This is a genomic window from Pseudomonas sp. GW822-FHT04H02 (assembly GCF_058800645.1).
Genome location: NZ_JBXAMM010000009.1, coordinates 89,459 through 143,860, shown reverse-complemented (window position 1 = coordinate 143,860; position 54,402 = coordinate 89,459). Strand labels below are relative to the sequence as shown.

Genomic DNA, 54,402 nt, shown 5'->3' with positions numbered 1-54,402 from the left:
GCGATCAGCCTGGGGCTGCCGGATTCCAGCGGCCATTTTATGTTGCCCGGGCACAGCTCGCCGATTGCCTCGCGCTTCACTCTCGACCCGTGGATCAAGCGCGAGAGCATCTGGGGCGGGCCCCTGTACCGCTCGGCCAGTGCCCTGGTGGACCGCCAGGGCCCGATGATACGAGCCCGTGCGGGCCGCCAATGGGAGGTGCTGGCGCAGCACACGAGCAGCGGCGACAGCCTGTTCGACCGGGTGGGCAACCTGAGTTCATCGCCCGAGGTCCTGCATCTGCGCGAGCAGATCCGTGGCTGGCGTTTTTATGACCACTTGCGCACCGACAGCCAGGCACCCGCGCGCCGACCACAACTGGGCACCCGCACCCCGGTGCTGCACCACGATGGCCGGGACCTGGCCGCCGCGTTGCAGACCATCATCGAAGTGGGCGATCAGCAGGCATTGCACGAAACCATCAGCGATGCCTTCCCGGAGTCGCGGCTGGAGATCAATGCCGTTCCGGGGGGGCTGTTCGGGGTGCAGTTCTATCAGGAAGGCCTGTTGCGACCATTGTCGGCCGCGGAACTGTCCGACGGCACCTTGCGCTACCTGTTGCTGGTAGCGGCCCTGCTGACCCCACGACCACCGACCCTGATGGTGCTCAACGAACCGGAGACCAGCCTGCACCCGGACCTTTTGCCGGCCCTGGCGCGCCTGATCATTCGCGCCTCGCAGCAGTGCCAGGTGTGGGTGGTGTCCCACGCCCGGCGGCTGATCGCAGCCTTGCAGCAAGACCCCGAATGCAACTGCATCGTGCTGGAGAAACAACTGGGCCAGACCGGCATCGTCGGCCAGCGCATGCTGGACGAACCGGCGTGGAACTGGCCTGACTGACCCCTCCCCGCCGGCCCCGACTGCCATGCCCCCGTAGGAGCCAGCTTGCTGGCGAAGAGGCCCTCAAGCCCTGCACCGTCCTCGCGGACGCCTTCGCTGGCAAGCCAGCTCCTACAAATACACCCTCTGTAGGAGCCAGCTTGCTGGCGAAGAGGCCCTCAAGCCCCGCACCGTCCTCACGGACGCCTTCGCTGGCAAGCCAGCTCCTACAGGTCGGGCAGGATCAGCCCTGCCACTTGCCGCCTTCGACAATCACGCTCTCGGGCTTGGTGTCGTCGCTCAGTTCCTTGCGCACGTACTGGTCATACAGCTTGAGCAGGTACTTCTCCTCGCCCAGTTTGGCCAGTTCGGCATTCACCCAGTCCCGCAGTTCGATGTTGCCCTTCTTCACCGCCGGGGCGATCGGCGCCTGTTCGCCCAGGGTCTGGGGCAATACACGGTAGCCCGGGTTCTGCTTGGACCAGCTGAACAGGATCAGGTTGTCCTGGGCATAGGCGTCGCCACGGCCATTGGCCAGGGCCTGCAGGGATTCAGTGTTCTTCTCGAACTTGAGCAGCTTCCAGTCCGGGTGGTTCTGGGTCAGCCAGATGTCCGCGGTGGTGCCGGTGGTGACGATGGTGGTGCGGCTCGCCAGGTCATCCAGGCTCTTCACTTCACTGCCTTCAGGCACCAGGGCCTGGACCGCCACCTTGAGGTTGGGGTTGGTGAACTCCACCGCCTCCTTGCGCTCCGGGGTCACGGTCATGTTGGCCAGGATCAGGTCGACCTTGTCGCTCTGCAGGAAGGGAATGCGGCTGGCCGGTTCCACGGCGACGAATTCAACCTTGTTCTCGTCCCCCAACAGGTCCTTGGCGAATTGCCGGCCGATGTCGGTATCGAAGCCCACGTAGCGCCCGGTTTCATCGACGAAACCGAACGGCGGCTTGTCGGTGAATACACCGACGATCAGCTTGTCCCGGGCCTTGATCTTGTCCAGGTAGCCGGCCGCCGGCGCGGCGCTGGCGGCCGTGGCCGCAGGCTTGGGTGCATCATTGGATTTATCGCAGCCGGCCAGCAGGGCCAGACCGAACAGCGGCAGTAACAACAGCGAAGACTTGGCAGTTTTCATAAGAGCTCCAGTTCCTTTTTAGGGGCTTTCTTGGGCAGTGCTTCAACGAAGGAGAACTTCTCCAGGAACTGCTGCGCGCGTGCGCTCTGCGGGTTCGTGAAGAAAGCCTCGGGGGTGTTCTGTTCCACGATGCGCCCGCCGTCCATGAACACGACACGGTCGGCCACGGCCCGGGCGAAGGCCATTTCATGGGTGACGATCAACAGGGTCATGCCGTCGCGGGCCAGGCCCTGGATCACTTGCAGCACTTCCTTGACCATCTCCGGGTCCAGCGCCGCGGTGACCTCGTCGAACAGCATCACCTGGGGGTTCATGCACAACGAACGGACGATGGCGATGCGTTGCTGCTGGCCGCCGGAAAGCTGCCGGGGAAAGGCCTCGCGCTTGTCCAGCAGGCCCACTCGTTCCAGCAGCGCCTCGGCCTGGGCCCGGGCTTCCCGGGGCTCGCGCTTCTGTACCTTGAGCGGCCCCAGGAGGATGTTGTCCAGCACGTTCATGTGGGGAAACAGGTGATAGCTCTGGAACACCATGCCGATCTGCTGGCGCACCTGGCGCCAGTCGGTGGCGGGGCTCAGCAGTTCGCGCCCGGCAAAACGCAGGTGGCCGCTGCGGGCGGTTTCCAGGCCGTTGAGGCAGCGCAACAGGGTGCTCTTGCCGCAGCCGCTGGGGCCGAGGATGACGATCACCTCACCCGCCGCCACGCAGAGGTCCACTTCCTTTAGCACCTGCTGCGGGCCGAAGAACTTGTTGAAACCCTGGAACTCGATCAATGCGCTCATGCTTGCGTCCAGCGCCGTTCCAGCACGCGGGAGGCGGCTGACAACGGGTAGCAGATAAAGAAGAAAAACAGAAACAGCACGCCGTAGATCAGCACCGACTCGTAGGTGCGCTCGATGATCTGCTGGCCGACCTTGATCACGTCCACCACGCCGATCAGCACCGCCAGGGAACTGGTCTTGATGATCCGCGTGTAGACGTTGATGGTCGGTGGCGTCATGCGTTTCAGCGCCTGGGGCAGCAATACGTAGCCGTACAACTGGGCACCGGAAAGGCCGATGGACAGCCCTGCCTCACGCTGGCCCCGGGGCAGGGACTGCAGCGCCCCGCGCACCACCTCGCCGACCTCGCTGGCGCCCCACAGCGACAACACCAGCACCGCGCAGGTAAAGCTGGGAATGCTGATGCCGAAGAAGATCGGAAAACCGAAGAACAGCAGGTACAGCCAGACCAGCACCGGAATGGCCCGGAACAGCTCCAGGTAGATCCGCAGCGGCACGTCCAGCACCTTGCGCTGCAGGCTGCGCAGCACGCCATAGAGCACGCCGCCCAGGGTGCTGAAGGCAATGCTCAGCAAGGAAATCGACAAGGTCTGCGCAGCGCCCCTGGCCAGTTGCGGCAGGGACACCAGCAACAGCTCAAGACCCGAACTGGCCATGCTGCAACCTCCTTTCCAGACGGCTGAGCAACAGCGACAGGGGCAGGAACAACAGCACGCAGATCAGCGTCAGCACCGCGAGCATTTCGTAGGTCTTGTAGTACAGGGCGATGTAGCTCTTGGTGGTGTAGAGAATTTCCGGCACCGCCACCGCCGAGACCACGGTGGTTTCCTTGAGCAGGAAAATGAAATTGGCGAACAGCGATGGCAGGCTGAGGATCCCGGCCTGGGGCAGGATCACGTAGCGCAGCAACTGCCACTGCGACAGGCCGATGGAGCGCCCCGACTCCAGCTGCGCCTGGGGCACGGCTTCCACGCCGGCCCGCAGCACCTCGGTGAGGTAGGCGCCGCCAAGAAAAGTCATGGTGATGATCGCCGCGGTGAAGCCGGAGACCTTGATCCCCAGGGCCGGCAAGGCGAAGTAGACGAAGAACAGCTGGATCAGCAACGGTGTATTGCGCGCCAGTTCCACGTACAGGCCGATCAGCCGGTGCAGGTAAGGGGTGCGAAATACCAGGAGCGTGGCGTTGATCAGGGCCACCAGCAGGGAAGTGCCGATGGCGATCAGGCCGACCTGCAGGGTTACCCCAACGGCTTTGAGAAAGGCCGGCAGGGTGCTGAGGATAAAGGCGTAGTCGAGGGTCATTGAAAGTCCTGGACGCCGCTGGGATACAGCGGCGGTGGTGCAGTCCATGGGGCGATGGGTAACCGCCCGGCTGCCGCGACTTTATAGCTATAAAAAGCAGAATTTAAATACCGTTAAGGCATATTGATATCACCCAAAAACCTAACCCGCGGATTTGCCGGGCTGGCGCCCAGCTACTACCTTCTCTGCCGGGCCTGCCGGGTTCTTTCGCGCTCGAACAGCCCCACTGGACGCTGCACTTCTCAAGGACGACCACCATGGCCGATGCAAAGACCCCGCAACCCCTGGACCCCCATGAACTGATGAAATGGCTGGCGGCCCTGCGCCGGGCCACCCAGCCCACTGCCAAAAACGCCCCTGTGTAGGCGCCGGCTCCTACGGTTTTTTCCGGCGCAATAAAAAACGCCGACGCTGCGCTAGCCGTCGGCGTTTAAACCTTGAAGGGGTTTGTCGCGTCAGTAGCCTAGTTCATCAGAACGCCGGCAGTACTGCGCCGCTGTATTTTTTCTCGATGAAGGCTTTGACTTCCGGGCTGGTCAGGGCCTTGGCCAACTTCTGGATGGCCGGGCTGTCCTTGTTGTCCGGGCGAGCCACCAGGTAGTTCACGTAAGGCGAATCGGAACCTTCGATGATCAGCGCATCCTTCGCCGGGTTCAGGCCGGCTTCCAGGGCGTAGTTGGTGTTGATCATGTCCAGGTCAACCTGGTCCAGGACCCGCGGCAGCATGGCCGACTCAAGTTCCTTGAACTTGAAGTTGTGCGGGTTCTTGGCGATGTCCTTGGGCGTGGCCACGGCGTTCTTCGGGTCCTTGAGCTCGATCAGGCCGGCCTTCTGCAGCAGGATCAGGGCGCGGCCACTGTTGCTGCCTTCGTTGGGGATGGCGATGGTTGCGCCATCTTTCAGCTCGGCCAGGGTCTTGACCTTCTTGGAGTAACCGCCGAAAGGTTCGACGTGCACGCCGATCACGGTTTCCAGGTGGGTGCCTTTGCCTTCGTTGAAGCTTTTCAGGTAGGGCAGGGTCTGGAAGTAGTTGGCGTCCAGGCGCTTCTGGTCGACCTGCACGTTGGGCTGCACGTAGTCGGTGAAGACCTTGATTTCCAGGTCCACGCCTTCCTTGGCCAGGGTCGGCTTGATCAGCTCGAGGATCTCGGCGTGGGGCACCGGGGTCGCAGCGACCACCAGCTTCTCGCCAGCCTGGGCGATACCTGCGCTCAGGGCTGCCGCCAGTGCGGTGAACAACAGAACTTTTTTCATGCAAGGTCCTTAGGTGTCGAGGTCGACGACGGCTTCAAATAGGGAACTGATTGAGGTGCCAGTGAAGTGCCACTGCTGGCGTGAGGCGGACAATACCGAGATTTTTTATTCCCGAACAATATCTTTTTCGCAAGAACTTATAACTTTTTTACGGGTACAAAATGGATAGCTGGCTAGCCTGCCGGTACGTCTCGTTGCTCCGTTACACAACGCCTGCGATCTATCGATTACCGACTTCAATGGCAACCTTGGTAATGACCGACGTCAGTGCCTTCTCCAGTGCACCATCACCCTCCAGGCTGGCGTAAATGTCATACCTCACTTCATGCTTCGAGTTCATCCAGCGCAACCCGGTCTTCCTGACTCCGCCCACTACTTTTTCCGACGTTTTCACCAAGGGCTTACCGAGGTCTTGAGGCTTGGCGTAATCATCGTCGTAAACAACTACACGCTGCGTCAGCTCACGTTCATAGTGGGACTCGTAGGTGACAACATAGTCAGCACCGCACGAATAAAGTGACATGACACCGTTCAAACCGCCTTCCTTCATCTCGACACCGGAGGGGGCTTCTTTGGAAAACTGACATCCCAATTTTTCAATTGCCGCTCTCGACTCCGATTTGAACCTGACTGCTTTAGATAGCCTTTTATCGGTCTTCTGAGCGAGTGTGACCATCGAACTGAATTGCTCGAAGCTTGGAAAGCTCGATCTTTTCTCAGGCTCAATTCGGGATGAGGCGGGTCTCTTGTTAATGATACTTTGAATATGTGCGTTACCACTTAGAGGGTGAATTTCCAACTCCGCAATTGCCGAGAATGAAACAAGCAACATGCTTATGCAGATCATCAACAAGCGCATCATCACCACTCCGTCAGATTGCAAGAGGTCGTGTAGGTTTCGAGGCAGGGCGAACCGTCAGCTACGCTTGGAGACCAGCCAGGAGTACAGACATTGACAAGCAGATGATCCTGTTGAGCACTGTAGTCAGGATCGCCATATTTCCCGTCCGCATAATGGAAACCGTAGACTTCCCAATCCATGCCACAAAATCCGCAACCTGCATAAGACCGCCAGGTACTGTCGGATTTATCGTAAAACTCCCTGTAACTGCCATCCACAGTGTTGTATTGCACAGACGATGTTTCTAATTTCCATGTACGTATCGTGTCCCAACTGACTGACTCGTTGAAACCGAAACAGTTGGCACGAGAAAACATCGCCAGTTCAGTGAGATACGCATAGGCGTTGGGGGTCAGAGCAGATAGAAAAATGACCGCACAAGATACTCTTCTCATAAAAATCCCTTTAATGCTTGAAGCAGATTTCCTTTTCGAAGAAGTTAATGCTAATCATTTGCATGTACAACCATTGCTTTTGCAATAACTCTCGTGCTCGCTCCGCTCTACAATCCCAACCGCTGCGCAACCTTCTCCAGCACAGCCTTCAACCCTCCGCGCTCACTCTCACTTCCCCGCAGCAACACCTCTATTTGCCGCTCCAACTCACTCAGCGGTGACACTGTTTCCGGCAGGTTGAGGTGCTCGGGCAGTATCTCCTCGCCGCTGCTGACCAGCAGCGCAAAGTGGATGACGTTCTCCAGCTCCCGGGTGTTGCCCGGCCAGCTGTGGCGATTCAGGGCCTGCTGCGCGGCTTCGCTGATCAGCGGCACCGGCAGGTCCAGGCGCTGGCTGTAGATGCCGAGGAAGTATTCGGCCAGGGACTCGATGTCTCCCACCCGTTCCCGCAGCGCCGGCAGTTCCAGCTGGCCTTCGCTGAGGTAGCGATACAGGCGCTCGTGAAACTTGCCCGCCGCCACCGCCTGGGCCAGGTCGATGCTGGTGGCCGCCACCAGGCGCACGTCCACCGGGCTCGGTTGCTGGGCGCCAACCCGGGTCACTTCGTGGTTCTCCAGGGCGGCCAGCAGCTTGGTCTGGATCGGCAGCGGCAGGTCGCCGATTTCATCCAGGTACAGGGTCCCGCCGTTGGCCGAGCCGAACCAGCCGGCGCGGCTGCTGGCCGAACCGCTGAAACTGCCGGCGGCATAACCGAACAGTTCGGCGTCGGCGTAGGTCGGGCTGATGGCGCCGCAGTTCACCGAGACGAACAGGCCACTGCGATCGCTGGCACGGTGGATGTGCCGGGCCAGCAGCTCCTTGCCGGTGCCGGTTTCACCACGGATCAGTACCGAGACCGAACGCGGCGCCAGTTGCTCCAGCTCTTCGCGCAACTGCCGCGAGCGCGGGTCGACGAACACCAGCGCCTTGGCGCGGATGCTCAGGGGGCTTTTCTCGGCATCGGGGAAGGTCAGCAACGGCTGACCGAATGGGGTATGGGCACTCATGGCAGGCTCCCGCCCCAGACCGCCGGGGGACGGGGCGTTTAAACGAAAAAAGGACGATCAGGCACGACGCAGGGCGTGTTGTTCCATGCGGTTCTGCAAGCGGTACAGATAGGCGAAACCCTGCTCCCAGCGATGGTGGCCGGACTTGACGTTGATATGGCCGGCGCCGGCCAGGATCCCGGCTTCGGCGCCCCAGTCACGGGCCAGCTCCAGGGCCCGCGGCGCGCTCACGGCACTGTCGTTATCCGAGCTGACCACTTGGCTGGGGAACGGCAGCAGGTGCCGGGGGATCGGCGCGAAATTGCGCAGCGCCGGGGCACAGGCCGGGCGCTCGACGTCCGCCGGGGCCACCAGCAACGCACCGCGCACCTGGCGCAGGGCCGCTACGGGCGCGCGCGCGGCCCAATGAGCCACGGTAATGCAACCCAGGCTGTGGGCAATCAGGATCACCGGAGTGTCGTCGGCGGCAATGGCCTCGGCCAGGGCCGCCACCCAATCTTCGCGGCGCGGCGTCAGCCAGTCGGCCTGCTCCACCCGCGCGCTGTTGGGCAGGCTGTTCTGCCAGTGGGTTTGCCAATGATCTTCTGGCGATCCTTGCCAGCCCGGCACAATCAAGTAGCGAATGGATTCGTTGCGCATGGGGAACTCTCCTGCTGCGTGTCTGTTCCCGGACGAGTATAGGGAGGGGATTTATATTCGTTAAGGAATAAGAAGCTATTTATTAATGCCTTAAACGAATATAAAACTTCCCCCGGCCTCCGTAGGAGCCGGCTTGCCGGCGAAGGGGCCCGCAAGCCTTGCACCGCGCTCAAGGACGCCTTCGCTGGCAAGCCAGCTCCTACATCTGGCGCGATTACGGCGGTGTTCTTGTAGGGGTCGGCTTGCCGGCGAAACGGCCCGCAAGCCTTGCACCGCACTCAAGGACGTCTTCGCTGGCAAGCCAGCGCCTACATCTGGCGCGATTACGGCGGTGTTCTTGTAGGAGCCGGCTTGCCGGCGAAGGGGCCCGCAAGCCTTGCACCGCGCTCAAGGACGCCTTCGCTGGCAAGCCAGCGCCTACGGCTGGCGCGATTTCGGTGGGGGCCTTGCGGGGGCTTTTCGCCAGGCAAAAAAAAGGCCGCACCCTGCCAAGGAGACGGCCTGAAAAGTCGTGGCGTTGTTGCTCGGTCTCAGCGAGCGGTAATCACCGACAGTTTGGTGATGCCCGCACGCTCGATGGACGCCATGGCTCGGGCCACTTCGCCGTAGTTGACGCCATCGTCGGCCTGCAGCTGGACCCGCACTTGCGGGTCCTTGGCCTTGGCCGCTTGCAAGTTGGTTTCCAGCAGGTCCGGCTGGATCTCGTCCTTGTTGATAAAGAGTTTGCCGGCACCGTCGATGCTCACCACCAGCGGGTCTTTCTGCTCCACCGGGGCCACGGCCTCGGTCTTGGGCAGGTTGATCGGAATGGCGTTGGTCAGCAGCGGCGCGGTGACGATGAACACCACCAGCAGCACCAGCATCACGTCCACCAGCGGCGTGACGTTGATCTCGCTCAGCACTTCATCGCTGTCTTGGGTGGAAAAGGCCATGTCAGGACGCCTCCTTCACTTTTTGCGGGCTGCCCTGGGCCGCGGCCTTGTGCACGCTCGGGTGGATCAGCACGCGGAAGGAGTTCTTCTGCGCCAGGCTGTAGAAGTCGTGGGCGAAGTCGTCCAGGTCCGCGGCCGTGAGCTTCAGGCGCCGCAGGAAGTAGTTGTAGACCAGCACCGCCGGCACTGCGACGGCGATCCCCACCCCCGTCGCCACCAGGGCTGCGCCAATGGGACCGGCCACGGTTTCCAGGCTCGCCGAACCAGCAGCGCTGATGCCTTTCAAGGCTTCCATGATCCCCCACACGGTGCCGAACAGGCCGATGAAGGGCGAGGTGCTGCCGATACTGGCAACCACCGCCAGGCCGGTTTCCAGGGAACGACGCTCACGCACGATCTGCTGGCGCAGGGCACGTTCGAGACGGTCCTGGTGGTTGATTGCCTGGCTCAGGTCCGCCGCGTGGGGCGCTTCGCCAACCTGGATCGCCGCATAGCCGGCCTGGGCCACCCGGGCCGCCGCGCCGGGCTGGGTTTCACTCAACGAGGCAGCGGAGTCGAGGCTGGACGCTGCCCAGAACTGATTGTGGAACTTGCGATCCTGGGACTTGAGGCGGGCGAACTGCACGCCCTTGACCAGGGCCAGGCCCCAAGTGGCGACGGAGAAGACCACCAACAGCCAGATCACCGCGCTTTCGATGGATTCCAGTGGAGATGCCAGTAACGTCATGATGTGTTCCCTCTGTGTAAGCGTTTAGCGCGTGTTGGTTGATCGGCCTTGCGGCTCAATGAATCTTGAAATCTATGGGTACGCTGACCCAGCCGTCCTGGGCCACGTCGCCCTGCTTGGCCGGGACGAAACTCCAGCGCTTGACCGCGGCCAGGGCGGCGTCATCGAGTTGCTGGCGACCACTGCTCTTCTGGATCTGGATCTCGCCCGGCTTGCCGCTGGCCAGTACATGCACCCGCAGCAGCACCGTGCCTTCCCAACCGCGACGCTGGGCCAGCGACGGATATTCCGGCGCCGGGTTCTTCAAGTACGCGGCATTCGCCGAAGCCGGGGTCACGGGCGCCGGGGCCGGTGGCGCGGGCGGAGCCGGAGCGGCTACCGGGGCCGCGGGCTGTGGCGGCGCCGGAGTCTGCTGCACCGGTTTGGGCGCAGGTTTCGGCTCGGGCTTGGGCACCGGCTTGGGTTTGGGTTTGGGCACCGGCTTGGGCGGTGGCGGCTTCACGGCCAGCTCGTCCTCCACTGGCGGTGGCGGCTCCACCACCGGCTGTACCGGCTGTGGCGGTGGGGGCTCGACCACCGGCGGCGCCGGACGCGAGAACTCGATGGTCATGGGCGGGATTTCCGGCGGCACGATCGGCAGCACCGGGGTCGGCTTCTGGCTCAGCCAGTAGATCACTGCCGCGTGCAGTACCAGGGCCGCGGCGCCGAGGATGATGGCCTCACGGCGACGCAATATCCCCTTGGGCGTGCGTTGCAGACGCAATTGGCCCAGCGGCAAGCGGTGAGGCCGGCCGAGGTCGACCAACTCGCCGCTCGGTGCCTGGCGCCACAGCACCTCGTGTGCACTGGCGGCGGTCTGGACATTGCCCATGGATTCACTCCCTACGATCTTTTGAAAAACCCGGCACCGGCGTTTGAACTGCCCCCACGCAACGGTGCCGCGGGGTCAATGATCAGTGCCCCGTGCTTATCTCTTAAAGTAATCTTTCAAGTTATAGATAGATCGAAATCGAATACCTGATTTCGCGAAAAAGCCCCAGGCCCCGTGGTTCAAGGGCTGCAGCCAAGAGGGAAAAACACCATGCCTTGCGGGCATCGAAAATATTCCCGCAAAGCATCGAAACAAGACGCTTGGCGGGGGATGGAACAGCTCTCCAAGCAGCAGCGACCCCTCAAGATCAGCCCTTGCGCTGCTTGAACAATCTTGTGAAGGGGCATTCCAGGGCCGCTGGGGCACTGTGCTACCGGCATGAGGCGATGAGATCCCGGCGGCCGCCTGTTATCGAACGCGCGACGGCTAGGCGAAGCTGTTCCGCAACTCGCCCCCCGGATGATCGGCCTGTACAGCCCTGGTGCAGACGAACCTGGCCAACCAGCAGACAGTTATCGCCTGGCCACTTGCGGCTTGACGCTTGCCACTGCCCGCAACTGTTCCTGTAGCTCCTTGCCGGCCCGGCTCAAGCCACTGCCGGCGTACAACGCCAGCCGCACGCCCTGTATGTCCGGCAAACCGCTGTCGGCGTCGAGCACGCGATGCCCCTTGCCCAGCACCCGTACCGGCAACAGGCTGATGCCCAGGCCCGCCGCCACCGCCGAACAGACGCTGGCCAGGCTGGCGCTGGAATAGGCGATGCGCCACGGCCAGCCTCCGACCTCCAGGTGATGGAGCATTTCCTGGCGGTACAGGCCGCCCACCGGGAACGCCACCAAAGGCAGCGGATCGCGGCCAAAGGCGGGCTGGCGAACGCTATCGACCCAGCACAGCGGCTCGGGCCAGGAGTCCACGCAGTCATCGCTGTGGCCCATCTGCTTGACCAGCAGCAGGTCGAACTCACCCCGCCGGTACTGGCGCAACAGCTCAGGGCCCAGGCCGCTGCTGACCTCCAGGCGCACTGCCGGGTAGTCCAGGCCAAAGCGCGAGAGCATGGGCATCAGGCGCTCGGCGGCGAAATCTTCCGGCACCCCGAGGCGCAGGACTTCTTCGCCGCGCTGGTTGACCAGCATATCGCTGGCCTCTTCATGCAGCGCCAGGATGCGCCGGGCGTAGGCCAGCAGCCGCTCGCCCTCCACCGTGGCCACCACCCGGCGCTGGTCACGGTCCAGCAACTGGCAGCCCAGGCTCTCTTCCAGGCGCCGCACCTGCTGGCTCACAGTGGACTGGGTGAGGTGCAGGCGCTCGGCGGCGCGGGTGAAGTTCTGGCTGTCGGCGACCGCGACAAAACTGCGTAATAACACCGGATCCAACATGTTGACCTACCATCCTGACTGCCACTGGTTGGCATGATTATATTTAATTTCAGAATACCCAGGGCCGTCACCATACTTCCCTTTCATCAGCCGGAACGGGAGGTTCTCATGCAACTCAAGCGTTTTCTCAAACGCGGCCTGATCGCCGCCGGCCTGTTCACTGCGGGGGTGGTCATGGCCAGCGATGGCGCGTTGCTGGAAGCGGTACGCAAGGGGCAACTGCAACAGGTGCAACAGTTGCTTGAGCAAGGCGCGGCGCTCGATGGCCGTGGCCTGGACGGCAGCAGCCCGCTGCTGGTGGCCACCCGGGACAACCGCATCGACATCGCCCGGGCGCTGATCGAGGCCGGGGCCGACGTCAACCGCAAGAACCTGATCCAGGACAGCCCCTACCTGCTGGCCGGCGCCAGCGGTCACAACGAAATCCTCAAGCTGACCCTGGCCCACGGCGCCGACCTCAAGAGCACCAACCGCTACGGCGGCACCGCGCTGATCCCGGCCTGCGAACGCGGCCACGTGGAAACCGTGCGCCTGCTGATCGAGGCCGGCGTCGAGCTGGACCACGTCAACCACCTGGGCTGGACCTGCCTGATGGAAGCCATAGTGCTGTCCGACGGCGGCCCGGCGCACCAACAGATCGTCGCCCAACTGATTGCCGCCGGCGCCAACCTGAACCTGCCGGACCGTGCCGGCCTCAGCCCGTTGCAACAGGCCGAGCGCCGTGGCCAGGGCGCCATCGCCAAGCTGCTGCGCGATGCCGGCGCTGCCTGAGCCCGCCCCTCTTTTGAAGGAACCTTGCATGCACGACGATCAACACTACCTGCAACAGGCCGTGGCACTGGCCCGGCGCAATGTCGAACAGGGCGGCCGCCCGTTCGGCGCATTGCTGGTGCGCAACGGCCGGGTACTGGCCGAGGCGGTGAATGAAATCCACCTCAGCCAGGACCCCACCGCCCACGCCGAGATGCTGGCCATCCGCGCCGCCAGCAGGCAATTGGGCCCGCGCCTGGATGGTTGCGTGATCTACGCCAGCGGCCAGCCCTGCCCCATGTGCCTGGCCGCCATGTACCTGTGCGGCGTGTCCCGCGCGGTATTCGCGGCCAGCAATGAACAAGCTGAGCCGTTCGGCCTGTCCACCGCGGCCATCTACCAGCAACTGAGCAAGCCCCTGGAAGCCCAGCGCCTGCCGGTGCTGCACCTGCCCCAGGCAGCGATGAGCGCCCTCTACCAGGATTGGCAGGAGCGTCATGCAGCGAACTGAGTCCACCTTCCAGCGCTGGGCCGGCTGGGCCCTGCTGGTGTGCCTGGGGCTGAACCTGCGGCCGATCCTCAGCTCGGTCAGCCCGCTGCTCAACGAGATCCGCGGCGCCACCGGCATGAGCTTCCAGAGCAGCGCCTGGCTCACCAGCCTGCCGGTGATCTGCATGGGCCTGGTGGCCTTGCTCGGTGTACGCATCGAAGCCCGCCTGGGCGAGCGTCGGGGCGTTTCCCTGGGCTTGCTGCTGGTGCTGCTGGCCTGCCTGGTGCGGCTGTTCTTCGGCCAGGCCGCGGCCTTGCTCGCCACCGCCCTGCTCGGCGGCGCCGGGGTGGCCTTGATCCAGGCTCTGGTACCGGCGTTGATCAAGCGCCAGTTCCAGCACCGGGTGGCCCTGGCCATGGGCGTCTACTCGGCCTCGCTGATGGGCGGTGGCGGCATTGCCGCCCTGCTCAGCCCGCAGGTGGCCAGCCACTTCGCCAACTGGCAGGCGGGGCTTGGCGTCTGGCTGCTACCGGCGATGGCGGCGCTGCTGCTCTGGGCCTGCCTGCCCCTGGGCGCCGGCCGCCGCAACGGCAGCCCGGCTCCCCTGGCCGGGCTCTGGAACAACCGCCGCGCCTGGCTGCTGGCGTTGTATTTCGGCCTGGTGAACTGCGGCTACATGAGCATGGTCGCCTGGCTGCCGGCCTACTACCTGCAGATGGGCTGGAGCGCCAGCCAGAGCGGTTCGCTGCTGGCCTTCATGACCCTGTTCCAAGTCAGCGCCGCCCTGCTGATGCCGGCCCTGGCCCAGCGCAGCAGCGACCGCCGCCCGCTGCTGGGCATCAGCCTCGCGGCCCAGGCCGCGGGTTTTCTCGGGCTGGTGCTGTGGCCCTTGCAGAGCCCGCACCTGTGGGTGGCGCTGATCGGCTTCGGCCTCGGAGCGTGCTTTGCCCTGAGCCTGATCCTCACCCTGGATCACCGGCGCGACCCTCGGGAAGCCGGGCAACTGGCGGCTTTTGTCCAGGGCGTGGGCTTTCTGATCAACGCCGTCTCGCCATGGCTCAGCGGCTGGCTGCGGCAAGTCACCGGCAGCTTTGTCAGCGCCTGGTGGGTGCTGATCGTGGGTGTCCTGGCGATGCTGCTCCTGACCCGGATCTTCAGCCCCGCCAGCTATCAGGCCCGGGCCCAGCTCGATACCGCGCCCCAACCGGCCTGACACCGGCCCTCCAACCCACCGCCTGCCAGCACGGCAGGCGGCGTTCTTCATGTCGCCACAGCACCACTATCCTTCTCGACCGGCTAAGATCGGCCGCCAACGCCTCTCGCGACAACGGGCACACACTCAACTCAGGACACAGGAATAGCGATGGACGCTGCAACGATCGGCCGCTGGGTAAGCAGCCTGGGGCTCAGCCATGAAGAACTGATCGCCCGGGGAGAACGCATCGAGACCCCGACGGACAAGATCTACGACGAATTCGATTGGCTGACCGTGATCGTCGAGCCCGGCCTGATGCTGGACTTCTGGGAAGACAGCCTGGCCCTGGAAAAGGTATTGATCGAACTCATGCCCCTTGAACAGGGGCGCTCCTTCTACAGGGGCGAGCTGCCCGCCCCGTTCTCGCGCAGCATGACCCACGCCGACATCCGCAACCTGCTGGGTACGCCCCTGCGATCGGGGGAGCGCAGGCCATCAGCAGATGGGCAATACACGCTCAACGCCTGGGAGAGCTACCGCCTGCCGGAGCACCTGCATCCCGGTGCGCGGGTTGGGTTCGTCTATAGCGCCGACCGGCAGATCAAGGTCCTGTCGTTCGACTTGCTGGAGCCGCAGCGCGACTGATTCGGCCACACAGAGTGGCTCGTGGAGACTCGCGGCGATCCGCCAGGCATCAGAGGACCGGCGCGAGATCGCCAAGCAAGGCCCTGCGGTCCTTTTCGCAGCCTCGCAGGCTCGGCAGCGGCGACGGGAAACGTGGAGGACGACAGAGATAGGCCGGCCGGTAGGCCGCCGGCAGATTTTGATCTTGCTCTGGCTTTTGATCTTCCTGCCCCCTTAGACACGATGCCCGAGCCTAGGCGAGGCACCGAGTGAAGGGGCAGGAGCCTTTGGTTACTTTGGGCTGGCCGGCATTCCGGGCTTCAAAGTGACTCGCTGCAAGAGCGAAACCATAAGTGGCCGTGACCGCAGCAATGGATAGGTACACCAATAAGACCCCAACCTCAGGTTTTACGGCCACTACGTGCCCGAGCGGGAACAAGCTCCCTCGCCACAGCATGATTCCTGGCCTGGAGTCGTGACGATTATTGAAAATAAATTATTGTAATTCGATAATTTTTTATCAATAATTTGCCACCCCCAAAGTTTTGCAAGGAATAACGCATGAACTCCCAAATCAACGGCTCGGCCCAGTACCGCTTACGACGGGTCGGCCTGCTGGCCGCGATCCTGGCCTGGGTCATGGGCGTGGTGGAGCTGGGCGGCAATGCCGGGCTCTGGATCTACAGCAAGGACCAGGTCCTGGGCGCCCTGCTCAGCGTATTCGCCGAGCACTCGCCGCGCCTGCTGGAAGCCGACTTCAAGCTCTCGTCGCTGAGCTTCACCCTGCTGGTGATCCTCGACTTCCTGCCACTGCTGCTGTCGAGCTTCGCCCTGTACCTGACCGGCGTGTTCTTCCTGCGCCTGTCCCGTGGCGAAACCTGGAGCGATCGCAACATCCGCATCCTCTGGCGCGTGGGCATGCTGTGGATAGTCGCCCCGGCCACGTTCCCGATGATGGAAACCCTGCAAGGCCTGGCCCTGTCCATCGACCTGCCGCCCGGCCAGCGCATCCTGCAGATTTCCGCGGGCTTCTCGTCCTACGCGGCCTACGAGGTGGTCAAAGGAATCTTGCTCTGCTCGTTTTCCATTATCATGCGCGACGCCAAAGTCCTCAGTGATGAGCACAGTCACTACATATAGAACAATGAGATGACCATTATCGTTCGGCTTGACGTTGTCATGGCTAAAAACAAGATTCGCTCGAAAGAGTTGGCCGCCATCCTGGGCATTACCGAGGCCAATCTGTCGTTGCTGAAAAATGGCAAGGTCAAGGGGATGAAAATCGAGACCCTGGACAAACTCTGCGCCGCACTCGACTGCCAGCCCGGCGACCTGCTGGAATATCAGGCCACCGAGCCCGCGTGACACCCCCGCGTTTGTTTGATCCGAGTCCCGATCGTTAAAGCCTTACCACTCCTCACGTTGCACATTGGCTTATTCATGACTCGCTACCTGCTCTGCCCGCTGCTTTTGCTCGCCTGCCTTTTGACCGGCTGCGCCAACAAACTCGAAGTGGCGATTGCCGCCACTCCGGCCCCGGACTACTACTTCGACCCTCAGGCCCCGGTGCTGGTAAGCATCAACGGAGCCAACGATGCCCACGGCCTCAACGCCAGCTACTACCTGCGCGACATGGTCGCCGCCCTGCATGGCATGGGTTTCAAGCAGGTCTACACCGATACGTCGCTGCCCAAGAACCATCCGCCGTTCCGAATGAACTTCACCCTCGACGTGGGCAGCGAAAAGGTCAGCTACCGCTACACCGCCACCGACTACGGCCAGGTGCCCAGCAGCACCAAGACGGTGTGCAAGCAGAGCACCCATAAAGACAAGAACCTGGTGTGCAACAGCACCCCGACCACCACCTGGGGCCCGGTGGGTTCCTCGGAGCGCACCGGCTACACCACCCTCAGTACCTTCAACATCAAGGCCAAGGACGAGCAGAGCCGGCGCACGGTATTCCTGCTGCGGGCCTCGTCCTATAACGAGGACTGCCAGGACGCCAAGGTCGAGGATTTCCTGGTGCAGGAAAGCCTGGACAACCTGGACTTCCGCAACCGGGTGCAGCGCAAATACACCGTCACCCTGCCCGAAGGCCATAGCTGCAAATAAGCGCCTACCACGCATCGGGCGACACGCCTACAATCGCCCCTCGACGCCCGCCCGATCCTCCATCGGGCGGGCGCGGTCCCTCAACGACAAGGCGCATGTCGAGCATGACCCTGGATTGGAATGCCTGGGAAATAGAACCCGGATCTATCGTGGACGAACAGCTGATCGCCCAGGTGCAGCATCGCCTCGGCGTCGAGTTTCCGTCGCTGTACCTGGAGCTGGTGCAGTACGCCGAGGCCGCCACGCCGGGGATCGGCGGCTTCGCCTATGACGGCGGCTACACCTGCATCAGCGAGTTCTTCGAATTCGGCCTGAGCAGCCAGCCCTGGACCCTGCTCTGGTACGCCAGCCCTGGCCGTGTGCCGGGGCTCGCCGCAGGCTGCCTGCCGATTGCCCGGGATGCCGGCGGCCTGCTGATCTGCCTGGACTTCAACAGCCCGGCCGTGGCGGTGGAAATCTTCGACCCCGAGAGCGCCAGCCGTTACCCGGTGGCCGCCGATTTCAAGGCCTTTGTCGAGCTGTGGCAGCCATGAACACACCGCGCAAATGGATAGTCGTGCCCACCAGCAAAGACGCCCAGCAACGCCTGGACCTGGACCAGTGCCTGCCGGGCGACCTGGAGGAGCTGGCCCTGTCCCCGGAGCAGTGGGCAACCCTGTCCCGCAGCGACCTGCTGCCCAGCTTGAACCGTGCCCTGGGCACCCTGATCGATGACTACGAGGACGCGTCGATCCAGGGCCAGGCCGCCCTGGCCACGGCCCTGTCGATCCTGACCCGGGCCGCTACGGCGCAAGACGAACTGCTCCCCAAGCTGATCGCCTTGAATCGACTGGCCCTGGAACGCGACACCGGCCTGTTTTTCTACTTCTGAGGCCATCCCCAGGGCTGCTCCCGCACCTGATTTGTGGCGAGGCCGCCCGCCCCGGGAACCTGGTCAAATCCCCGCCTGTTTGAGCCCCGAGTCCGGCACGCTCACTGCCGTTTCCGAACGTGGCGTGCCCTGGGGCACCCAGTCGTAACTCACCGGCAGAGCCCGGTACACCCAGTTGCTGATGGCCTCGCTGCCCGGTGCCTTGCCCAGATAGGGGCTGACGTATTCCCAGACGATTTCACCGCCGGCCGTCACCTGGAAGAAGCGTCCGTTCATGCCTTCGTCGATCAGGGTATTGCCGTTGGGCAGGCGCCGCGCACTGCTGATGAACGAGCTGTAGAAAGCCCAGCCCGGCTGCCGGGAACTGGCGGCGCTGTACTGCCAGACGATCTGGTTCTTGATCGGGTCGATCTCCAGCACCCGGGAGCCGGCGATCAGCCCCAGGGGCACCGAGGGGTAACCGGCGGTGCCCTGGTTGTCGAACACCAGCAGATGCCCGGCCCCTGGCAAGCCGGCGGGAATGATGTGGGCGTCATGCTGGCCGACGAACTGGTCCACCGGGCGCGGCACCTTGGCGGCGGTCTTCGGGTTGATCGGCGACAGGTTCGGCCCCAGGCGCCAGACCACCTTGCCGCTGTGCTTGTCGAGGATGGCGATGAAGTTGGCGTTGCGCGAGTCGATCAGCAGGTTGTCCGGGGCGAAGCGTTTATCACCGGCGTCGAACCACTGGTTGGGGCCCACCACGCTGAGGTTGTTGATGTGCAGGTAGTCCGGGTTGTCGGTGCCGTACACCAGCTTCAGTTGCGCCGGGGTAAAGCCGAATTCCTTGAGGTGTTCGGAGGCCAGCCACTGCCATTTGACCTGGCCCTCGGGGCTGACTTCATAGATCGCGTCGTCGATCACCTGGGGCACCTTGAACCCCGCCACCTTGTGCACCTTGTTGGCCAGCACCAGGGTGTTGCCGTTGCTCAGCCGGCGCTGGTCATGATGCTGCTGGGCCGCACCGCCCGGGGCCTGGTCGCCCCACTGCCAGACCAGCTTGCCGTTCCAGTCCAGCTCGCCGACGCTCTGGTTGCCCAGGCCGTTGCCCGCCGAACCCAGGGGCCCGGGCTCCTTGTCCTTGAGCTGCAACAGCACCCGGCCACGCTCGCCGCCCACCAGTTGCGGGTCGATGATGGCCGAGGGGAAACCGGCCTGGGGCCAGTTCTTCACTTCGTTGCCGTTCATGTCGATCAGGTGGGTCTGCTTATCGGCACCACTGAAGATCACGTACTGGTTATAGGCCCTGGCCGGGTCGTAGCGAGTGACGCCGGTGGGGTAGACGCTGGGCGCGGCCTGCACCGCCGAGGCCAGCAGGGCGGTGGACAGCAGCAGGGGCAAAGCGGTGGTGAGGCGCAACATGACAAGCACTCCTGTTCAAGTCGAAAGGCGCCGGAGAACCCGGCGCAAGGTGCGAAAAGCCGGGTATCAGAAATCGTAGCGACCGGTCACGCCCAAGGTCCGCGGGGTGCCCAGCAGGCCTTCGTAACCGCCGTTGCCGCCGGTCCAGAGGGTGGTGTAGTAGGTCTTGTCGAAGGCGTTCTTCAGCCACAGCGAAACGTCCCACTGGCCCTGCTCGTAGTTGCCGCGCAAGCCGGTGGAAAGGTTGACCACGGCGTAGCTGGGGATCTGCCCGTACTCGGAATCCTCCACGGTGCCCACCGCCTTGGAACGGAACGCATAGCTGGCGGTGACGTACTCTTCCAGGCCGTTGTCCAGGTTCCACTTGTATTCGCCGTTGGCGTTGCCGATCCATTTCGAGGCGCCCACTACCTGGTGGCCGCTGAGATCGCACGAGGCCGGGGCACCGGGGCGCAGGCTGACTTCCGGCGGGCACGGTGCATCCTTGTAGGAGAGGTAGCGCACGTCGTTGTAGGAACCGTTGAGGTTCAGGGTCAGGCCACGGATCGGCACCAGGGTGCTTTCCACTTCCACCCCGCGCGAGCGCACCGAACCGGCGTTGGTCAGGTACTGCACGCGGTTGGCGTCGTCGTAGGCGTTGGTCTGGTAGCCGTTGACCTGGGTCCAGAACAGGTTGGCGTTGAGTTGCAGGCGGCGGTCCCACAGGGTGCTCTTGAAACCCAGCTCGGCGTTGTTGGCGCGCTCGGTGCCGATCAGCAGCGAATCGGCCCCGGCGGTAGGCGCCGACCCCACCGTCAGGTTGACCCCACCGGACTTCTCGCCGTGGGACAGGGTGGCGTAGCCCAGCAGGTCGTCGGTGATGCGGTAGCTGAGGTTGAGCAGGCCCGAGGGGCTGGTGCTGTACTGATTGAGGTCGCCGGAGTCATAGGCTCCGGTGCGCCCGCGCCGCGCGTTGGCGGCGGCGCCGGCCACCGCCACGCCGCCCACCGGGGCGTTGCGGGTCACCCAGGCGCTTTTCTCCTCGTAGGTGCCGCGCAGGCCAGCGGTGAAATCCAGGCGCTCGGTGAGGTGCCAGGTGCCCTGGGCGAACAGGGCGAAGCTGTTGGTCTGGATATGCCCGTTGCCGATGCTGGTGACGTTGCTCAGGGCGCCGGCCGGGGTGCCGTTCCAGATATCCGCCTTGGGCCCGTAATAGGCGAAGGATTTGTTGTCCAGGTCGGAGCCGAAGTAGTAGGCGCCCAGCACGTAGTCGAAGAAGCCGCCGGTGGGCGAGGCCAGGCGAAATTCCTGGGACCACTGCTTGTCTTGCACCGAAACCCCGGCGTTGTAGCTGGCCGGAACGTTGAGGCCATCGTCGTTGCGCGGGGTGAAATTCCACCAGCGGTAGGAGCTGACCGAGGTCAGGGTGAAGTCGCTGGGCAGGGTCCAGTTGGCCTCAAGCGAAGTGCCGCCCTGGAACACCGTCACGTGCTGGTCGTTGTCCAGGTTGACCTTGCGGTGCGAACCATTGACCAGGGTCGCGCCGGCCGCCGCCGCGCGCGACTCGTAGACATTGGTGCCGTTGATGGTCGGCCCGGTGCTGTACAGCACTCGGGTGCCGGCGCTGGAATCCTCTTCGTTGTAGTCGCCGATCCAGCGCAGGTTGAAGCTCTCATTGGGCTTGTACAGCAACTGCCCGCGAAAGCCCTGGCGTGATCCGCCGTTGAGGTCATGGCCGTCGAATTCGTTCTTGATGTCGCCGTCGCTGCGGGTGCGATAGGCGGAAAAACGCCCCGCCAGCTCATCGGTCAGCGGCCCGGAAATCGTGCCCTTGGTCTGGAAGTATCCATCCTCGCCGAGGGAGGTTTCGATGCTGCGCTCCGGGGTGAAGCTCGGCGCCCGGGTGCTGATGTTGATCACCCCGGCGGTGGTGTTCTTGCCGAACAGGGTGCCCTGGGGGCCGCGCAGCACTTCCAGCTGCTCGATGTCCATCAGGTCGAACACCGCCATCCCCGGCCTTCCGAGGTAGACGTTGTCGATGTACAGCCCGACGCTGCCTTCCAGGCCGTCGCTGGCCGGGTTGTTGCCCAGGCCACGGATCGACACGCTGGACTGGCGCGCATGCATGTAGGCGACGTTGACGCTGGGCACCAGTTGCTGCAGATCCTGGATGCGGTACACCCGCTGGCTCTCCAGGGCCTGGCCGCTGACCACGCTCATGGGGGTGGGCACGCTCTGGGAGCTTTCCTCGCGTCGACGGGCAGTGACGGTCACCGTCTGCAACTGGCCATCATCGGCCTTGGCCTTGCTGGCACTGCTCTTGGCCGGGGTGGCTTGCGGCGCCGGGGCCTCTTCGGCCCAGGTCGGTGTCCAACTGGCACTGCCGGCCAGCAACAGCGCCAGGGGCAGGCGCTTGAGCCGCCGGGGCGAGAGGGGTGAAGCGAGGGACAACGGGCTCATGGGCGGCTCCTGGTCAGAAAATATACAGCCTTGTATATTCCTTAAAGTTATTTATTTATGTTTTTACAAAGATTTACTGCATAAGAGATTGCCTTTATAAGGAGTCGACCTAATGCATAGCCAATGCATTTCCCCGATATTTTTTATGTGAAAAATGCATATCGACCTGCGCCAGCTCCGCCACTTCATCGCCCTCGCCGAACAGCGCAGCTTTGTCGCGGCCGCAGCGGCGGTGAACCTCTCGCAATCGGCCTTCAGCCGCAGCATCCAGGCCCTGGAACACAGCGTCGGCTGCCAGCTGGTGGATCGCGGGCGCAAGGACCTGGCGCCGACCAAGCAGGGCCAGTTGCTGCTGGAGCACGCGCGCCGGCTGGTCAGCGGCGCCCAGCAGATGGCCAACGAGATCAGCCAGTTCAATGGCCTGGAAGCGGGAGAGTTGCGCTTCGGCTGTGGCCCGGCGCCAGCCGCGGGGCTGATCCCCCGGGCCATCGGCAGCTTTATCGGGCGTTATCCCAAGGCCCGGGTGCAGTTCCAGGTGGATGACTGGCAAAGCCTGAGCAAGCGCCTGCTCAGCGAAGAGTTCGAATTCTTCGTTGCCGACACCCGGCACTTCGAGGCCGATCCGGACTACCTGACCCAGCGCCTGCGCCCGCGCAAATGGCATTTCTGCTGCCGCGCCGGGCACCCCCTGGCCCAGCACGAAAGTGTCAGCGCCAGCGAACTGATGAGCTACCCACTGGCGGTGACCATCCGCCCGCCCAACCTGCGCAAGGTCATTGTCGACCTGAGCGGCAAGCCGGACTTCACGCCCAATGTGGAATGCGAAAACAGCTACAGCCTGCTGGGGGTGGTCATGCGCTCGGACGCCATCGGCATCGTCGGTTCCTACAGCGACGCGTTGCACAACGCCAAGGGCGAGCTGGTGTGCCTGAAGATCGACGGCCTGGCCGACGACCTGGAAGAGCTCTACACCCGCTACGGCATCGTCAGCCGTGCCGGCTATCGCCTGTCGCCTTTGGCCGCGGCGATGATCGACGAGATCAAGCGCATCGACGAACAGGACGAGGACGTGTGCAGCCTGGACAACCTCGCCGTGTGAACTGCCCCCACCCGTAGGAGCCGGCTTGCCGGCGAAGAGGCCCTTGAACCTTGCAGCGCGCTCGAAGGCGCCTTCGCTGGCAAGCCAGCGCCTACAGGCACCACAGGCCCGCGGGCGCCCCGCCGCATTGCATGAAACGCATCGAAACTATTCGGCAAATGCGCTTGCCGGAAGCCCCCGCCGGAGGCGAAAAACCTCGCCTGTCTTCCCCTTGGTGAACCCCATGTCCAATACCCATCCGCCCGTGCGCAACGTGCTCTACATCATGTGCGACCAGCTGCGCCGGGATTACCTCTCGTGCTACGGCCACCCGCACCTGCATACCCCGAACATCGACCGCCTGGCCAACGCCGGGGTGCGCTTCAGCCGCGCCTACACCCAGGGCACCATCTGCGGCCCGTCGCGCATGTCGGCCTACACCGGGCGCTACGTCAGCAGCCACCAGGTGGCCTGGAACGCCGTGCCCCTGCCCCTTGAAGAACTGACCCTGGGGGACTACCTGCGACCCCACGGCATCCGCACCGCGCTGGTGGGCAAGACCCACGCCACGCCCAACCTCGACGCTCTGCAGCGCCTGGCCATCGACCCCGGGAGTGCCCAGGCCGAGGTGCTCAACGAAGTCGGCTTCGAGCCCTATTTCCGCCATGACGGCATCTACCCCGACGACCCGGTATTCGACGACAAGCGCGAGTCCGCGCCCTACACACACTACCTGCGCGACCTCGGCTACCAAGGGCGCAACCCCTGGCACGACTGGGCCAACGCCGGGGCCGGCGAGCAGGGGCAAATCCTCAGCGGCTGGAAAATGCGCAACGCCCACCTGCCGGCCCGGGTCGCGCAAGAGCACTCGGAAACCGTCTACACCACCGACCGCGCCATCGACTTCATCAGCGAACAAGGCGAGCAGCCCTGGTGCCTGCACCTGTCCTACATCAAACCGCACTGGCCCTATATCGCGCCTGCCCCGTACCACGCACTGTATGGCCCCGAGCAGGTGATCCCGGCGGTGCGCGCCGCGCCAGGGCAGCTCAGCGATCACCCGGTCTACGCCGCCTTCCGCCAGCATGAAGAGAGCCTGAATTTTTCCCGGGATGAGGTGCGCCTGAACGTGGTGCCCACCTACATGGGCCTGATCAAGCAGGTGGATGACCAGCTCGGCCGGCTGTTTGACTTCCTGCAGAGCAACGGCCGCTGGGACGACACCCTGATCGTCTTCACCAGCGACCACGGCGACTTCCTTGGCGACCACTACCTGGGGGAAAAGGAATTTCTGCTGGAACCGGCGGTGGGCGTGCCGTTGATCGTCCGCGACCCACGCACGGCGGCAGACAGCAGCCGCGGCACCGTGGACGAACGCCTGGTGGAAACCATCGACGCCCTGCCGACCTTTCTCGAGGCCCTGGGCCTGCCAGGGGCCGAGCATCGCCTGGAAGGCCGCTCGCTGATCCCCCTGCTGCACGGCGCCGAACCGGCCTGGCGCCGCTACGCCATCAGCGAATACGACTACGCCTTCCAGGCCCCTGCGCGAGAGCGCCTGGGCCAGCCCATCGACCGCTGCCGCATGACCATGGTGCGCAGCGAGCGCTGGAAGTACCTGGCCTACGATGGCTTGCGCCCGCAGTTGTTCGACCTGCACAACGACCCCCAGGAGTTGCACGACCTGGGGGCCGATCCGGCCTATGCCGCGGTGCGCGAAGAACACCTGGGATATGTGCTGGAATGGCTGCGCGGCCTGAAACGCCGTACCACCATCAGCCATCAAGAAATCGACCTGCGCGGCCAGCGTTTTCGCTACGGCGAGCCGGAAAGCGAAAAGCTGGTACAGATCGGCGTGTGGTAACCCCCTCCCGTACCTGCACCTTCCCCCGTAGGAGCCGGCTTGCCGGCGAAGAGGCCCTCAAGTCTTGCAGTGCTCTCGAGGGCGCCTTCGCTGGCAAGCCAGCTCCTACGGGGATGGGGCAGCGGTCAGAGGCCTTTGGTGGTCTGGCTGCGCTGGCCGTGGACGCCCACCGGAACGTCGCCCTTGAGGGTCACGCGGCGCACGATGCGGTCCTGGGTGCCGTAGTCGTCCACGGCATAGTGCTGGGTCGAGCGGTTGTCCCAGATCGCTACGTCCCCTGCGCTCCAGCGCCAGCGCACGGTGTTTTCCAGACGGGTGACGTGGCTTTGCAGCAAGCCGAACAGATGCGCCGAGTCCGCCTGGGAATAGCCCTTGATGCGCTTCACGAAGTGCCCCAGTACCAGGCTCTTTTCACCGCTCTCGGGGTGCACGCGAACGATCGGGTGCTCGGTCTCGAACACCGTGGAGGTGAACACCTTGCGGTAACGCTCCAGCTTCTCCGCCGAAACGTCCGGCTTGGCCCCGGCGTAGTCGTATTCATTGCTGTGCACCGCCCAGAGCTTGTCCGCCAGCTCCCGCAGTTCCGCCGACAGTTCGTTGTAGGCCGTGGCGGTGTTGGCCCAGACGGTGTCGCCACCGGAGGCCGGGGCCACCACCGAGCGCAGGATCGAGGCCTTGGGGTAGGCGTCGACGAAGGTCACGTCGGTGTGCCAGGAGTTGGCCCGCTGGCCCTCGGCACCGTCCAGTTCCAGCAGGTAGCGGGTGCCGTCGCGTACCGGCACGGTGGGGTGGGCCACCGGTTCGCCCAGCAGGTGCGAGAAGGCTTCCTGGCTCTGGTCGTCGAGGTGGGTCTGGCCACGGAAGAAAATCACCTTGTACTGCACCAGCGCTTGTTGGATCGCTTCCACGGTGGCGGCGTCGAGATCGCCGGACAGTTGCACGCCACGGATCTCGGCGCCGATACGGCCGGCCACCGGGTGAATATCAAGGGCATGAACAGCAGGTTGAACGGCTAAGGCGGCATTGCTCATCAGGTACACCCTCATGGGACTGCTTACAGTGGAACCGCCGCGAAACAACGCTCTATCTATATTCAATTTAGATCTAATAGATAACTACATGCTTCGTTGACGGAATAAGAGCTTGCATTTAAAACCTCATTCCTCACTCGTCGCAAATGCCTTCGAGCTATTTTTCGGATGCCGGGAAAGCATATGGATCTTCGCCAATTGCGTTACTTCATCGCCCTCAATGAACACCGCAGTTTTGTCCGCGCCGCCGACGCCATGGGTATCACGCAGCCGGCCTTCAGCCGCAGTATCCAGGGCCTGGAACAGGAGTTCGGCTGCGTGCTGGTGGACCGCGGCAACAAGGATCTGCGCCCCACCCCGGAAGGCCAGGTGGTGCTGCAGCACGCCTTGAGCCTGGTGCAGGGGGCGGCCTTGCTCAGCAGCGAAGTGACCCAGATGACCAAGCTCGACGCCGGCGAAGTGCGCTTCGGCTGCGGCCCGGCCCCGGCGGTGAAACTGGTGCCCGATGCGGTGGCGCAATTCACCAGTGCCCACCCGAAGGTACGCACCTGCTTTGCCGTGGATAACTGGGAAAAACTCAGCCGCAGCCTGAACCGCGAAGAGATCGAATTCTTTATTGCCGACATCCGCCATTTCGAGGCCGACCCGAACTACCAGACCCAGCCCCTGACGCCCAAGCGCGGGGTGTTCTTCTGCCGCCCCGGGCACCCGCTGCTGGCCAAGGAGAGCCTGTCCACCAACGACATGTTCGATTACCCCCTGGCCACCACCCTGATCCCCCCGGGGATCCGCAAGCTGCTGGCCAACCTCAGCGGACGCATCGATTTTTCCCCGACCATCGAGACCGAGCACTTTCCGGCGCTGGTGAAGATCGTCCGCCAGTCCAATGCCATCGGCGTGGGCACCGCCGAGGCCTTTGCCGAAGACATCGCCCAGGGTTCGCTGGCGCTGCTGCACTGGCGCAACCTGCCGCAGAACATCGACAGCCTGAATGCCCGTTGCGGCATCGTCAGCCGCAGCGGTTTTCGCCTGTCGCCGGCGGCGCGCAAGATGATCGAAGTGCTGGTGGCGGTGGATCGGCAGGGGCACGCCATCGCCGTGTAGAACAGCTTCGCCGGCAAGCCGGCTCCTACAATATCCCGCACGATATCCCCGTCGACCGTAGGAGCTGGCTTGCCAGCGAAGAGGCCCTCAAGACCGACCTCGCCGACAAGCCGGCTCCAGGGTTACGCAAGAGCCGGCTTGCCGGCGAATGGTGCCGACCTCAAAGACCGGCAGCGGCCAACTGCGGCGCTACCCAGGCATCCACCTTGAACGGCTTGCGAATCAAGCGTTCCTTGGCCGCCAGGTCTACCGAATCCTGCAGTTTGCCGAGGAACACCGGGTCCAGGGTCGAGGGGAAGATCTCGCTCAGGCGCTGGTCCTTGAGGTCATCCTGCAAGATCACCGGCGGGTAGCTGGCCAGCCCCGAAACCAGCTGGATGTAGGCTTCCTTGTTGCTGTCCTGGGTCAGCCACTCTACGGCCTGCTGCTGGGCCTTGAGCAGTTTTTCCACGGCCTCGGGATGTTCGTCGACAAACTTGCCGGCGCCCACCAGCACGCTCTGCACGCTGCCGGCGCCGCCCAGGTCCTTGGTGCTCAGGGGCAGTTCGGCCAGGCCTTTGCTGCGCAGGGCCGAGAGCCCGGTGCTGCCCCAGGAGGCGTCGATCTGCTTGGCCGCCAATGCAGCCACCGCCGCGTTGAAATCAAGGTTGACCACCTTCAGGTCCTTCTCGCTCAGGCCCCGGCTGGCCAGGGCCGCGTCGAACGACAGCTGGGTGGCGGTGCCACGGAACACTGCCACGCGCTTGCCCTTGAGGTCTTCCAGGGTCTTGATCCCGGAACCCGGCACCACCCCCAGATAGTGCTTGACCCCACGGGCCGAGGCGCTGAGCAGGCGGGTATCCAGGCCGTTGGACTTGCCGATGATGGCGGCCAGGTCCCCCAGGTACGCCAGGTCCACCTGGCCGTTGGCGAAGGCCTCGTTGATCACCGGGCCTGCGCCCTTGAAGAAATTCCACTGGATCTTGATGCCCTGGTCGGCGAAGGCCTTTTCGAAGATCTGTTGCTGGCGCAGCACATCCACCACCCCACCGCCGCTGTGCTGGGTGCCGGCACTGAGGTCGGGCACGGCAATGCGGATTTCCTTGAGTTCGTCGGCCTGGGCCAGCAGCGGCAGGCAGCCCAGGAGCCCCGCCAGGGCCGGGGCGGCGAACAGGCTGATGACGCGTTTGAAGGGAAGGTTCATGGGTGCGGCTCCTGGTGGCAAAGGCTGAGAGGAGCAAAAGGTAGGCACGGAATCGTTCAACATTTAAATACTATAAATTCACATTTTAATAACCATATCGAATAAATCAGCTGCCACGGGCGTCCCCGGGGATATGCATGAAATGCATGAAAAATATTCTTCAAATGCATTGGATGCGTGTCGGCGAGAAGCCTTAAATGGCCTTTCTTATCTCTTAATAGAATCGATAAGAATTTTAATAGATCACAAATGCATAACACGTAGAAACCGCCTTGCCAGCGAAGAGGCCCTCAAACGCTGATTCGCCGACAAGCCAGCCCCTACGGCATCGACCCACGCCATGCAGTACCCGACGACGGAGGTCATCCATGGCCCGTGTTTCCCTGCTCAGCCTGCCCCTGGCGGCGCCGTCCGACGGACGCCCGGGCTGGCCCCTGATCAGCCAGCGGCTGCTGCCCTGGCTGTTGCCCATCAGCCTGTTCGCCCTGTGGTGGCTGGCCAGCCGCAATCAATGGATGAGCGAACAGATCCTGCCGGCCCCGGCCCTGGTCTGGAGCAGTGCCCTGGAGCTGGCCCATGGCGAGCTGTGGAGCCATCTGGCGATCAGCCTGCAACGGCTGTTCTGGGGCCTGCTGGCGGGTATCGCCGCCGGCGCCCTGCTGGGGGGTGCCCTGGGCTTCAGCCGACGCCTGGAGCGCCTGGTGTTTCCCACCTTCGGCGCCCTGTCGCAGATCCCCACCCTGGCCTGGATCCCGTTGTTCATGGTGTTTTTCGGCATCGGCGAAGTGCTCAAGCTGGTGGTGCTGATCAAGGCGGTGGTGGTGCCCGTGACCCTGCACACCCTGGTGGGCGTGCGCGATGCCCAGCCCCGGCTGCGGGAAGCCGCCGCGGTGCTGCGCCTGCCGCCGGCGCTGCTGGTGCGCCGCCTGGTGCTGCCCGCTGCGCTGCCGGCCTTCATGGCCGGGGTGCGCCTGGCGCTGGCCACCGGCTGGACCTCGCTGCTGGCAGTGGAACTGCTGGCCTCCAGCGAAGGCATCGGCTACCTGATGGTCTGGGCACGCCAGCTGTTCATGCTGGACATCGTCTTCGTGTGCATCCTGGTGATCGGCCTGCTGGGGGTGTGCATGGACCGCGGCATCGGCTGGCTCGACCGCCGGCTGGTGCACTGGCCGCACCCGGCCACCGCCGAATTCCGTCGCGGCCCGCGCTACCAGGGCTGGCAGCGCCTGCAACCCTGGCTGCTGCCCCTGGCGCTGCTGGCCCTGTGGCAAGTGGCGAGCGACCAGCAGTGGGTCGACCCGAACATCCTGCCCAGCCCCCTGGCGGTACTCGCCACCACCGGCAACGGCCTGCTCGATGGCAGCCTGCTGGGGGGCATGGGCCTGAGCCTGGGCCGCACCCTCGGCGGCCTGCTGCTGGGCGGCGGCCTGGGCTTTGCCTTTGGCCTGCTGCTGGGCCTGTCGCGGTTCAGTGAACGCCTGCTGGGCCCGACCCTGGCCGCCATCCGCCAGATCGCCATCTTTGCCTGGGTGCCGCTGCTCACCGCCTGGTTCGGCCTGGGGGAACTGGCCAAGTGGGTGTTCGTCGCCCTGGCCGCATTCTTCCCGCTGTTCATCGCCACCCAGCGCAGCGTCGCCCAGCTCTCGCCGCAACTGGCGGAAGCCGCCCAGGTACTGCGCCTGAACCTCTGGCAACGGCTGCGCCGGCTGGTGCTGCCCGGCGCCGCGCCGGGGATTTTCGCCGGCCTGCGCATCAGCCTGATCTACGCCTGGCTGGGCACCATCGGCGCGGAATACTTCATGCCGTCCAACGGCGGCATCGGCAGCCAGATGATCAGCGCCCAGCAACTGCTGCGCATGGACCTGATCATGGCCGGCATGCTCCTGGTGGGCCTTACCGGGGCCCTGCTCAACCTGATCGGGCAACAACTCGAACTTCGCGCCACCCGCTGGAGACACGCATGAACGCACCCCTGGTCAGTTTCACTCACGTGGGCAAGACCTTCGCCGTCGCCGGTGGCGAGGTGGAGGCGATCCGCGAATTCAACCTGGACATCGCCGAAGGCGAGTTCGTCGCCATCGTCGGTTCCAGCGGTTGCGGCAAGTCCACTCTGCTGCGCCTGCTGATCGGCCTGGACACCGAGTTTCGTGGCCAGATCCGGGTCGACGGCAAGGCCGTCAGCGGCATCGGCGGCGAGCGCGGCATCGTGTTCCAGGAACACCGCCTGTTCCCCTGGCTGACGGTGGCCGAGAACATCGGCCTGGGCCTGGTCAACGAGCCCCTGAGCGCCGCCGAGCGCCAGCAGCGGGTCGGCGAATTCATCGAACTGGTGGGCCTCAAGGATTTCACCCGGGCCTATCCCCACCAACTGTCCGGCGGCATGGCGCAACGAGTGGCCATTGCCCGGGGGCTGGTAGCCAGCCCGCGGATCCTGCTGCTGGACGAACCCTTCGGCGCCCTCGACGCCCTGACCCGCCAACAGATGCAGGACGAACTGCTGGCGATCCGCGAGCGGGCCAAGATCACCACGGTGCTGGTGACCCACGATGTCGAGGAAGCGATCTTCCTCGCCGACCGGGTGGTGGTGATGGAGCCGCGCCCGGGGCGGATCAAGCGCGTGGTCCAAGTGGCCTTGCCGCACCCACGCCAGCGCAGCAGTTTCGACTTCCACCAACTGCGTGAAGAACTGCTCCACGAACTCACCAGCGATGATCACTACCAGGCGCCGCAGCCGGTGCAGATCCGCGACCTGCCCTTGACCTTCATTGCTTGCTGAACAGGAGTGACTCGATGCCGCAACGTCCCAACTTTCTAGTGATCCTGGCCGACGACCTGGGCTTCTCCGACCTCGGCGCCTTCGGCGGTGAGATCGCCACGCCGAACCTCGACGCCCTGGCCGCAGGTGGCCTGCGCCTAACCGATTTCCATACCGCCCCCACCTGCTCGCCGACCCGCTCCATGCTGCTCACCGGCACCGACCACCACATTGCCGGGATCGGCACCATGGCCGAAGCCCTGACCCCCGAGCTGATCGGCAAGCCGGGCTACGAGGGTTACCTCAACGACCGCGTGGTGGCCCTGCCGGAACTGCTGCGCGAGGCCGGCTACCAGACCCTGATGAGCGGCAAATGGCACCTGGGGCTGACTGCCGAACGCGCGCCCCATGCCCGGGGCTTCGAGCGCTCGTTCTCGCTGTTGCCGGGGGCGGCCAACCACTACGGCTTCGAGCCGACCTACGACGAGCACACCCCCGGGCTGCTCAAATCCACGCCGGCGCTGTACATCGAGGACGACCGCTTCATCGATGAACTGCCAGCGGATTTCTATTCCTCCGATGCCTTCGGCGACAAGCTCTTGCAGTACCTGAAAGAGCGCGACCAGAGCCGGCCGTTCTTCGCCTACCTGCCGTTCTCGGCGCCCCATTGGCCGCTGCAGGCTCCGGAGGAAATCGTCGCCAAGTACCGGGGCCGCTATGACGCCGGCCCCGAAGTGCTGCGCCGCGAGCGCCTGGAAAAACTCCAGGCCCTGGGCCTGGTGGACCCGCAGGTCGAGCCCCATCCGCTGATCAACCTGAACGCCGAATGGAACGCCCTCAGCGAAGAACAGCGCCAGGTGTCGGCACGGGCCATGGAGGTGTATGCGGCGATGGTCGAGCGCATGGACTGGAACATCGGCCGGGTGGTGGACTACCTGCGCCAGCAAGGCCAGCTGGACAACACCCTGATCCTGTTCATGTCCGACAACGGTGCCGAGGGCGCGCTGCTGGAAGCCTTCCCCAAGTTCGGCCCGGAGCTTTTGACCTACCTCAACCAGCACTACGACAACCGCCTGGAGAACATCGGCCGGGCCAACTCCTACGTCTGGTACGGCCCGGCCTGGGCCCAGGCGGCCACTGCGCCATCGCGGCTGTTCAAGGCCTTCACCACCCAGGGCGGAATTCGCGTGCCGGCGCTGCTGCACTACCCGCAACTGCCGCTCAAGGGGCAGATCAGCCACGGCTTCGGCACCGTGATGGACATTACTCCGACCCTGCTCGACCTGGCCGGCGTGCGCCACCCGGGCAAGCGCTGGCGCGGGCGCGATGTGGCGCCACTGCGGGGCAAGTCCTGGCTGGGCTTTCTCTCCGGCGAAACCGCCCGGGTGCATGACGAACAAACGGTAACCGGCTGGGAGCTGTTCGGCCGCCGGGCAATTCGCCAGGGCCAGTGGAAGGCGGTGTACATCCCCGGCCCCGTGGGCCCGGCGACGTGGCAGCTGTACGACCTGGGCCAGGACCCGGGGGAGATTCACGACCTGGCCCACAGCCAGCCGGAAAAACTGCGCACCCTGCTGGAAGAATGGCAGCGCTACGTGGATGAAACCGGAGTGATTCTCAGCGAATCACCGTTCCAGCCGGATTGATCTTGCAGGAGCTGGCTTGTCTATGAACCGGCCCCTGGAGGAGCCTGCTTGTGTAGGAGCTGGCTTGCCAGCGAAGGCGTCCTCCAGAACAACACAAGTCTCCAGGGCCCTTTCGCCGGCAAGCCGGCTCCTACGGGGTGCGTTTGGGTTGTCGGTGAATACACCGGGCTGCGCCAGGCGCTGGCCTCAGCCTCGGGTGATGCGGCAAGCCGGGGTATTCGGCAGTTCCTTGACCACGACGTAATGCCCAGCCCGGTTTTTCTCGACCCGCAACGGCGAAGCGGCCAAGTAGCTGCCGCGCAGGCTCTGGTCGACAAAACAGATGGCGATGCCCTGCTTCCCCTGCTCCATCACTCTGACGCTGTAGACCCAGCTTTGCTCTTCGTCCACCGCGCTGTAGGTGCCCTCGGCGCCTGCGGCCTTCTCGTAGATCCGATAGGGCGTCTGGCCCAGCGTGGTGCCGTCCGGGTAATGCCGCGGCCGCAAGGAATTGCGAAAACCGTTCACTTCCAGATGCTTCAAGATACTCAACGCCAGTGCCTCGTCACTGCCCTGCGCCACCGAGTCGGCCAGCGACACGCTGCCCACACTCATCAAGGCAACGGCGATCAATCGCCTTACCGCACTGCTCATACTGTCTCCCTGTCGTTGCCTCTTCGCGGATTCCGGGCGTTTCCCGGCACTGCGTAACCTTGGCTTAACGTTATCGGTCCTTGGGTATTTAACCAGAAAGACAGTCCGCCCCCTCAAGCCCGGGCGTTATGCGCCGGTTGCATCGCTTCGCGCTCCTGCCGGGTAAAGCGGTTGGCCCGGGCAAAGGTGCCGAAATCGTTGAAGCGCACGCCCATCTCGGCCATCACTTTATGCGCCACCGATGCCGTCATCTGGCGGATGTAGAACGGCTCCCTGACCACGAAATGGTGGATGCCGTGGGTGCTGCCGAAGTTGCAGCAGAAGGCCTGCAACGGCCACATCCACCAGGGGTTGAGCACCTGGGTCTGCTGGATCACGTTGCCCGGCTCGATGTCGCCGTAGTAGTGCATGTTGGAACTGACAAAGTGCAGGCAGAAGGTGCGCAGCACGTTGGGGCCGATGATCACCACCACGGCGATATCGACGTATTGCATCAGCGACGCGGTGTCTTGCGACCACTGGATCGGGCTGCCCAGCAGGGCGGCCACGCCGTTGGCCCCATGAAAGCCCAGGAACACATACCAGGCGCCCCAATGCAGCAATGCCAGCGGCGCGTACACCGCCAGGGTACGAACGAGGATGCCCAGCTTGCGCCTGGCCCCCGGCGCCCGCAGCAGGCGGATGAAGGCCGCCATCATGTTGTCGCCGACCATCAGCAGGCGGGCAATGCCCCAGGGCTCGCCGTTGGTGATGGCGCGCTCCTCGATGTCGCTCTCGCTGCCGGACACCTTGTGATGATTCAGGTGCAGGTGGCGGCGCACCCAGGGGTTGATGGTACTCGGCCGCGCCAGCCACACCAGCCCCAGCATCAGGTTGTGGGGCAGGCGCTGCTTGCGAAAGTACATGCTGTGGATCAGGTCGTGTTCCAGCTCGTGAGTCAGGGAGGCGAAGAACGCGTTGAGCAGCAGGCACGCCCACCAGGCCAGGTGACCCGTGACATAGAGCAGCGCTGACCCCAGCATCCCCGACAGAGCGAACACAAGGATCCCCGCGCCCAGCGCGTCCTGGTGCCGCAGCAAGGGAAAACGCCGGCGCAGTTCATCACCCCGGGCCAGGACCACCTGGCGTACATGCGCCGCCCGCTGCTGTGCGTTCATCCGCTCGGGGCTTGCAGAAATACCCTGCATGATTCCATCCTCTGGTCAGTGATGTGTGCATCCTGCCCCGAGCCCCGGCTCCGGGCGCTAGCCGTAAACGCCAACCTGTTGACCGGACGCGCCAATCGCATGACCGAAGCCACCTCCCTTGCCAGCTGGACCCGCGCCTTGCGCAAGCAACTGGACGCTCTGGACCTCGACAGCGCCGCACTGTGCCGCGAAGCCGGGCTCGACCCGCAATTGATGGACGACCCCAACGCCCGCTACCCGCTGTCGGCCACCACCCGCCTGTGGCATCTCGCCGTGCAGGCCAGCGGCGACCCGGCCATCGGCCTGCGGGTGTCGCGCTTTGTCAGCCCCACCACCTTCCATGCCCTGGGCTACGCCCTGGTGGCCAGCGGCAGCCTGCGGGAAGTGTTCGAACGCATCGTGCGTTATCACCAGGTGGTCAGCGATGCCCTGGAACTGGCCCTGACCCGGGAAGCGGACCGCTACCGGTTCTTCCTCAAGGTGCCCGAAGGCGCGCCGCAACCGGCCTTCGAAGCCATCGACGCCTTTGCCGCGATCTACGTGCGCACCTGCCGCAACCGCCTGGGCCGTGACTACGCGCCGTTGGCCGTGCAATTGCGGCGCCCGGCCCCGGCGGACCCGAGCCAGTGGCACAAGGTATTCCGCTGCCCGGTGCAGTTCGCCGCCGTGGACGACTGCCTGGAGTTCGGCCTGCACGATTTCGACAGCCACCTGGACGACGCCAACCCGGAGCTGGCCGAGCACAACGAAGCGGTGCTCAAGCGCACCCTCCTGCAACTGCGGCCCCTGACCTGGGAGCGCAAGGTACGCGGGGTGATCGAAGCCCAATTGCCCGAAGGCGAACCTTCGGCGGAGCGAGTGGCCCAGGCCCTGCACCTGAGCCTGCGCAGCCTGCAACGGCACCTGGCGGATGAAGGCACGCGCTTTGACACCCTGCTCAACGAATGCCGGGAAAACCTCGCCCTGCTGCACCTGCGGGACCTGGAATGCTCCCTGAGCGAGATCAGCTACCTGCTGGGCTTTGCCGATGCCAGCAGTTTCAGCCGGGCATTCAAGCGCTGGACCGGGATGACCCCGGGGCAATTTCGCGACGGCCTGCGCTAAGCCCCAGCAGCCTTGTAGCCGCTGCTGAGCCTGCGAAGCTGCGAACGACCGCAACGCGGGCGCAAATACTGCAGGCCGCTGAAGGCCTGGCGGCCTTGTCGCAGCCTCGCAGGCTCGGTAGCGGCTACAGGAGGGGGAAGCCCAGTTCGAATACCGTGGCCTGCTCATCGCTCGTGACCCGCACCTGGCCGCCATGCAGCAGCATGATCGAGTGCACGATGGCCAGCCCCAGGCCCCCGGAGTCCCCCGGCTCGGCTCGGGACGGGTCGACCCGGTAGAAACGGTCGAACAGCCGGGGCAGGTGCTCGGGGGCGATCGCCGGGCCCTGGTTGTGCACCTGCAACCAGCACCAGCCCGCTTCGTCGTGGCGCCGCAGGCGGATCAGCGACCCTGCATCGGCATGACGCACGGCATTGGCCAGAAGGTTGCCCAGGGCCCGTTGCAGCAATTGCTGGTCAGCCCGCAGCTCGCCGGAAAAACCGTTCTCCAGGCGCAACTGGCGGTCGTCGGCCAGGGCTTCGAAGTAGTCGCACAGTTGCGCCCCGACACCGGCCAGTGACAGTACCTGCAGGTCCAGCACCGCATCGGCCTGCTCGGCCCGGGCCAGGAACAGCAGGTTCTCGGCCATGCGTCCCAGGCGCTCGAACTCTTCCATGTTGGAGGCCAGCACTTCCTGGTACTCCGCCGCACTGCGCGGCTGGTTCAAGGCCAGGCCATTGCTGCCCAGGAGGTTGTGCAACGGCGTGCGGATCTCGTGGGCCAGGTCGGCGGAAAATTGCGACAGACGCTCAAAGCTCTCTTCCAGGCGCGCCAGCATGGCGTTCAGGGCCTGCACCGGCTCGTGGAATTCCGCCGGGATGCCGTTGGTGTGCAGGCGCCGGTCGAGGCTGCGCAGGTCGATCTGGCGGGCCGCTTCGCTGAGCTGGCGCAAGGGCTGCAAGCCCCGGCGCAACAGCAGCAGGCCCAGGGCGAAGGCCAGCAAGGCCCCCAGCCCCACCGCCAGGTACAGGCGCAGGCGGTAACTGGCGAGCATCTGCTCGCGCTCGCTGAGAACCTTGCCGGCCACCACGGTCAGGGCTTCGCCCTTGGGCCCCCGGGCCTGGCCCGCCAGCAGCGCCACCGGCACATCGTCCGGCCCCGGCCAGAGGCGGACATCGGTGCGTTGCGGCGCCTGTTGCAGCGCAATGGGGTCGAGCGCGGGCAGGGGCTGCCGGCGCGGGTTGATGTCGATCACCGTCGAGCCATCGGCCCGCAGCACCAGCAGCAGGCTTTCCTGGTTGCCCAGCATGTTCTGGTACAGCCGGGGCCGGGCTTGCAGGGCATCCAGGCTGTCGCTGTCCTGCAGCAGGGCCCGCACCTGTTCCAGGCGGCCGAGCAGGGCCAGGTCGTCGCGGTAGGCGATTTCCCCGGCCAGGGAACGGTAGAGGAACACCCCGATCACGCTGAGCACCAGGGCGCAGACCGCGGCAAAGGCCAGGGCCAGCCGCCAGGCGATGGAACTAGAGCGCTTCATCCGGGGCTTCCAGCTGGTAGCCGACGCCACGCACGGTGTGGATCAGCTTGGGCATGTAGGGGTCGTCGACCTTGGCCCGCAACCTTCGTACCGCCACTTCCACCATGTTGGTGTCGCTGTCGAAGTTCAGGTTCCACACCTGGGAGGCGATGAGGGTCCGCGACAGCACTTCGCCCTGGCGGCTGGCCAGCAGGTGCAGCAGGGCGAACTCCTTGTTGGTCAGGGCGATGCGCTGGCCGCCACGGCTGACGCGACGGCGCAGCACGTCGATCTCCAGGTCGGCGATGCTGAAGGACTCGGCCTCGCGCAGCGGTCCGCGGCGCAGCAGGGTGCGCACCCGGGCCAGTAGCTCGGCAAAGGCGAAGGGCTTGAGCAGGTAGTCGTCGGCGCCCAGTTCCAGGCCGCGGACCCGATCTTCGATAGCGTCGCGGGCGGTGAGGAACAGCACCGGGGTGGCACCGCGCTGGCGCACCAGTTGCAGCAACTGCCAGCCGTTGAGGCCGGGGAGCATGACGTCGAGGATGATCAGGTCGTACTCCTGCTGCTCGATGAAATAGCGCCCGTCCAGGCCGTTCAGGGCCACGTCCACGGCAAAGCCGGACTCTCCCAGGCCCTTGGCAAGGAAATGGGCGGTCTTGGCTTCGTCTTCAACTACCAGCAAACGCATGGCGCACCTCGGAAATGATCGGCACAGGCTAGGCGCCCGGCGCGCGCTTGCCCATTACAAACTTGTAATCAAGACGACGGAGTTCTGACGGAGTGCGCTGGCTAAGGTGGCCACCGGTCTTTATGGAGCTCGTTCGATGATCTGCAAACCTCTTGTCCTGGGCCTCGGCCTGAGCCTCGCCGGCACGGCCCTGGCGGCGCTCGAACTGCCGCGCCATGCCGAACTGGACCTGGCCGCCGCCCGTCAGTTGGCCGATGCCAGCCTGGCCCAGTGCACCGCGGCGGTATCGGTGCTGGACCGTGGCGGCAACCTGCTGGTGGCGATGCGCGGCGATGGGGTGGGCCCGCACAACGGCCCGGCCAGCCAGCGCAAGGCCTACACCGCGCTGTCGACCAAGACTTCGAGCCGGCTGTTCGCCGAACGGGCGCGCAACAACCCCGAGGCGGCCAATCTCAATACCTTGCCGGAGCTGTTGTTGCTCGGTGGCGGCCTTGCGTTGTTTGCCGGCAAGCAGTTGGTGGGGGCCATCGGGATTGCCGGGGCCGGTGGCGCAGCGCAGGACGAGGCGTGTGCGCTCCAGGCCGCGCAGCGGGTGGGGTTGGCTACCGAGGCCGGGCGTGAGTGATCGTGAAAGCCTGCGCCCGCGTTGCGGTCGTTCGCAGCCTCGCGGGCTCGGCAGCGGCTACAGGTTGTGTTGTTTGTTCAATCGAGAAAGGAGTGGGGCATGAATGTTTTGCGTAATAGTCTGGCGGCCATCGGCCTGTGTGGTTTGTCGAGCCTGGCCCTGGCGGCAGGCAATCCGTTGAGCGTGCACGTGCTGAACCTGGAGAACGGCCTGCCATCGCCGGGGGTCAAGGTGACCCTGGAGCAGCAGGTGGGCCAGGACTGGAAGCCCTTGTCCGAAGGGGTGACCAATGAGCAGGGGCGGATTGCCGAGCTGTTTCCGGCGGGCCGGGCGCTGACGGCCGGCGAGTATCGGGTGGTGTTCAAGACCGGCGAGTACTTCAGGCAAGCCAAGCGCGAGACCTTCTTTCCGGAGATCCCGGTGATCTTCGAGGTCAGGCAGACCGAGCAGCATTACCACATTCCGTTGTTGCTCAGCCCTTATGGGTTCTCGACCTATCGTGGCTCGTAGGAACCGGCTACCGGCGAAGGCGATCTTGCGGGCCTCTTCGCTGGCAAGCCAGCTCCTACGGGAGGCAGGAATATCGCGGGGGCTTCTATGGCGAGGTCAGGGCGCGCAGGCGCTCGGTGTCGAGGATTTCGATCTCGCCGTAGCTCAAGCGCAGGATGCCCTGGTGCTGCAGGTCCTTGAGGATCTGGTTGGTGGTCTGGCGCGACAGCGAGAGCATCAGCGCCAGTTGTTCCTGGGGCAATTGCAGCACGCGGCGGGCCTGGGCCACTTCACCGTAGCCGGCGGCCATCGCCAGCAGGCGGCTGGCCACCCGCGCCGGGGCCGGCATCAGGCTCAACTGCTCCAGGTTGATAAAGGCCAGGCGCAGTTTGTGGCTCATCAGCAGGGCGAACTGGCGCCAGTATTGCGGCTGCTGCTCCAGTAGTTGCAGCAGATTCGCCTGCGGCACCTGGAGCAGGGTGCAGGCGCCCTCAGCGTAGGCATCGTGGGTACGGGGCTGGCCGTCGAACAGGCAGATCTCGCCGAACCAGTGGGGCGCTTCCATCAGGCTCAGCAAGGCCTCCTTGCCCTGCTCGCTGACCGCGCCCACCCGCACCGTGCCCTCGAGCACCGCGTACAGCCCACAGGGCGGATCGCCGCGCCGGAACAGGCACTGCCCCGCCGTCAGCCGGCGCAGGCGCGCACTGTCGAGCAAACTATTCTGTAAGGAAGCCGGCAGGTGGCTGAACCACTGGCCGGTCATCAGGCATTCACGCCACTGGTGCAGGTCCATGAACAGGTCTTTCCCTCAGGGCATCGCAATGATTGTCGCCTAGCTGACAGAGCCGAGCACCGCCGCCGGGCATGATCGAGCCACCCTAACGGAGGAACAACAATGAAAAGCCTCGTTGATCATCTCAGTCAATACGCCGCCTACCATCGCGATCCGCGCAATATCGCCAGCCACTTTATCGGCATTCCGATGATCGTGGTGGCGGTGGCCGTGCTGTTGTCGCGTCCCGCCTGGAGCATGGCCGGGCTGTCGTGGTCGCCGGCGTTGCTGCTGGCCCTGGCCGCGTCAGTGTTCTACCTGCGCCTGGAAGTGCGCCTGGGGGTGCTGATGACGGTGCTGATGGCGCTATCGGTGTGGGCCGGCCAGGTGCTGGCGGCGCAAAGTACCGGGCTCTGGCTGAGCAGCGGCCTGGGCCTGTTCGTGATCGGTTGGGTGATCCAGTTCATCGGCCATTACTACGAGGGCCGCAAGCCGGCCTTCGTCGATGATCTGTCGGGTTTGATCGTCGGTCCGCTGTTCGTGGTGGCCGAACTGGCGTTCCTGCTGGGGCTGCGCCACGACTTGAAACAGGCCATCGAGCAGCGCTCGGGCCCGGTGGCCCTGCGGCACAAGAAAGCCATGATCTGAAGCCCGGGAACGCTTCGGGAATATTGGGCCGGCCCCCGCAGGAGCCGGCTTGCCGGCGAAGAGGCCTTCGAGCCAGGTGCAAACCTGAAGGACGCTTTCGCTGGCAAGCCAGCTCCTACAGCGAGCGTGATGTCGGCGGGGTCAGAGGCTGGCGTGTTTCTGCCAGACCTTGGGCTTGAAGAACAGGGTTTCGCCACGGGCCAGGCCGATCAGGCTGTCGTGGTCCTTCACCACTTCGGCTTCGATCAGTTCGCTCTGCCCTTCCACCTTCAGGGTCACCCGGGTGGTGGCCCCCAGCGGACGGATATCCCGCACTTCGGCGGCGTGGTGGTCTTCCAGTTCGGAACGCGACAGCGACACTTCGTGAGGCCGGAACAGCACGTGGTTGTCCTCCCCCAGGTGCAGGCGGTTGGAGTCGCCGAGGAAGTGGTAGACGAAGTCGCTGGCCGGGTTCTCGTAGACCTCGCCCGGGGAACCGATCTGCTCGATCACGCCCTTGTTCATCACCACGATGCGGTCGGCCACTTCCATGGCTTCTTCCTGGTCGTGGGTAACGAATACCGAAGTCAGGTTGATGTCTTCGTGCAGCCGCGCCAGCCAGCGCCGCAGCTCCTTGCGCACCTTGGCGTCGAGGGCGCCGAAGGGTTCGTCCAGCAGCAGCACCTTGGGCTCCACCGCCAGGGCGCGGGCCAGGGCGATACGCTGGCGCTGGCCGCCGGAGAGCTGTTCCGGGTAACGGTCGGAGAGCCAGTCCAGCTGCACCATGTTCAGCAGCTCGTGGACCTTCTCGGCGATCTTGCTCTCGCTGGGGCGCTGGTTCTTCGGCTTCATGCGCAGGCCGAAGGCAACGTTGTCGAACACGCTCATGTGGCGGAACAGGGCGTAGTGCTGGAACACGAAACCGACGTTGCGATCACGCACGTCGTGGCCCGAGACATCCTCGCCGTGGAACACGATGCTGCCTTGGTCCGGGGTTTCCAGCCCGGCGATGATCCGCAGCAGGGTGGTCTTGCCGCAGCCGGACGGGCCCAGCAGGGCCACCAGCTCGCCGCTCTGGATGTCCAGGTTGATGCTGTTCAGGGCCTTGAAGGCGTTGAAGTTCTTGCTGACGTTACGGACTTCGATCGACATGACTTATTCCTCCGCGGCGCTGGCGCGCAGGCGGTTGATTCGGGATTCGCTCCACTGCTTGAGCAGCAGGATGAACAACGCAAGGATCAGCAACAAGCTGGCGACGGCAAAGGCGGCGACGTGGTTGTACTCGTTGTAGAGGATTTCCACGTGCAGCGGCAGGGTGTTGGTGACCCCGCGAATGTGCCCGGAAACCACCGACACCGCGCCGAACTCACCCATGGCCCGGGCGGTACAAAGCACCACGCCGTAGATCAGGCCCCACTTGATGTTGGGCACGGTGACGTGCCAGAACATCTGCCAGCCATTGGCCCCCAGCAACCTCGCGGCCTCCTCTTCCTGGGTGCCCTGCTCCTGCATCAGCGGGATCAGTTCCCGGGCAACGAAGGGCACGGTGACGAAGATGGTGGCCAGGACAATGCCCGGCAAGGCGAAGACGATCTGGATGTCGTGGTCCGAAAGCCACGGGCCGAACAGGCCCTGGGCGCCGAACATCAGCACATAGACCAGGCCGGCGATCACCGGCGACACCGAGAACGGCAGGTCGATCAGGGTCACCAGGATGCTCTTGCCGCGGAACGAGTACTTGCTCACGCACCAGGCCGCGCTGACCCCGAACACCAGGTTCAGGGGCACCGAGATCAGCACCGCGATCACCGTGAGTTTCAGCGCCGACAGGGCGTCGGGCTCGAAGATCGCATCGAAGAACGCCCCCAGGCCGAGCTTCAGGCCCTGGGACACCACGATGAACAGCGGCAGCAGCAGGAACAGGGCGAAGATCAGCCAGCCGAGGCCGATCAGCAGGCGCCGCGAGGTGGCGCTGCCACGGCGGGCGGCGTTGGCGGAGGACGCGGCGGAAATGGACGATTGGGACATGGTCGCGCCTCCTTAAGGTCGTTCGATGCGCCGCTGCAGCAGGTTGATCAGCAGCAGCAGAATGAAGGAAACCACCAGCATCAGCACGCCGATGGAAGTGGCGCCGGTGTAATCGTACTGGTCGAGCTTGACCATGATCAGCAGGGGCAGGATCTCGGTCTTCATCGGCATGTTGCCGGCGATGAAGATCACCGAACCGTACTCGCCCACGCCCCGGGCAAAGGCCAGGGCAAAACCGGTGAGCCAGGCCGGCAGCAGGGCCGGTACCAGGATATGGCGGAACACCTGCCACGGCTTGGCACCCAGGCAGGCGGCAGCTTCTTCCACTTCACGGGGGATGTCCGCCAGCACCGGCTGCACCGTGCGCACCACGAATGGCAGGGTGACGAAGGTCAGTGCCAGGGTGATGCCCAGGGGGGTGTAGGCGATCTTGAAACCCAGGTCGGTGGCGAACTGCCCCACCAGGCCGGTGGGCGCGTAGAGCGCGGTCAGGGCAATGCCCGCCACGGCGGTGGGCAGGGCGAATGGCAGGTCGATCATGGCATCGATGATCTTGCGCCCGGGGAAGCTGTAGCGCACCAGGACCCAGGCCAGCAGGGTGCCGATGACGCCGTTGATGATGGCCGCATACAACGCGGTACCGAAGCTCAGCTTGAGTGCGGCGAGCACCCGTGGCGCCGAAATGATCGCCCAGAACTGTTCCCAGGTAAGTTGCGCGGCATGCACGAACATCGCCGCCAGGGGGATGAGCACAATCAGGCTGAGGTACACCAAGGTGTAGCCCAGCGTCAGCCCGAAGCCGGGTATGACGGGGGAGATACGACGCGACATAAGAGTCCTTGGTTAACGGAACGGATACGCAAAACCCGCAACTCAATGCGGGCTCTGCCTGGTAGGAGCCGGCTTGCCGGCCAAAGGGCCCGCAAGTCGTGCTTTGCCCTCAGGGGCGCCTTCGCTGGCAAGCCAGCCCCTACAACAGGGTTATTGCGCCGTGTAGATCTGGTCGAACACGCCACCGTCATTGAAGAATTTCGGTTGGGCAGTTTTCCAGCCGCCGAAGTCCTTGTCGATAGTTACCAGGTCCAGTTTCGGGAACTGCTGGGCATATTTGGCGGCGATGTCCTTGTCCCGTGGGCGGTAGAAGTTCTTCGCGGCAATTTCCTGGCCGGCCGGGCTGTACAGGTGCTTGAGGTAGGCCTCGGCGATCTGGGTGTTGCCTTTCTTCTCGGCGTTCTTGTCCACCACCGCCACTGGCGGCTCGGCGAGGATCGACAGCGAAGGCACGACGATATCGAACTTGTCGGCGCCGCCGTCTTCCTTGAGGGCCAGGAAAGCTTCGTTTTCCCAGGCCAGTAGCACGTCGCCCTGGCCGTTGTTGACGAAGGTGATGGTCGAGCCGCGGGCCCCGGTATCCAGCACCGGTACGTGCTTGAACAGCTCCTTGACGTATTCCTGAGCTTTGGCCTCACTGCCACCGGCCTTCAGGCCGTAGGCCCAGGCGGCGAGGAAGTTCCAGCGTGCACCACCGGAGGTTTTCGGGTTCGGGGTGATCACCGAGACGTCTTTCTTGATCAGGTCGCCCCAATCCTTGATGCCCTTGGGGTTGCCCTTGCGCACCAGGAACACGATGGTCGAGGTGTAGGGCGTGCTGGCGTCGGGCAGGCGCTTCTGCCAGTCCGCCGGCAGGGTCTTGCCGAGCTTGGCGATTTCGTCGATGTCACCGGCCAGGGCCAGGGTCACCACGTCGGCGCGCAGGCCGTCGATCACCGCCCGGCCCTGCTTGCCCGAGCCACCGTGGGATTGCTGGATCTTCACGTTGTCGCCCGGGTGGTCCTTCTTCCAGAAGCTCACGAACTCGGCGTTGTAATCCTGGTACAGCTCACGGGTCGGGTCATAGGACACATTGAGCAGCTCATAGTCCTTGGCAACGGCGGAACCGGCGAAAACGGCGCTGGCGAGGGCGGCCAGGGCATAACGGCGAATCGACGACATGGTGAAGCTCCTGAAATTTTTTAAGGTGCTGGCATTTTTCTTATGGCGATTTCAGCCCGCATTCGAAAAGGAACGCTGGGATTCGTGCAGGGGGTCATGGATGACGCCCTCCGGTTGACCAGTCGGGCCTCTCGTTCGCGAGAGGGTGACGCGGTGTTCAGCGAGGTACTTTCAACTCGGTTTGTGGCCGGGCTGCTGCAGACGGAATTTTTCCTTGCGTTCGATCTGCACGACCTGGGCGTTGTGCACGGTGATTTCCACCGCACCGAAGCGCAGGTCGCGCAGTGCGCTTTGAATTTCCCGCAAGATGGTTGCTTCGTCCTGGCCGTCAACGCTACGTAGAGATGCGCTCATGGTGTTGCTCCTGAGTGGGATGTGCCTGGCAGTGGCGGCACTGCTTGCGGCGTGGGAGCAATACTAGATAGGGCCGGATATTCTTAAAAATACTATTTAAGAATGTTTATATAACCAGAAGAAATTATTCGAGCTGACAGCAGCTTAGCCCCAACCCTGTAGCCGCTGCCGAGCTTCAGCGAGGTTGCGCAAAGGCCCCCAGGGCCTTGCCTGGCGCCCTTGCGCCAAACCTCAACACCGCGCCTGCCACGTCGGTATGCCGCCCAAACCGTTCGCAGCCTGCGGCAGCGGCTACAGGGATCAACGGATCTGCGGGGCGTTGCTCCAGACCAGTTGCGCCGCCGGCATCGGCCGGCCGAACCAGTAGCCCTGGCCCAGGTCGCAGGCGTGCTCCAGAAGGAAACGCGCCTGTTCCACCTGCTCGATACCCTCGGCATGCACCTGCATGCCCATGCTCTGGGCCAGGGCAATGATTACCCGGGATATCGCTGCATCGTCCTCGTCGAACGGCAGGCCGGCGACAAAACCCTGGTCGATCTTGAGCTTCTGCACCGGCAGGCGCTTGAGCCGCAGCAGGGAGGAGTAGCCCGTGCCGAAGTCGTCGATGGCCAGGCGAATACCCAGCTCGCGCAAACGGTGCATCTGCTCCAGGGCCACTTCGGGATCGTCCATCACCGCGCTTTCGGTGACTTCCAGCTCCAGGTAGGCCGGGTCCAGCCCGGTCTCGTGCAGCACCTGGGCCACCTGCTGGTACAGCTCGCTGCGGGCGAACAGGCGGGTCGAGACATTCACCGCGATAAACGACAGCACCACGCCATCGGCCTGCCACTGGCACATCTGCCGGCAAGCCTGCTGCATGACCCAGGCATCGATCTCGGCAATCATCCCGGTGCGCTCGGCAATCGGTATGAACTCCGCCGGCGACACCAGCCCGCGCTCGGGATGCTCCCAGCGCACCAGGGCCTCGACGCCTACCAGGCGGCTGGTCTTGAGGTCGTGCACCGGCTGGTAGTAGACCCGCAGTTCCTGCTGGTCCAGGGCGCGGCGCAGCTCGAAGGCGATTTCCACCCGCTGCTGGGCATGGGCGGTGAGCTCCTCGGTGTACAGGGCGTAACCGTTGCGCCCGGCGCTTTTGGCCTTGAACAGCGCCGCATCGGCGTTGCGCAGCAGTTGGCTGGCACTCAGCGCGTCGCTGGGAAACAGGCTGATACCGATACTGGCGTTGATCACCACCTGCTGCTCGCCAAGCTGGAAGGGCTCCTTGAGGCCGTCGATGATGCGTTGGGCCAGGGCCGCCGCCTGCACCAGCTGCGGGCAGCTTTCGGCCAGCACCGCGAACTCGTCGCCGCCCAGGCGCGCCAGGGTGATGCCCGGGCCGAACATCCCGCCCAGGCGCTCGGCCACCGCCTTGAGCAGTTGGTCGCCGACGTTGTGCCCCAGGCTGTCGTTGATCATCTTGAAGTGGTCCAGATCGATCATCAGCATGGCGCAGCCGCGCTTGTGGATCTGCGCCGAAGCCAGGGCCTGTTCGGCACGGTCGGTGAACAGCAGGCGGTTGGGCAGGTCGGTCAGCGGATCGTGATGGGCCAGGTGAGCCAGCTCGTGCTCGGAATCCTTGATCGCGCTGATGTCGGAAAATACCGCAACGTAATGAGTCAGCTCGCCCTGCTCATCGCGGATCGCGCGGATGGTCTGCCATTGCGGGTAGATCTCGCCGCTCTTGCGCCGATTCCAGATTTCACCGCTCCACTCATCGGTCTTCTGCAACGAGTCGAACATCGATTGATAGAACTGCGCCGAATGATGCCCGGACTTGAACAGGCTCGGCTGGCGGCCCAGCACCTCTTCGCGCTGGTAGCCGGTGATTTCGATGAAGGCGCGGTTGACGTGGACGATCTGCCCCTGGGTATCGCTCACCAGCACCCCTTCGCGGGTGCAGTCGAACACCGCCGCCGCCTGGCGCAGGCGCTCGCGGTCCTTCTGCTGGTGGCGCAGCCAGCGATCGGCCCCCAACACCCGCAGCAGACGGGCCCGGGCGAAGAAGATCAGCACCGCGCTGACCACCGCCCAGGCATAGCCGCCAACCAGTTGCCAATGGGCCCGATCGGAAAACTCATCGAAGAAACTGCTCAATAAGTAACCACTGAACTGCAACCAGACCAGCGACAACAGCAGATAGAGCAGCGCGGCACGCAAACCATTGCGATAAGAAACCGACATAAGTCCGTCTATTTCCACACGAAAAGTTTGGGATTATAGAGGAAGAAACATTCCGCCACTCTTATCTGAAAGGGCGACTGGTTTTCTCAGTGGGCTTAGTGATAATGCCTGGGCTGTTTTTTTCTTTATCGAGGGCCTTATCGCCTATGTGGTACGAAGGTTTACTTGGCTTGTCCGCCTGGCAACTGGTGGCAGTCACCCTGTTGATGACCCACGTGACCATTGTCGCGGTCACGGTCTATCTGCATCGCTATTCCGCGCACCGTTCCCTGGAACTCAACGCCGGCCTGAAACATTTCTTCCGCTTCTGGCTGTGGCTGACCACGGCGCAGAACACCCGCGAGTGGACCGCCATCCACCGCAAGCACCACGCCAAGTGCGAAACCGCCGACGACCCCCACAGCCCGGTGGTCAAGGGCCTGTCCACCGTGCTGCGCAAGGGCGCCGAGCTGTATCGCGAAGAGGCGAAGAACCCGGAGACCCTGCGCATCTACGGCAAGAACTGCCCGGAAGACTGGATCGAACGCAACCTCTACAGCCGCTACAAGCTGGGCGGCGTGGCGCTGATGGCAGCCATCGACCTGCTGCTGTTCGGCACCATCGGCATCACCATCTGGGCCATCCAGATGATGTGGATTCCGTTCTGGGCCGCCGGGGTCATCAATGGCCTGGGGCATGCGGTGGGCTACCGCAACTTCGAATGCCGCGACGCCGCCACCAACCTGGTGCCCTGGGGCATCATCGTCGGCGGCGAAGAGCTGCACAACAACCACCACACCTACCCCAACTCGGCCAAGCTCTCGGTGAAGAAGTGGGAGTTCGACCTGGGCTGGGCCTGGATCAAGGTCTTCAGCTTCCTGCGTCTGGCCAGGGTCCAGCGCGTGGCGCCCATCGCCCACCGGGTCGAAGGCAAGGGCCACCTGGACATGGACACCGCCATGGCCATCCTCAACAACCGGTTCCAGATCATGGCCCAGTACCGCAAGCTGGTGATCGGCCCGCTGGTGAAACAGGAACTGGCCAAGGTCGATCATTCGGTGCGCCACCAGTTCCACCGCGCCAAGCGCCTGCTGTCCCGGGAAACCAGCCTGCTGGAGGACCGCCACCACCTGCGCATCCAGAGCATGCTGGAGCACAGCCAGGCCTTGAAGGTGATCTACGAGAAGCGTCTGGCCCTGCAGCAGATCTGGGTCAAGACCAGCTCCAACGGCCACGACATGCTCGCGGCCATCAAGGATTGGGTACACGAGGCCGAGGCCAGCGGCATTCAGTCCCTGCGTGATTTCGCCCATCAGCTCAAGACCTATTCCCTGCGTCCCACCACCGCCTGACCCCAGCCCCTCGCCACTCCCGTGGCGAGGGGCTGCCCTTCTGAAATCAAGCCTTGCAGGCCCCTCTCGACCGTCTGGCGGGCGCTCGCGCTATCGCTGTAGCGGCCGGGAACTTAGCGCCCGATCCCCTATCTCAAACAACACTTCGCCACCCAGGCGGGCTTGGTTGTAGCCGCTGCCTAACGGCGCGCGGCACGCCCTTTGAGATCTGTGCCGATGGTCAACAAGAACCCACACACTCCCTCTGCGCTTCCACAGTGGCCCGAAGCCGCGCAAACCCTGATGGCCCTGATGCATGCACAGGGCGAAGTGGCCCGCCTGACCGAACGCGAGCAGCTGTTCAGCTCGCTGCTGGTCAGTGTCAACGCGGTGCTCTGGGCCTTCGACTGGGACAGCCGCCAGGTGCTGTACGTCAGCCCGGCCTATGAACGGATCTTCGGTCGCCCCGCAGGCCTGCTCCTGGCGGACTGCAATCAATGGCGCGACAGCATCTACCCCGATGACCTGGAGTACGCCGAGCGCAGCCTGGCCCAGGTCCTGGAAAAGGGCGCGGTGGAAGATCGCGAATACCGCATCATCGATGCCCAGGGCCAGGTGCGCTGGCTCAGCGACAAATGCTTCATCAACCGCAATGCCGAGCCCGGGCAACGCCTGATCGTGGTCGGCATCGCCGAAGACATCACCGAAAAGAAGCAGCTGGAAACCGAGTTGCAACGCCTGGCCACCACCGACGTGCTGACCCAGAGCAGCAACCGTCGGCACTTCTTCGAATGCGCCAACCGCGAGTTCGAGCAGGCGCGCCTGCAAGGCTCGTCCCTGGCCTTCCTGCTGCTGGATATCGATGACTTCAAAGTGATCAACGACACCTACGGCCACCCCGAAGGCGACATCGTCCTGCAGCGCATCGCCGAAAGCGGGCGCGCGGCCCTGCGTCGCGGCGACCTGTTCGGGCGGATCGGTGGCGAGGAGTTCGCCGCGGTTTTTCCCGGCTGCACCGCGGACATGGCGCGCCAGGTGGCCGAGCGCCTGCAACGGGAGATCCAGCGCCAGAATTTCAGCCACCAGGGCCAGACGTTCACCATCACCGTGAGCCAGGGCCTGACCGGCCTGCTGGCGGAAGACGAAAGCCTGGACAACCTGTTCGCCCGCGCCGACAGCGCCATGTACGAAGCCAAGCGCCAGGGCAAGAACCGCATCATCACCGGATAAACCCGCGATCACTCGCCCGTAGGAGCTGGCTGGCCCGCAAGGCTTGCACAAGACTCGAAGGCCTCTTCGCCGGCCAGCCGGCTCCTACAGTGGTTCAGCCCTTGCGCAGGCGGGTCAATTCCGGCAGCCCGACCTTCAGCAGCCGCGCGGTCTTGCAGCGCGCGATCTCTTCCACCCCTTCGTGCTCGGTCAGCCGCGCCAGCTGCGCCGCCAGGTTCATCACCAGTGCCTCGCGGGAATACACCCCACCGCCCAACTGGTAGATCGAGGCAATCAGTTCCCGCAGTTCAAGGGGCATGCGCCAGCGGGTCCGCAGCGCCGAGCCGTAGGCCGCGCCAAAGCGCTCCAGGGCATCGCCGATTTCTTCCTGGTCGTCCAGCTCGCCGCCGGCCTGTTTCCACTCCTGCAGGCAACGCAGCAGCGCCAGGTCGCCCAGACGATGCAGTAGCCCGGCGCAGTAGCAGCGCTCCTGGTCCAGGTCCAGCAAGCGCGCCAGGGTCCGGCCGTATTCCGCGGTATGCAGGGACAGCTCCCAATAGCGCTCGGCATAGTCGGCCAGGGCCGGATCGCTCAGGCGCGCGCTGCGCTTGAGGGTCAGGCCGAGGATCAGGTTCATGCTCTGCCCGGTGCCCAGCCGATGCAGGGCCTGGGACAGGGTCTGCACGCCGTCGCCATGGTGCTGCGCGGCGCTGTTGGCTGCAGCGATCAGCACCGCGGTGACCTGGGGATCGGTGCGGATCTCTTCCTCCAGCACCTTGAGGTCCAGGCCTTCGGGGTTGAGGCTGCGCTTGACCGCCAGTTGCACATCGGTGAGCAGCGGCGCGCCGTCGGCCACATCGCGCCGGCGTTCGAGAAAGGGCCACAGGGTCATGCCCGGCGCCAGGGCCGGCACCTCGCAGGAGACTTCCTGGCCGGCGTCCAGCAGCAGGCCCTGCAGGCGCTGGGTCAGCCCTTCCATGTTCAGGGGCTTGGTCAGGTAGGCAGTGGGCGCCAGGGGCAAGGCCTCGCGCACGCTGGCGCTGTCGCTGCGCACGCTCAGCAGGATGAACGGCTGCACCGGATTGCGCTTGCGCTGGCGCACCGCGCGCAGCAGCGACAGGCCATCGATGCCCGGCAGCTCCCAATCGGCAATGATCAGGTCATAGGGTTTGGCGCTCAGCAGGTCCATGGCCTCCTGACCGTCGGCACACAAGTCCAGACGCGCATCACAGCGCACGTTCAACAGCACTTGCTTGAGCAAATCACGAGACCAGGGATCAGCCTCGGCAATCAGCACGCGAGGTACAGCGGGTAAATCAACAGCGGTCATGCAGCACGCTCCCTAGGCAATCCCTTGCACCTTAGTCAATGCGCGGGCTTCCATACAACGCAAATCCCCCTGGAGCCGCCTGAGGGCGAAAAAAAACCCGCCGAAGCGGGTTTTTCTGTCGATCAGGTCACAGCGTCATCAGAGTTCAGCGAAGCACTCTTCGATGATGGCCAGGCCTTTGTCCAGCTGGGCATCCGGCGAGGTCAGCGGTACCAGAACCCGCAGAACGTTGCCGTAGGTGCCGCAGGACAGCAGGATCAGCCCCTTGTCGCGAGCCTTGGCCACGACCTGGGCCACGGCAGCGGCGTTCGGCTTGTGGCTGTCGCCATTCTCGAACAGTTCCACCGCGATCATCGCGCCCAGGGCACGCACTTCACCGATCACCGGGTACTTGGCCTGGATGGCCTTGAGGCCGGTCACCAGGCGCTCGCCAACAGCCTTGCAGCGATCCAGCAGGTGCTCTTCCTCGAACACTTCCATCACCGCCAGGGCCGCCGCACAGGCGATCGGGCTACCGGCGTAGGTGCCGCCCAGGCCGCCTGGAGCGATGGCGTCCATGTACTCGGCCTTGCCGCAGACACCGGCCAGCGGGAAGCCGCCGGCGATGGACTTGGCGAAGGTGGTCAGGTCGGCGGTAACGCCCATCTGTTCCATGGCGAAGAAGGTGCCGGTACGGCCAGCGCCGGTCTGCACTTCGTCAGCGATCAGCAGGATGCCGTGCTGGTCGCACAGGGCGCGCAGGCGCTTCATGAACTCTTTGGGCGCGACGTAGAAGCCGCCTTCGCCCTGCACCGGCTCGATGATGATCGCGGCGATATCACGAGGCTCGGCGTCGTTCTTGAAGATGCGCTCGATGCTGGCGATGGAGTCGTCGATGCTCACGCCGTGCAGTTCATTCGGGTACAGCGCGCGGAAGATGCCGCCTGGCATCAGGCCCATGCCGGCCGAGTAAGGCACGACCTTGCCGGTCAGGCCCAGGGTCATCATGGTGCGGCCGTGGTAGGCGCCGGTGAAGGCGATCACGCCGGCGCGGCCAGTGGCGGCACGGGCGATCTTCACGGCGTTCTCTACGGCTTCGGAGCCGGTGGTCACCAGCAGGGTTTTCTTGGCGAAATCACCTGGCACCTTGGCGTTGATTTTCTCGCACAGCTCCACGTAAGGCTCGTAGGCCAGGACCTGGAAGCAGGTGTGGGTCAGCTTGTTCAGTTGCTCGGTCACCGCGGCGATGATCTTCGGGTGCACGTGACCGGTGTTCAGTACCGCGATACCGCCGGCGAAGTCGATGAACTCGCGGCCTTCAACGTCGGTGACGGTGGCGTTCTTCGCGCTGTCGGCGAAGATCGGGTGAATCTGGCCAACACCGCGCGGTACAGCGGCTTCACGGCGTTTCATCAAAGATGCGTTGGTCTTGCTCATAGTGTCCTCATTCACCGCTGCGGCAGCGGTGTGATTCAAGGGTTGCGGGGCGGGGAAGCGCCTGCGACAGCATGCGATGATCGACTGTCGGAGCGGTCCCGGGCCACCTTGAAAAGTGCGTTTTTTAAAGCTGCGCAGGGGGACAGCGCTCTCGTGCCCCCGGCGCTTGAAACCGGATCAGATACCCAGGCAGAGGTATTTGATTTCCAGGTAATCCTCGATCCCGTACTTGGAACCTTCACGGCCCAGGCCCGAGGCCTTGATGCCGCCGAACGGCGCCACTTCGTTGGAGATCAGGCCGGTGTTGACCCCGACCATGCCGTATTCCAGGGCCTCGGCCACACGGAACACACGGCCCAGGTCGCGGGCATAGAAGTACGAGGCCAGGCCGAACTCGGTGTCGTTGGACATGGCGATGACTTCGGCTTCGTCTTTGAAACGGAACAGCGGCGCCAGTGGGCCAAAGGTTTCTTCCTTGGCCACGGCTGCATCCTTGGGCACGTTGACCAGGATGGTCGGCTCGAAGAAGTTGCCTTCCATGGACTTGCCGCCGGCCAGCAGGGTCGCGCCTTTTTTCAGGGCGTCGGCGATGTGTTCCTGGACCTTGGCCACGGCTTTTTCGTCGATCAGCGGGCCAGTGGTGGTGCCTTCTTCCAGGCCGTTGCCGATCTTCAGCTTGGCCACTGCTGCCTTCAATTTCTCGGCGAAGGCGTCGTAGACCGAATCCTGGATGTACAGGCGGTTGGCGCAGACGCAGGTCTGGCCGTTGTTGCGGTACTTGGAGATGATCGCGCCTTCGACGGCCTTATCCAGGTCCGCGTCGTCGAACACGATGAACGGCGCGTTGCCGCCCAGCTCCAGGGAGACTTTCTTGATGTCCTTGGCGCATTCGGCCATCAGCTGGCGACCGATCTCGGTGGAGCCGGTGAACGACAGCTTGCGCACGATCGGGTTGCTGGTGAGCTCGCCGCCGATGTCGCCGGCGCTGCCGGTGACCACACTCAGCACGCCTTTCGGGATGCCGGCACGGTGCGCCAGTTCCACCAGGGCCAGGGCCGAGAACGGGGTTTGCGAAGCGGGCTTGATGACCATGGTGCAACCGGCGGCCAGGGCCGGGCCGGCTTTACGGGTGATCATCGCCGCCGGGAAGTTCCACGGGGTGATGGCCGCGGTCACGCCGATCGGCTGCTTGATCACGATCAGGCGCTTGTCGGGCTGGTGGCCGGGAATCACGTCGCCGTAGATGCGCTTGGCTTCTTCGGCGAACCATTCGATGAAGGAGGCGGCGTAGGCGATTTCGCCCTTGGCTTCGGCCAGCGGCTTGCCCTGCTCCAGGGTCATCAGGCGACCCAGGTCGTCCTGGTTCTCGATCAGCAATTCATACCAGCGGCGCAGCTTGGTGGCGCGCTCCTTGGCAGTCAGGGCACGCCAGGCCGGCAGGGCCTTGTCGGCGGCCTCGATGGCGCGGCGGGTTTCGGCAGCGCCCATCTTTGGCACGGTACCGAGGATTTCACCGGTAGCGGGGTTGTTGACCTTGATCGTCTGGCCGTTGTCCGCGTCGACCCAAGCTCCATCGATGAAGGCTTGTTGGCGGAACAACTGGGCGTCTTTGAGCTGCATGTCGGCTTCCTTAACAGCACCGCGCATACGCGGGGCGAATTGTGATTGTAGAAAGGCGCCAGGTCAGGAGGAGAGCGCCGGGGCGCTGTCACCAGCCCGTGGCCAGGCTGCCGTCAGGAAAATCGTTCACTGGGTAAAAGCACGAAAAAGTCGCACACAAGAATAGACGTGCGTTTGGGCACCCAGGCAAGAGCGTTTGAAATCTCAAACGAATCCTAGGGTCAACGGGGGTAAAGGACAATAGGCTGTTCGAAAAAAAGAACGTAAAGGCGCCTAGCGGTAAAAAATCCGCTTCAACCTCCCATGCCGCCGGGCAAAAGACAACGCCCCCGCAGCCTATGGCAGGCGGCGGGGGCGCTGGCATGGCGCCTGGGGAACGGTCAGCTACTGAACGACTTGAGCACCGTCAACAGGCTGGTGAGGTTGTCGGCCACACCGCCCTGGGCGACTTTCTCGGTGGCCGACGCACCGGCGGTGGTGTCGACGCTGTAGATCTGCATCACGCCCTGGTTGGTGGCCGCCTGGGCCAGGGTGTTTTGCTGCTGCTGCGCCGAAAC

Annotated in this window: 54 protein-coding genes (1 of these 54 running past the window's edge); 22 read left to right on the top strand and 32 right to left on the bottom strand. The window is 64.2% G+C overall.

Features of this window, described 5'->3' with window-relative positions:
- Positions 1-879 carry the 3' portion of an AAA family ATPase gene (locus AC1RMG_RS30250; protein ID WP_493170906.1) on the top strand. It extends 318 nt beyond the left edge of the window, so only the last 879 of its 1,197 coding nucleotides appear in the window; its start codon lies off the left edge, out of view; it ends in the stop codon at positions 877-879.
- 223 nt (positions 880-1,102) lie between these two features.
- Here the strand turns inward: AC1RMG_RS30250 and AC1RMG_RS30245 are convergent, their stop codons facing one another.
- The 13 genes from AC1RMG_RS30245 to AC1RMG_RS30185 form a co-directional block, all read right to left on the bottom strand.
- The gene (locus tag AC1RMG_RS30245) at positions 1,103-1,987 is read right to left on the bottom strand and encodes a transporter substrate-binding domain-containing protein (protein WP_019095357.1); all 885 of its coding nucleotides are present in this window, start codon (positions 1,985-1,987) and stop codon (positions 1,103-1,105) included.
- Positions 1,984-2,766, bottom strand: a complete 783-nt coding sequence (locus AC1RMG_RS30240; RefSeq protein ID WP_493170905.1) for an amino acid ABC transporter ATP-binding protein — start codon at positions 2,764-2,766, stop codon at positions 1,984-1,986. Before AC1RMG_RS30240 ends, AC1RMG_RS30245 begins: the two co-directional genes overlap by 4 nt.
- Positions 2,763-3,422 (bottom strand): amino acid ABC transporter permease, encoded by a 660-nt coding sequence (locus AC1RMG_RS30235; protein WP_015633731.1) that lies wholly within the window; start codon positions 3,420-3,422, stop codon positions 2,763-2,765. Before AC1RMG_RS30235 ends, AC1RMG_RS30240 begins: the two co-directional genes overlap by 4 nt.
- Positions 3,403-4,068: an amino acid ABC transporter permease gene (locus AC1RMG_RS30230; protein ID WP_011058611.1), complete on the bottom strand. Its 666-nt coding sequence runs from the start codon at positions 4,066-4,068 to the stop codon at positions 3,403-3,405. Before AC1RMG_RS30230 ends, AC1RMG_RS30235 begins: the two co-directional genes overlap by 20 nt.
- A gap of 471 nt (positions 4,069-4,539) precedes the next feature.
- Complete coding sequence (locus AC1RMG_RS30225) at positions 4,540-5,322, bottom strand: MetQ/NlpA family ABC transporter substrate-binding protein (protein WP_011058610.1); 783 nt, start codon at positions 5,320-5,322, stop codon at positions 4,540-4,542.
- Positions 5,323-5,542: 220 nt separating this feature from the next.
- Positions 5,543-6,184, bottom strand: coding sequence for a hypothetical protein (locus tag AC1RMG_RS30220; protein WP_103407120.1), 642 nt, complete (start codon positions 6,182-6,184; stop codon positions 5,543-5,545).
- Positions 6,184-6,618, bottom strand: coding sequence for a hypothetical protein (locus AC1RMG_RS30215; RefSeq protein WP_146042000.1), 435 nt, complete (start codon positions 6,616-6,618; stop codon positions 6,184-6,186). Before AC1RMG_RS30215 ends, AC1RMG_RS30220 begins: the two co-directional genes overlap by 1 nt.
- Positions 6,619-6,725: 107 nt before the next feature.
- A complete protein-coding gene (locus tag AC1RMG_RS30210; protein WP_072452159.1) occupies positions 6,726-7,664 on the bottom strand; it encodes a sigma 54-interacting transcriptional regulator in 939 nt (312 codons plus the stop codon).
- A gap of 57 nt (positions 7,665-7,721) precedes the next feature.
- Complete coding sequence (locus tag AC1RMG_RS30205) at positions 7,722-8,303, bottom strand: alpha/beta hydrolase (protein ID WP_011058608.1); 582 nt, start codon at positions 8,301-8,303, stop codon at positions 7,722-7,724.
- A 530-nt stretch (positions 8,304-8,833) separates the two neighbouring features.
- Complete coding sequence (locus tag AC1RMG_RS30200; protein ID WP_011058607.1) at positions 8,834-9,235, bottom strand: ExbD/TolR family protein; 402 nt, start codon at positions 9,233-9,235, stop codon at positions 8,834-8,836.
- A 1-nt stretch (position 9,236) separates the two neighbouring features.
- Positions 9,237-9,962 carry a MotA/TolQ/ExbB proton channel family protein gene (locus AC1RMG_RS30195; protein ID WP_011058606.1) on the bottom strand — a complete coding sequence of 242 codons (726 nt, stop codon included), beginning with the start codon at positions 9,960-9,962 and terminating at the stop codon, positions 9,237-9,239.
- A 55-nt stretch (positions 9,963-10,017) separates the two neighbouring features.
- A complete protein-coding gene (locus tag AC1RMG_RS30190; protein ID WP_011058605.1) occupies positions 10,018-10,833 on the bottom strand; it encodes an energy transducer TonB in 816 nt (271 codons plus the stop codon).
- 512 nt (positions 10,834-11,345) lie between these two features.
- Complete coding sequence (locus AC1RMG_RS30185) at positions 11,346-12,209, bottom strand: LysR substrate-binding domain-containing protein (protein ID WP_011058604.1); 864 nt, start codon at positions 12,207-12,209, stop codon at positions 11,346-11,348.
- 108 nt (positions 12,210-12,317) lie between these two features.
- Here AC1RMG_RS30185 and AC1RMG_RS30180 point away from each other — a divergent pair, with 108 nt between their 5' ends.
- From AC1RMG_RS30180 to AC1RMG_RS30140, 9 genes are all read left to right on the top strand, one after another.
- The gene (locus AC1RMG_RS30180; protein WP_065364770.1) at positions 12,318-12,980 is read left to right on the top strand and encodes an ankyrin repeat domain-containing protein; all 663 of its coding nucleotides are present in this window, start codon (positions 12,318-12,320) and stop codon (positions 12,978-12,980) included.
- A 28-nt stretch (positions 12,981-13,008) separates the two neighbouring features.
- Positions 13,009-13,470: a nucleoside deaminase gene (locus AC1RMG_RS30175; RefSeq protein ID WP_015633729.1), complete on the top strand. Its 462-nt coding sequence runs from the start codon at positions 13,009-13,011 to the stop codon at positions 13,468-13,470.
- Positions 13,457-14,662, top strand: a complete 1,206-nt coding sequence (locus AC1RMG_RS30170) for a CynX/NimT family MFS transporter (protein ID WP_011058601.1) — start codon at positions 13,457-13,459, stop codon at positions 14,660-14,662. The genes AC1RMG_RS30175 and AC1RMG_RS30170 overlap by 14 nt, the downstream gene beginning before the upstream one ends.
- Before the next feature lie 150 nt (positions 14,663-14,812).
- Positions 14,813-15,289 (top strand): DUF6392 family protein, encoded by a 477-nt coding sequence (locus AC1RMG_RS30165; RefSeq protein WP_015633728.1) that lies wholly within the window; start codon positions 14,813-14,815, stop codon positions 15,287-15,289.
- Positions 15,290-15,829: 540 nt separating this feature from the next.
- Positions 15,830-16,408 (top strand): hypothetical protein, encoded by a 579-nt coding sequence (locus tag AC1RMG_RS30160; protein WP_011058599.1) that lies wholly within the window; start codon positions 15,830-15,832, stop codon positions 16,406-16,408.
- Positions 16,409-16,417: 9 nt separating this feature from the next.
- A complete protein-coding gene (locus AC1RMG_RS30155; protein ID WP_011058598.1) occupies positions 16,418-16,633 on the top strand; it encodes a helix-turn-helix domain-containing protein in 216 nt (71 codons plus the stop codon).
- A 75-nt stretch (positions 16,634-16,708) separates the two neighbouring features.
- Entirely contained in the window at positions 16,709-17,380 is a 672-nt protein-coding gene (locus AC1RMG_RS30150) for a hypothetical protein (protein ID WP_047335383.1), read from the top strand.
- A 95-nt stretch (positions 17,381-17,475) separates the two neighbouring features.
- Positions 17,476-17,913: an SMI1/KNR4 family protein gene (locus AC1RMG_RS30145; RefSeq protein WP_011058596.1), complete on the top strand. Its 438-nt coding sequence runs from the start codon at positions 17,476-17,478 to the stop codon at positions 17,911-17,913.
- Positions 17,910-18,251, top strand: a complete 342-nt coding sequence (locus AC1RMG_RS30140) for a hypothetical protein (RefSeq protein WP_194237921.1) — start codon at positions 17,910-17,912, stop codon at positions 18,249-18,251. The genes AC1RMG_RS30145 and AC1RMG_RS30140 overlap by 4 nt, the downstream gene beginning before the upstream one ends.
- 63 nt (positions 18,252-18,314) lie before the next feature.
- On the opposite strand, the gene AC1RMG_RS30135 is transcribed toward AC1RMG_RS30140, so the two are convergent.
- Positions 18,315-19,652 carry an aryl-sulfate sulfotransferase gene (locus tag AC1RMG_RS30135; protein ID WP_011058594.1) on the bottom strand — a complete coding sequence of 446 codons (1,338 nt, stop codon included), beginning with the start codon at positions 19,650-19,652 and terminating at the stop codon, positions 18,315-18,317.
- Positions 19,653-19,718: 66 nt separating this feature from the next.
- Positions 19,719-22,091 (bottom strand): TonB-dependent receptor, encoded by a 2,373-nt coding sequence (locus AC1RMG_RS30130; RefSeq protein WP_212805842.1) that lies wholly within the window; start codon positions 22,089-22,091, stop codon positions 19,719-19,721.
- A 154-nt stretch (positions 22,092-22,245) separates the two neighbouring features.
- On the opposite strand from AC1RMG_RS30130, the gene AC1RMG_RS30125 reads away from it, so the two are divergent.
- Together AC1RMG_RS30125 and AC1RMG_RS30120 are read left to right on the top strand one after the other, a co-directional pair.
- Positions 22,246-23,190, top strand: a complete 945-nt coding sequence (locus AC1RMG_RS30125; protein ID WP_493170901.1) for a LysR family transcriptional regulator — start codon at positions 22,246-22,248, stop codon at positions 23,188-23,190.
- A 223-nt stretch (positions 23,191-23,413) separates the two neighbouring features.
- The gene (locus tag AC1RMG_RS30120) at positions 23,414-25,030 is read left to right on the top strand and encodes an alkaline phosphatase family protein (protein ID WP_072452168.1); all 1,617 of its coding nucleotides are present in this window, start codon (positions 23,414-23,416) and stop codon (positions 25,028-25,030) included.
- Positions 25,031-25,155: 125 nt separating this feature from the next.
- On the opposite strand, the gene AC1RMG_RS30115 is transcribed toward AC1RMG_RS30120, so the two are convergent.
- Positions 25,156-26,061: a TauD/TfdA dioxygenase family protein gene (locus tag AC1RMG_RS30115; RefSeq protein ID WP_015633720.1), complete on the bottom strand. Its 906-nt coding sequence runs from the start codon at positions 26,059-26,061 to the stop codon at positions 25,156-25,158.
- 183 nt (positions 26,062-26,244) lie between these two features.
- Here AC1RMG_RS30115 and AC1RMG_RS30110 point away from each other — a divergent pair, with 183 nt between their 5' ends.
- Entirely contained in the window at positions 26,245-27,165 is a 921-nt protein-coding gene (locus AC1RMG_RS30110; protein WP_015633719.1) for a LysR family transcriptional regulator, read from the top strand.
- A 160-nt stretch (positions 27,166-27,325) separates the two neighbouring features.
- Here AC1RMG_RS30110 and AC1RMG_RS30105 read toward each other — a convergent pair whose 3' ends face one another.
- Positions 27,326-28,348, bottom strand: a complete 1,023-nt coding sequence (locus AC1RMG_RS30105; RefSeq protein ID WP_015633718.1) for an ABC transporter substrate-binding protein — start codon at positions 28,346-28,348, stop codon at positions 27,326-27,328.
- 368 nt (positions 28,349-28,716) lie between these two features.
- Here AC1RMG_RS30105 and AC1RMG_RS30100 point away from each other — a divergent pair, with 368 nt between their 5' ends.
- From AC1RMG_RS30100 to AC1RMG_RS30090, 3 genes are read left to right on the top strand one after another with little or no spacing between them, the layout of a single operon-like run.
- Positions 28,717-30,312 (top strand): ABC transporter permease, encoded by a 1,596-nt coding sequence (locus tag AC1RMG_RS30100; RefSeq protein ID WP_011058587.1) that lies wholly within the window; start codon positions 28,717-28,719, stop codon positions 30,310-30,312.
- Positions 30,309-31,124: an ABC transporter ATP-binding protein gene (locus tag AC1RMG_RS30095; protein ID WP_493170898.1), complete on the top strand. Its 816-nt coding sequence runs from the start codon at positions 30,309-30,311 to the stop codon at positions 31,122-31,124. The genes AC1RMG_RS30100 and AC1RMG_RS30095 overlap by 4 nt, the downstream gene beginning before the upstream one ends.
- A gap of 14 nt (positions 31,125-31,138) precedes the next feature.
- Positions 31,139-32,749 carry an arylsulfatase gene (locus AC1RMG_RS30090; protein WP_019095373.1) on the top strand — a complete coding sequence of 537 codons (1,611 nt, stop codon included), beginning with the start codon at positions 31,139-31,141 and terminating at the stop codon, positions 32,747-32,749.
- Positions 32,750-32,935: 186 nt separating this feature from the next.
- Here the strand turns inward: AC1RMG_RS30090 and AC1RMG_RS30085 are convergent, their stop codons facing one another.
- Positions 32,936-33,382 carry a pesticin immunity protein gene (locus tag AC1RMG_RS30085; RefSeq protein ID WP_125062571.1) on the bottom strand — a complete coding sequence of 149 codons (447 nt, stop codon included), beginning with the start codon at positions 33,380-33,382 and terminating at the stop codon, positions 32,936-32,938.
- A gap of 113 nt (positions 33,383-33,495) precedes the next feature.
- Entirely contained in the window at positions 33,496-34,569 is a 1,074-nt protein-coding gene (locus AC1RMG_RS30080; RefSeq protein ID WP_493170895.1) for a fatty acid desaturase, read from the bottom strand.
- A gap of 99 nt (positions 34,570-34,668) precedes the next feature.
- Here AC1RMG_RS30080 and AC1RMG_RS30075 point away from each other — a divergent pair, with 99 nt between their 5' ends.
- Entirely contained in the window at positions 34,669-35,673 is a 1,005-nt protein-coding gene (locus AC1RMG_RS30075) for an AraC family transcriptional regulator (protein WP_011058582.1), read from the top strand.
- 124 nt (positions 35,674-35,797) lie between these two features.
- On the opposite strand, the gene AC1RMG_RS30070 is transcribed toward AC1RMG_RS30075, so the two are convergent.
- A complete protein-coding gene (locus tag AC1RMG_RS30070) occupies positions 35,798-37,186 on the bottom strand; it encodes a heavy metal sensor histidine kinase (RefSeq protein WP_015633713.1) in 1,389 nt (462 codons plus the stop codon).
- Positions 37,173-37,853: a heavy metal response regulator transcription factor gene (locus AC1RMG_RS30065; protein ID WP_011058580.1), complete on the bottom strand. Its 681-nt coding sequence runs from the start codon at positions 37,851-37,853 to the stop codon at positions 37,173-37,175. Before AC1RMG_RS30065 ends, AC1RMG_RS30070 begins: the two co-directional genes overlap by 14 nt.
- 136 nt (positions 37,854-37,989) lie before the next feature.
- Between AC1RMG_RS30065 and AC1RMG_RS30060 the strand changes: the two genes are divergently transcribed.
- Positions 37,990-38,478 (top strand): GlcG/HbpS family heme-binding protein, encoded by a 489-nt coding sequence (locus AC1RMG_RS30060; RefSeq protein WP_015633712.1) that lies wholly within the window; start codon positions 37,990-37,992, stop codon positions 38,476-38,478.
- 99 nt (positions 38,479-38,577) lie between these two features.
- On the top strand, positions 38,578-38,988 hold the full coding sequence (uraH, locus tag AC1RMG_RS30055) for a hydroxyisourate hydrolase (RefSeq protein ID WP_011058578.1): 411 nt from the start codon (positions 38,578-38,580) through the stop codon (positions 38,986-38,988).
- 85 nt (positions 38,989-39,073) lie between these two features.
- Here uraH and AC1RMG_RS30050 read toward each other — a convergent pair whose 3' ends face one another.
- Entirely contained in the window at positions 39,074-39,760 is a 687-nt protein-coding gene (locus AC1RMG_RS30050) for a Crp/Fnr family transcriptional regulator (RefSeq protein ID WP_125062573.1), read from the bottom strand.
- Between the two features lie 102 nt (positions 39,761-39,862).
- On the opposite strand from AC1RMG_RS30050, the gene AC1RMG_RS30045 reads away from it, so the two are divergent.
- Entirely contained in the window at positions 39,863-40,387 is a 525-nt protein-coding gene (locus AC1RMG_RS30045) for an Mpo1 family 2-hydroxy fatty acid dioxygenase (RefSeq protein WP_011058576.1), read from the top strand.
- A gap of 141 nt (positions 40,388-40,528) precedes the next feature.
- On the opposite strand, the gene AC1RMG_RS30040 is transcribed toward AC1RMG_RS30045, so the two are convergent.
- From AC1RMG_RS30040 to dibA, 6 genes are all read right to left on the bottom strand, one after another.
- The gene (locus AC1RMG_RS30040) at positions 40,529-41,518 is read right to left on the bottom strand and encodes a sulfate/molybdate ABC transporter ATP-binding protein (RefSeq protein ID WP_011058575.1); all 990 of its coding nucleotides are present in this window, start codon (positions 41,516-41,518) and stop codon (positions 40,529-40,531) included.
- A gap of 3 nt (positions 41,519-41,521) precedes the next feature.
- Positions 41,522-42,394 carry a sulfate ABC transporter permease subunit CysW gene (gene cysW / locus AC1RMG_RS30035; RefSeq protein WP_011058574.1) on the bottom strand — a complete coding sequence of 291 codons (873 nt, stop codon included), beginning with the start codon at positions 42,392-42,394 and terminating at the stop codon, positions 41,522-41,524.
- Positions 42,395-42,406: 12 nt separating this feature from the next.
- Positions 42,407-43,225, bottom strand: a complete 819-nt coding sequence (cysT, locus tag AC1RMG_RS30030; RefSeq protein WP_011058573.1) for a sulfate ABC transporter permease subunit CysT — start codon at positions 43,223-43,225, stop codon at positions 42,407-42,409.
- 150 nt (positions 43,226-43,375) lie between these two features.
- A complete protein-coding gene (locus AC1RMG_RS30025) occupies positions 43,376-44,386 on the bottom strand; it encodes a sulfate ABC transporter substrate-binding protein (RefSeq protein ID WP_493170892.1) in 1,011 nt (336 codons plus the stop codon).
- 171 nt (positions 44,387-44,557) lie between these two features.
- Positions 44,558-44,740, bottom strand: a complete 183-nt coding sequence (gene oscA / locus AC1RMG_RS30020) for a sulfur starvation response protein OscA (protein WP_011058571.1) — start codon at positions 44,738-44,740, stop codon at positions 44,558-44,560.
- A 300-nt stretch (positions 44,741-45,040) separates the two neighbouring features.
- Entirely contained in the window at positions 45,041-46,960 is a 1,920-nt protein-coding gene (dibA, locus tag AC1RMG_RS30015; protein ID WP_011058570.1) for a phosphodiesterase DibA, read from the bottom strand.
- Positions 46,961-47,106: 146 nt separating this feature from the next.
- Here dibA and desA point away from each other — a divergent pair, with 146 nt between their 5' ends.
- Complete coding sequence (gene desA / locus AC1RMG_RS30010; RefSeq protein ID WP_011058569.1) at positions 47,107-48,291, top strand: delta-9 fatty acid desaturase DesA; 1,185 nt, start codon at positions 47,107-47,109, stop codon at positions 48,289-48,291.
- A 216-nt stretch (positions 48,292-48,507) separates the two neighbouring features.
- Positions 48,508-49,500: a GGDEF domain-containing protein gene (locus AC1RMG_RS30005; protein WP_011058568.1), complete on the top strand. Its 993-nt coding sequence runs from the start codon at positions 48,508-48,510 to the stop codon at positions 49,498-49,500.
- 94 nt (positions 49,501-49,594) lie between these two features.
- Here AC1RMG_RS30005 and AC1RMG_RS30000 read toward each other — a convergent pair whose 3' ends face one another.
- From AC1RMG_RS30000 to AC1RMG_RS29985, 4 genes are all read right to left on the bottom strand, one after another.
- On the bottom strand, positions 49,595-50,809 hold the full coding sequence (locus tag AC1RMG_RS30000; protein WP_011058567.1) for a response regulator: 1,215 nt from the start codon (positions 50,807-50,809) through the stop codon (positions 49,595-49,597).
- A gap of 138 nt (positions 50,810-50,947) precedes the next feature.
- Positions 50,948-52,225 carry a 4-aminobutyrate--2-oxoglutarate transaminase gene (gene gabT / locus AC1RMG_RS29995; protein ID WP_011058566.1) on the bottom strand — a complete coding sequence of 426 codons (1,278 nt, stop codon included), beginning with the start codon at positions 52,223-52,225 and terminating at the stop codon, positions 50,948-50,950.
- A 177-nt stretch (positions 52,226-52,402) separates the two neighbouring features.
- Positions 52,403-53,845, bottom strand: a complete 1,443-nt coding sequence (gene gabD / locus AC1RMG_RS29990) for an NADP-dependent succinate-semialdehyde dehydrogenase (protein ID WP_011058565.1) — start codon at positions 53,843-53,845, stop codon at positions 52,403-52,405.
- Between the two features lie 380 nt (positions 53,846-54,225).
- A partial coding sequence (locus tag AC1RMG_RS29985; protein ID WP_493152434.1) for a RebB family R body protein occupies positions 54,226-54,402 on the bottom strand: 177 nt, incomplete at its 5' end.

What these genes read in the sequence shown, in the direction of transcription:
- AC1RMG_RS30245 (WP_019095357.1), bottom strand. Translation starts at nt 1,987, where the DNA reads ATGAAAACTGCCAAGTCTTCGCTGTTGTTACTGCCGCTGTTCGGTCTG.
- AC1RMG_RS30240 (WP_493170905.1), bottom strand. Translation starts at nt 2,766, where the DNA reads ATGAGCGCATTGATCGAGTTCCAGGGTTTCAACAAGTTCTTCGGCCCG.
- AC1RMG_RS30235 (WP_015633731.1), bottom strand. Translation starts at nt 3,422, where the DNA reads ATGGCCAGTTCGGGTCTTGAGCTGTTGCTGGTGTCCCTGCCGCAACTG.
- AC1RMG_RS30230 (WP_011058611.1), bottom strand. Translation starts at nt 4,068, where the DNA reads ATGACCCTCGACTACGCCTTTATCCTCAGCACCCTGCCGGCCTTTCTC.
- AC1RMG_RS30225 (WP_011058610.1), bottom strand. Translation starts at nt 5,322, where the DNA reads ATGAAAAAAGTTCTGTTGTTCACCGCACTGGCGGCAGCCCTGAGCGCA.
- AC1RMG_RS30220 (WP_103407120.1), bottom strand. Translation starts at nt 6,184, where the DNA reads ATGATGCGCTTGTTGATGATCTGCATAAGCATGTTGCTTGTTTCATTC.
- AC1RMG_RS30215 (WP_146042000.1), bottom strand. Translation starts at nt 6,618, where the DNA reads ATGAGAAGAGTATCTTGTGCGGTCATTTTTCTATCTGCTCTGACCCCC.
- AC1RMG_RS30210 (WP_072452159.1), bottom strand. Translation starts at nt 7,664, where the DNA reads ATGAGTGCCCATACCCCATTCGGTCAGCCGTTGCTGACCTTCCCCGAT.
- AC1RMG_RS30205 (WP_011058608.1), bottom strand. Translation starts at nt 8,303, where the DNA reads ATGCGCAACGAATCCATTCGCTACTTGATTGTGCCGGGCTGGCAAGGA.
- AC1RMG_RS30200 (WP_011058607.1), bottom strand. Translation starts at nt 9,235, where the DNA reads ATGGCCTTTTCCACCCAAGACAGCGATGAAGTGCTGAGCGAGATCAAC.
- AC1RMG_RS30195 (WP_011058606.1), bottom strand. Translation starts at nt 9,962, where the DNA reads ATGACGTTACTGGCATCTCCACTGGAATCCATCGAAAGCGCGGTGATC.
- AC1RMG_RS30190 (WP_011058605.1), bottom strand. Translation starts at nt 10,833, where the DNA reads ATGGGCAATGTCCAGACCGCCGCCAGTGCACACGAGGTGCTGTGGCGC.
- AC1RMG_RS30185 (WP_011058604.1), bottom strand. Translation starts at nt 12,209, where the DNA reads ATGTTGGATCCGGTGTTATTACGCAGTTTTGTCGCGGTCGCCGACAGC.
- AC1RMG_RS30180 (WP_065364770.1), top strand. Translation starts at nt 12,318, where the DNA reads ATGCAACTCAAGCGTTTTCTCAAACGCGGCCTGATCGCCGCCGGCCTG.
- AC1RMG_RS30175 (WP_015633729.1), top strand. Translation starts at nt 13,009, where the DNA reads ATGCACGACGATCAACACTACCTGCAACAGGCCGTGGCACTGGCCCGG.
- AC1RMG_RS30170 (WP_011058601.1), top strand. Translation starts at nt 13,457, where the DNA reads ATGCAGCGAACTGAGTCCACCTTCCAGCGCTGGGCCGGCTGGGCCCTG.
- AC1RMG_RS30165 (WP_015633728.1), top strand. Translation starts at nt 14,813, where the DNA reads ATGGACGCTGCAACGATCGGCCGCTGGGTAAGCAGCCTGGGGCTCAGC.
- AC1RMG_RS30160 (WP_011058599.1), top strand. Translation starts at nt 15,830, where the DNA reads ATGAACTCCCAAATCAACGGCTCGGCCCAGTACCGCTTACGACGGGTC.
- AC1RMG_RS30155 (WP_011058598.1), top strand. Translation starts at nt 16,418, where the DNA reads ATGACCATTATCGTTCGGCTTGACGTTGTCATGGCTAAAAACAAGATT.
- AC1RMG_RS30150 (WP_047335383.1), top strand. Translation starts at nt 16,709, where the DNA reads ATGACTCGCTACCTGCTCTGCCCGCTGCTTTTGCTCGCCTGCCTTTTG.
- AC1RMG_RS30145 (WP_011058596.1), top strand. Translation starts at nt 17,476, where the DNA reads ATGTCGAGCATGACCCTGGATTGGAATGCCTGGGAAATAGAACCCGGA.
- AC1RMG_RS30140 (WP_194237921.1), top strand. Translation starts at nt 17,910, where the DNA reads ATGAACACACCGCGCAAATGGATAGTCGTGCCCACCAGCAAAGACGCC.
- AC1RMG_RS30135 (WP_011058594.1), bottom strand. Translation starts at nt 19,652, where the DNA reads ATGTTGCGCCTCACCACCGCTTTGCCCCTGCTGCTGTCCACCGCCCTG.
- AC1RMG_RS30130 (WP_212805842.1), bottom strand. Translation starts at nt 22,091, where the DNA reads ATGAGCCCGTTGTCCCTCGCTTCACCCCTCTCGCCCCGGCGGCTCAAG.
- AC1RMG_RS30125 (WP_493170901.1), top strand. Translation starts at nt 22,246, where the DNA reads ATGCATATCGACCTGCGCCAGCTCCGCCACTTCATCGCCCTCGCCGAA.
- AC1RMG_RS30120 (WP_072452168.1), top strand. Translation starts at nt 23,414, where the DNA reads ATGTCCAATACCCATCCGCCCGTGCGCAACGTGCTCTACATCATGTGC.
- AC1RMG_RS30115 (WP_015633720.1), bottom strand. Translation starts at nt 26,061, where the DNA reads ATGAGCAATGCCGCCTTAGCCGTTCAACCTGCTGTTCATGCCCTTGAT.
- AC1RMG_RS30110 (WP_015633719.1), top strand. Translation starts at nt 26,245, where the DNA reads ATGGATCTTCGCCAATTGCGTTACTTCATCGCCCTCAATGAACACCGC.
- AC1RMG_RS30105 (WP_015633718.1), bottom strand. Translation starts at nt 28,348, where the DNA reads ATGAACCTTCCCTTCAAACGCGTCATCAGCCTGTTCGCCGCCCCGGCC.
- AC1RMG_RS30100 (WP_011058587.1), top strand. Translation starts at nt 28,717, where the DNA reads ATGGCCCGTGTTTCCCTGCTCAGCCTGCCCCTGGCGGCGCCGTCCGAC.
- AC1RMG_RS30095 (WP_493170898.1), top strand. Translation starts at nt 30,309, where the DNA reads ATGAACGCACCCCTGGTCAGTTTCACTCACGTGGGCAAGACCTTCGCC.
- AC1RMG_RS30090 (WP_019095373.1), top strand. Translation starts at nt 31,139, where the DNA reads ATGCCGCAACGTCCCAACTTTCTAGTGATCCTGGCCGACGACCTGGGC.
- AC1RMG_RS30085 (WP_125062571.1), bottom strand. Translation starts at nt 33,382, where the DNA reads ATGAGCAGTGCGGTAAGGCGATTGATCGCCGTTGCCTTGATGAGTGTG.
- AC1RMG_RS30080 (WP_493170895.1), bottom strand. Translation starts at nt 34,569, where the DNA reads ATGCAGGGTATTTCTGCAAGCCCCGAGCGGATGAACGCACAGCAGCGG.
- AC1RMG_RS30075 (WP_011058582.1), top strand. Translation starts at nt 34,669, where the DNA reads ATGACCGAAGCCACCTCCCTTGCCAGCTGGACCCGCGCCTTGCGCAAG.
- AC1RMG_RS30070 (WP_015633713.1), bottom strand. Translation starts at nt 37,186, where the DNA reads ATGAAGCGCTCTAGTTCCATCGCCTGGCGGCTGGCCCTGGCCTTTGCC.
- AC1RMG_RS30065 (WP_011058580.1), bottom strand. Translation starts at nt 37,853, where the DNA reads ATGCGTTTGCTGGTAGTTGAAGACGAAGCCAAGACCGCCCATTTCCTT.
- AC1RMG_RS30060 (WP_015633712.1), top strand. Translation starts at nt 37,990, where the DNA reads ATGATCTGCAAACCTCTTGTCCTGGGCCTCGGCCTGAGCCTCGCCGGC.
- uraH (WP_011058578.1), top strand. Translation starts at nt 38,578, where the DNA reads ATGAATGTTTTGCGTAATAGTCTGGCGGCCATCGGCCTGTGTGGTTTG.
- AC1RMG_RS30050 (WP_125062573.1), bottom strand. Translation starts at nt 39,760, where the DNA reads ATGGACCTGCACCAGTGGCGTGAATGCCTGATGACCGGCCAGTGGTTC.
- AC1RMG_RS30045 (WP_011058576.1), top strand. Translation starts at nt 39,863, where the DNA reads ATGAAAAGCCTCGTTGATCATCTCAGTCAATACGCCGCCTACCATCGC.
- AC1RMG_RS30040 (WP_011058575.1), bottom strand. Translation starts at nt 41,518, where the DNA reads ATGTCGATCGAAGTCCGTAACGTCAGCAAGAACTTCAACGCCTTCAAG.
- cysW (WP_011058574.1), bottom strand. Translation starts at nt 42,394, where the DNA reads ATGTCCCAATCGTCCATTTCCGCCGCGTCCTCCGCCAACGCCGCCCGC.
- cysT (WP_011058573.1), bottom strand. Translation starts at nt 43,225, where the DNA reads ATGTCGCGTCGTATCTCCCCCGTCATACCCGGCTTCGGGCTGACGCTG.
- AC1RMG_RS30025 (WP_493170892.1), bottom strand. Translation starts at nt 44,386, where the DNA reads ATGTCGTCGATTCGCCGTTATGCCCTGGCCGCCCTCGCCAGCGCCGTT.
- oscA (WP_011058571.1), bottom strand. Translation starts at nt 44,740, where the DNA reads ATGAGCGCATCTCTACGTAGCGTTGACGGCCAGGACGAAGCAACCATC.
- dibA (WP_011058570.1), bottom strand. Translation starts at nt 46,960, where the DNA reads ATGTCGGTTTCTTATCGCAATGGTTTGCGTGCCGCGCTGCTCTATCTG.
- desA (WP_011058569.1), top strand. Translation starts at nt 47,107, where the DNA reads ATGTGGTACGAAGGTTTACTTGGCTTGTCCGCCTGGCAACTGGTGGCA.
- AC1RMG_RS30005 (WP_011058568.1), top strand. Translation starts at nt 48,508, where the DNA reads ATGGTCAACAAGAACCCACACACTCCCTCTGCGCTTCCACAGTGGCCC.
- AC1RMG_RS30000 (WP_011058567.1), bottom strand. Translation starts at nt 50,809, where the DNA reads ATGACCGCTGTTGATTTACCCGCTGTACCTCGCGTGCTGATTGCCGAG.
- gabT (WP_011058566.1), bottom strand. Translation starts at nt 52,225, where the DNA reads ATGAGCAAGACCAACGCATCTTTGATGAAACGCCGTGAAGCCGCTGTA.
- gabD (WP_011058565.1), bottom strand. Translation starts at nt 53,845, where the DNA reads ATGCAGCTCAAAGACGCCCAGTTGTTCCGCCAACAAGCCTTCATCGAT.